Source organism: [Scytonema hofmanni] UTEX 2349, from assembly GCF_000582685.1.
Lineage (GTDB): Bacteria > Cyanobacteriota > Cyanobacteriia > Cyanobacteriales > Nostocaceae > Hassallia > Hassallia hofmanni.
Map to the genome: position 1 here is coordinate 222,062 of NZ_KK073769.1, position 42,179 is coordinate 264,240.

Consider the following 42,179-nt stretch of genomic DNA (forward strand, 5'->3'; position numbering starts at 1 on the left):
CAATTTCCCGCACTTCTACATCAAGTTGCAGTTTAGAAGTATCTCTGGGATTAGCTGCCAACAGTAGAATCGTTTTGGCACCCGCTTTATTATTCATTACAGAAGAAATATAATGGTTTGTATAAGTCCCTAGCATCACTAGTACCACTACAAGAGATCATCTAGTCATTACACACAAAGTAATTTTATTATTGTCCTAAATACGTAAAGACGCAGACGCGATTAATCGCGTCTCTACAATGGTTGCGGACATGATATTAATGATTGCAAAGTAATTTTATGGCGATCGCACTGACCATCTCACCAAAGGTAAAGTTATAAGACAACCTCTTTGCAACAGAATTAGTTATTTTGTAGCCTAGATTACAGAAATATTGTTAGATTAACTAACGAACAAAAGGGAACACAAAGCCATGAAACTAGATTCCCGTAAACTAGGTTTTAACGTCGCAGGGCAAAGACACAATTTAGATGGATCAAATAAGTCTTACCCCAATTCGCAGCAGAAGTTGGAAGCTTCAACTTGGGTAAAGCTTCTGGAACTTCCCACCGCGTTTAGTTTTGACGAAGCACTGTTATTATGTCAGGTTACAGAAGACGAATGGTTAGCCTGGATTCCCGATCGTGGGGAAGCGCTACTCAACACCAGGCAATTTAGTTATTAGACGCGAGTCTACGTCCCACAGAGATTTTATATCTCTGTTTCATAGCACTCATTCCACTAAAAGTGGACTAACAAAGAATTTAAGTCCACTTAAGTGGACTTAAGCTGTTAGCCTTGGATTTCAATCTAAGGTGGGTGTGGACACTAATTGAGAATCCGGCAAAATATCACTTATAACGCTCTAACTATCAACTAACAACCATCCACCAACAACCTACAAACTATCGCCAAAAATCAGTCACCTCGTATCCCAATTCCGCCAACATTTGCCGCAGCAGAGGTAAACTCAAACCAATGACGTTAGTGTGACACCCTTCGATTTTTTCCACAAATAAACTACCAAAACCCTCAATAGCAAACGCACCGGCACACTTGAGCGGTTCACCCGTGGCAACATATGCTTGAATTGTGCGATCGCTCATTTCCCCAAAATAAACTCTTGTTACCTGACACTTGACTAAAGTGCGATTTTGGTCTTTGTCAATCAAAGCATGACCAGTATACAGATCGCCAAAATGACTTCGCATAATTTGCCAACGAGCGATCGCTTCAGATCCATCTGCTGGTTTACCATGAATCTGACCATTCAGCGCCAAAACTGAATCACAACCCATAATCAAACCTGATGCAAACTGAGGCGCTACAGTTTCTGCCTTACACTGAGCAAGAGTTTGCACCAATTGTCCTGGTTCACTGAGTTGAATTTGCGACTCATCAAAATCACTAGCGCAAACAGTCGCTTCAATTCCAACAGTTTGCAACAAACGGCGTCGTGCCGGAGAAGCAGAGGCGAGTATAAAGGTAGGGATACCCATAGGGGGAGAGGGGGAGAGGGGGGGATGTGGAGAGGGGGAGAGGGGGGGATGTGGAGAGGGGGGGATGGGGGGATGGAGAGAGGGGGATGGGGGGGAAAGAAGAAATATTCTCCTTGTCTCCTAGTCCCCTTGTCTCCTAGTCTCCTAGTCCCCAGTCCCTAGTCCCCTCGTCCCTAATATACAAAAAAAGAATTCACAGAGTTTTCTATAATTGATTTAACTCTTTGCCAACGGTCTTCGGTGACGGAGGCATTAAAGGTAAAAAGTTTACCTCTGCTAACAACGACACTGGCAAGGTTATGCCGTTTTTTGTTATTGGGGAGTTTAACCTCATACTCTAACATGTAGTAAATTTTACCCTTAGATTCTCGTTGTCCAGCGTTGACTAATTCCGCTTTGCGACCAGAATTAGGAGGAGCGATCGCATTTTTTGACAACTTATATCCTATCTCTCCCGGCGTGCCCAATTCTGTCAAAGTTTTGTTATCTGGAACCGGACTAATCACCACAGAAACATTTTCTGTCACCTGAATCAAATCATGAAACACTACATCCGGTCCGTTGGCAACTTTAACTTGCACCCAACCGTTAGGATATAAAAACTCATAGCCATCAGTAGTGTCTACAAAGCTGTTGAATCCAGCCGCAACTGCTACACCAGAATTACTCAGGCTAAAGCTAAACACCAATAGCAAAATTAATACAATTCGTTTCAACATTTATACAGATTCCTTTGGGCTGGAAGCAACACAACGCACGCTTAAATTTCTCGTTTTCATTCTCCCATCAACAGGGACATTTAAACACTGGGGAATGGGGCATTGGGCATTGGGGATGGGGAGTGGGGTAAAATTTTTTAATAATGACGAATTATTCACGCTGACTCCATGCCTTTGCTCCTTTCCTACAGACGTTCCGCCGGAACGTCTCTACTCTCTTATGCTGATAAGTAACGAACTACGTTGGTTTTACCCTGGCAGTATACCGGAAGACATTGAACTTTGGTTCAAACAAAATTGTCTTCTTGACTCTTTGCAGTCACCAGAAGAACGCGAAGATGTGTATTTATATTCCCCATGTGACTTTTTGGGAATCAAACTGCGTCAAGGACGATTAGAAGTCAAATGGCGCAAATCAGAATTAGGGATAATCGGTTTTGGCGACTCCATAGAAGGTAAAGTAGAAAAATGGGGTAAGTGGCTCTGCGAAGATTCGACAAAAGAAAGTTTTCACCCGACAACGGTTGTAAATACCCCTTCATGGGTGAATGTGCAAAAAGTTCGTTATTCGCAACTTTACCAAATTGTCCCGGAGTTTCCGCCACAACCTGTTGACGCTAATGAAGGTATCGACAACGGTTGTAGTGTAGAACTCACCCGTCTTTCGATTCGGAAGAATCCTTGGTGGAGTTTAGCGTTTGAAACTCGCGGTGAAGAAGCCTGTTTGATGGATAATCTTCAGAAAACAGCTAATTGGGTATTTAAGACTTATAAAGCGTCAAAGTTGCTAGCTGCGGATTCTTTCGCTTATCCCAGTTGGCTAGAACTTGTTTGTAAATGACAACTTACTTGCTATCAAAAAACCACCCTCATGGGTACTATCGTGCCTCATAATACTAAGATATCTTGGAGAAAAGCGTCGTCATCGTTGCTACGCTAAATACCGAAAACTTACTTAGCAGCACCCTTTAGATAATCTTAGGGAAAAATTAAGAGTAAAACGTTATACTATTCGCGGCTCTTGCGATCGCGAATAGCTGACTCAGGACTTACGCACGGACTAAGTATTTCCGTCATTGCGACGCAAGGAAGCAATCTCAAAGTCTTGTTTTCTCGTAACAAGTGCGTAAGTCCTATGACTAAAAAAATAGCGCGATTCGCTTTTTCATTGAATGCAGCAATTGCAATTGTCTTGAAATAAATTTCGATCAATTTAATTAAAAAGGAGAAAGTCCAATGAACTTAAGCGAAGGTTATGGTGTGTTAAAGTGTCATGCGATCGCTGGCAAAATGGAACTTGGTAAAGATACCCCACACTATCAAATCCATGTGAAAGATGGTAAGTTTTCTTATCGCCTTGCAGTCAACGTTAGATCAAGTCAACAACCTTTCGATTTGTTATATCTTGTCGAAAATAATTTTGAACATTATCTTACCGACAAACTCAATAAATTGGAGTTTGGCTTTACCAAGATTCCGGAGACAGATAGAAAAGCTGGAGGAATTGCGCTGGACTACATCAGATCAAATTTATTTAAAGTCACTGAGATGAAGCCTTTGCCCTTCAATTTGCCGGGAGAAAACAACGACCTCAACGAACTGATTGACTCATATATTAAAAGGGCAATTGAGACTAAAGCAGTTATCTATGTATTCGGGGAACCGTGGGGAGTAGATAAAGTGGAAGATAAGCCTGACAAAATATTCGGCTTTGAACCAGGGAGAGGGATTCATAATATTCATATGAATCAAGGCAACAGCGGATCGTTTGCCAAGGAAAATGGAGTTTACCAAGATGGGGCATTGTTGATTCATTTTCCGAGTGCGATCGCATCCCAAGATAGCTGGGTAGGAGCATTTTTTGCCTTTCAATCGCAGTCCTTCCACACAGACGATAGTACAGGAAATCCAATAGATAAGAAAGTAGGAACTGAACCACCAGATCCCAACGTTCCGGCAGTGAAGGCACGAGTAAAAATTGTTGCTGCTTTAGTAAATCCTCTAGGAGATGATGCCGGAAAGGAGACAGTTACTTTAATCAATTCCTCACCCCAACAAATAGACTTTAATGGTTGGTCACTTACTAATAAACTAAAACAAAAACAATCTCTTGATGGATTACAAATCGAACCAAGTGCATCTGCTACAGTGCTTTTAGATAAACAAAAAATTCAACTTTCTAATGATGGTGGAATTATCACCATTCTCAATCAAGAAGGTATTAAAGTTGACGGTGTTTCTTACACAAAAGAAGATGCCAAAGACCAGGGATGGACGATTGTATTTTGATTAGTTGTTAGTTGTTGGTTGTTGGTTGATAGTTGTTGGTTGATAGTTGTTGGTTGATAATTGTTAGTTGTTAACCCCTATTCACCATCCACCATCCACCATCCACTAACCACTAACCACTATCCACTATCCACTATTCATTAACTTGCAGCACCACTAACGTCATATCATCGGTGTTTTGCTTATCGACACCGATGAATTGATAAACTTGGTTAAACAGGTAATCCAGAATCTCCTGTGGTCCATTGCAATGCCTGCAAGCCAAATTAAAGGCATCGACAAAGTTTTCTTCATCGAAGCGATCGCCTCCAGCAGAAGCCGCCTCAGTCAAACCATCTGTATAATAAATAATTGTATCTCCAGGTTCTAACTGTGCCTGAGCATCTTCATATTCGCTGTTAGTATCTAAACCAATCAACATACCCAATGTATCCAAACGAGTCACAGTTTTTGTAGCCGCGTGCCACCACAAAGGAGGATTATGTGCTGCATTACTATAAGACAGAATTCGATTTTGGGGGTCATATTCTGAGTAAAACAGTGTCACAAAACGGTGGGAATTTTCCAAATCCGCATACATAACTTGATTTAAATTTTGGAGAATTGCTGCTGGTGAATTCCCGTGTAAAACTTCTCCTCGTAGCATTCCCCGCATCATGGTCATAATTAACCCAGCTGGGACACCTTTGCCCATGACATCACCAATCACAAAACCCCAACGACCAGTTTCTAAGCTGATAATATCTTTACTATTTAACTGAAACTGATTGTGCTTGGTAGGAATAAAATCATAATAGTCTCCACCGACACGATTTGCCGGTTTACAACGCGCAGCCAAGGCTATGCCAGGAATCGAGGGACATTGACGAGGTAAAAGCCGGCGTTGAATTTCCGCAGCAATTTCTAGTTCTTGATCTAAGCGTTCTTTTTTTCGTAATTCTACAGCCAGTTCATCGTTTTCAATCGCTACTGCTGTTTGGTCTGCCACTAACCTGACTAATTTTTGTCTAGTTTCCGTCCAGCTATATTCCGGATCGCGACTCAACACATACAACCATCCTCGTTCTGCATGTTTCACCAGAATTGCCGTACCAAATATTTGCATATCTGGTCCTAAGTAGCGATGCATTTGGGCATCCAAAACACCCGTAGCGTTTGCTAAAGGTGCCGCATTTGCCAAAAGTGTGATTTGACTGGTAGCGGTTTCTAGAGCCTTGCGAATATGTTTCCGCTGGTGACTATCCTGCCAATGCAACTGCTCTAATCGAACTTGACCATTAGGTTTATAGAGAAACAGAGCACTACCATCTGCATCTGTTACTCTTGTCGCCATCAACGGAATTAGCTCCAAAAACTGATTCAAATTATTGAAGCTTCTCAGAGCAAATCCTAAAGAACTTAACAAATCTTGAATTTTGTTTTGTTCTCGGTGCAGCCGTGCCACGAGTTCTTTCAGCGCGACAACGGGAGTGACATCCGTTGCGGCACTACTATTACTATCAGTTGGTTGAGAGGGCAGTTGAGACACAGGCACAGCTATTATTTCACTTAACTGAAAAACCGAATTAGATTATTTATAAATCATCTAGGCAAAGGCAATTGCTAAACCATATTGAAACAAGGTTTGTCAATTTAGCAAGAGTAGAAAGACGTAAGATGTCAATTTAACAAGTATTCCATTTGCTGATTGTATTTATTCGTCAAAACAGAAGTTTTAAGTAAGTTTTTTGGTCAAAAAGAGACTGATATTGACAGCAAATTCTCTTAGAACCTAAAAGTTTTCAATTATTTCATAACTTATTAACCAAATCATATATCTTGAGATAGAGAAAATACTTGGGTCAACAAATAAATTTTTACGCTCTCCGAGTCAGTGTTAAGACTGGGGGGCTGGCGCTTAGGGGGCTTAGAACCTCATAATTCAGGCACTCTGGGGCAGATATACTTACGCTTTCTTACAATTTTAAGTTATGTAAATAATATTGATCCTACTTTAATGACAACAGATCGACAGGCTCAGGAAACAAAAGCCAGAAAAAGCATAGCACAAGACCTTTAACCTATAAATTAGTAATGGTGTTTTAGTTTAACCAACACACTGCAAATTTATAAATTTTGGGCAAATAATATTCCGTGAGGTTTTTTGAACCAGATACGGGTAATACACATAAACAAAAGGGGAAAGGGGAAAGGGGAAAGGGATGAACATGTCGCCCACAATTCCACTCGCTTTTTACCTTCCCCATAAAATTTGGATTATTTCGCCCACAATTCCACATTAAGGAGAGGGGTGTCCGGAACGGACGGGGTGAGGTTCTGTTTTGACTTTGGACTTTTGACTCCCCAGTATCTTGATCTAACCACTCAATAAAGCTTCGACAAACTCGTAGCTAGAAAACGGACGCAAATCTTCAATTCCTTCACCAGCACCAATAAAGCGAATCGGTAGACCTAGTTGCTGCACGACGGCGAGGGCGACACCTCCTTTAGCGGTACCATCAAGCTTAGTTAAGACTACACCACTTAGTTGTGCCGCTTGAGAAAAGATTTCAGCTTGGCGCAATCCATTTTGACCTAAAGTGGCATCAAGAACCAACAATGATTCTACTTTTGCGTTCGGGGCTTTTTTGTCGATAATTCGCCGGATTTTACTAAGTTCATCCATCAAGTTTTTCTTGTTTTGCAGTCGTCCTGCGGTATCGACTAGAAGTAACTCTGTTTCTCGTGCAACGGCAGCGGCGATCGCATCAAATACAACGGCTGCTGGATCTGTATTCTTCCCAGGATTAGCAATTACTTCCACACCGCTTCTGCTACCCCAAACCTTCACCTGTTCCACAGCAGCAGCGCGGAATGTATCTGCTGCCCCAATCAAGCATTTATAGCCAGATTTTTGTGCCAAGTGAGCAATTTTGCCGATGGTGGTGGTTTTACCAGCACCATTCACCCCAGTTATTAACCAAATATTAAGATTTTCTTTTTCTGGAGTAAAACTAGCTTTGTAGGATGTTTTGAGTGGTGCATCGAGCATATCCCGGAGGATAGTTTTTAAGTAGGCGATCGCCTCATCTGGTGGAGTAACTTCTTCTCGTAGCTGTTTCTGTAAGGCTTTGATAATATAGTCTGTCGCTTCCACACCCACATCTGCTTGCAACAGCAACGATTCAATTTCATCGACTGCTGCTTGATTTAGCGGTCCTTGACCGACAATCGCCTTCAGTTGGTTAACAATACCACGACGAGTTTTGTCTAAGCCTTGTCGCAGCTTTTTCAGCCAGTTAATTTCTTCAATTGAAACATCTTCCGCACGCCTACCTTGCCTTGCCAAAACTTCTGTAGACCACACAAACCCATCATCAAAGGCAAGTCCGGGGATTTCCTCTACTATCTCTAGTGTAGGTGGCTGTACTACGTCGGTTTCTAGTATTTCAATTGCAGTTGCGATCAATCGTTCCTGTTTTGCTTGCCTTTCTGCTGCTGCCCGTTCTAAAAAGGATAAAGTTGCTGGCACTACGGGTTGTGGATCCTCTGGAGCAGCAAGTGCTTCGCTGGCTGTTACTGCCTGGGTATCTATAATTTCCGAATCTGGTTCATCAGCAGTTGCTTCATCTGCTAGCGGTTCAGGATCTGGTTCTTCTGATGCTGTTTCTACTTGTGGCGATTCTGTGACTTCAACAGAATCTGGTTCATCAGCAGTTGCTTCATCTGCTAGCGGTTCAGGATCTGGTTCTTCTGATGCTGTTTCTGCTTGTGGCGATTCTGTGACTTCAACAGAAGGAGTTTCTACTTCCTCTGCTTGTTGCTTTTGCTGAATGTTTTTATAAGCCGATTTAGCATATGCTAACAAGTCTGTCGCTGCTGCGGGTGAATCATCCTTGTTGGAAGTTTCGGCTGACTCTGTTTGAGATTCTTGTGTAGAAATTTCTATTTGTTTTTGTTTATCGGATGCCTTAGCAGGATCGTTATTTTGACGACGGAACCAATTAAAAACCATTGCAGCTACAAGTGTTAGTTGTGATGTGAGTTATGTGTTTAACATTATCGCGCAATTCCCCATCCTTCTATAAGGTGGGGATGTAAGCGAGTTAAAAAGGAAACATCTAGAAAATTAACTTTCAATAAAGTTGGATAGTTAAGTTGTTGAAAATATCTTATTTTTATACAGTTAAAATATCCGATGGTAGCATATTATAAGTTATAATTTATTCTCCCAGATGTATCAACTTGGAATAATAATTTAGATTCATCTCGCAAAAAACCGCCATTATTTATTTAAATAAAATGAGCATCAAAATATTAGAAAGTGTAGATTCTTCCGAAATTAAAAAAATAAGAGCAGAAATTCTATCAAAACGTAGTATGGGAAATGTTTTATTTGAAATTAAACAAATCAGATCTGATATGACCCTTAAAAAAGCTGAGGATTTGACAGAAATTCTGGATTTATTTGTTAGTCAAATGGGGTATGTAGGGCTTGGCGATCGCTGGAAAGAAATTGATCAAGCCGCAACCAAAGAGATTTTAGCATTTGTCTTGACCAAAGATTTGGCTTATTCTTCAAAAATTATGGCAGTCGAAGAGGCTGAAAAAATTTCTACTAAGATGTTCAACTTTTTTGAAAATCCCTGTAAATTTTTTACTAACGCAGTATTTGTCAACAACTACTCGGCGCTTAGTGCTTGGGATTCGCTGACAGACGCAACATTTGACACAGGTATAATTTTTGTAAGTGCTACACTGATTGGAATGCTGTGGGTTAAAGATGAAGACTAATAGCTGAACTAGAAAATAAATTACTAGTAAACTTTTTAACTTATATTTAATCCAAATTTAAGAGATAATAGCTAATCTACTTATTTAGGCTCAATATCAACTAGTAATTGATTCAAGTAACCAACCTATTAAGTATGTCTAGATTAGCTTTTCCTTTAAAGATATCAACAGGAGCAATTATACTACTTACCTTTTGTGTAACTAGTGTAAATAGCGCCACAATTTCTGAAAACTTTGAGACCGGCACAAAACCAAGCTACGCTGCGGGTAATGTTGCTCTCAGTACAGGATTATGGAATTTTAATGATGCTCTCATTGGCAATCTCACCACTGACGCAAAAAATGGCACACAGTCTGCCCGCATTCGTAATAGTGGTAGATTGACGATGCTATTCGATCGCACTACTGGTGCCGGCACTATCACTGTGAAACACGCTAAATTTGGTTCCGACGGTAATACTACTTGGGGTGTTTGGTGTTCAACTAACAGTGGTATTTCATATACACCAGTCGGTTCCACTGTCACTAGCACTTCTACAACATTGCAAACAGCGACTTTTACAGCCAACATCTCTGGTTTTGTTCGCTGTGACATTCGTAAGACTGATGGAACTACAAACAGAACCAACATTGATGACATCGTAATTACAGATTACGGTTCTTCCACTCCTTCTCTACCAAGCGGTTCTGTACCTTTCTTTGACAATATCAACAATCCTGTATCTGGTTTAGCCTATGGTAGCCCAGCGGATGTCACACCTCCAGCTCCAGCTCTCAATAGTTTTGACACAGCAGTAGTCAATCTTTGTGGTACTCCTGGTACTGTTGTGAGTCGCAGTGGTTTCCAGTCTACCCTAAATGCTAATCCTACGGTCTTGGCAAATATCAAGGCTTATGTGGGAGGATTCCTGAAACCGGGTCGGACTTCCAATACTGATTTCTTGAACGATCTAACCGATCTCTGGTTTAATGTGGCAGGTTTTGATCATGTATTCTGCGGAGAACCAGTTCAAGGAGGCTCTATTGGTGGGTTGCACTTTGTTGGACGTTATGTGGAACTGCAAAGCAAGGGTTTGGCTGGACGACTGAATAATAATACGTTTAGGGAAGAAGTTGTTCCCAACACAGTCTACACAATGGGTGTTGTCATGAGAGTAGGTACTGGAACTTCTCAATCTACTATCAAAGGTTATCCTTACTCCCTCAGTGCTGAAGAAATTTTGTCAAAGGTATCTTTAGGTTATAAGAACAACCCCAACACTACAACTACTAACCAAGCGTGTCTTCTGAGCGTCACAGATGAGGGTAGAACTTTTAAAGCCGTATTTGTCAGAAGACAAGGTGGAATCCGTACTTTCTATCCCGATGCTACTCCTGACTCTACCGCCAACTGTATCCAGTAATATAGCAGCCTATCGATCTAATCGAATAGACGTAGAGACGTTCCTGCGGAACGTCTCTACATGGTTTTGGGTTTTATACATGTACTTCATTTACCTGAAATCTGCTGTATGATGTCCGTTTAATTAACATTAATAAAAACCTACCTACCGTCGTAAAGACGTTCCGCCGGAACGTCTTTACATTGGTATCATATCATGTCTGGTCAAACAGCCATAATAAAAGAACCCCACCCGCCTGTGGCACCCTCCCCGCTTGCGGGGAGGGTTGTGGAGGGGTTCTTCATGAATTATGGGTGATTGCGTGGACATGTTATCAAACGTTACGCAGTTTTTTTCTGGTCGGTGAATCGACGCAGAACACCATTAATAAATCGATGACCGTCCTCTCCACTGTAGCGTTTGGCTAACTCTACTGCTTCATCGATTGTCACGCTGTCTGGAACCTCTAAAAATTTCATTTCAGCCACAGCGATTCGTAGAATATCGCGGTCGATTTGAGCCAGACGAGTTACTTGCCAATCGACCAAAGCGTCGGAGATTAATTGATCGATCGCTTTTCGTTCTTCATTGACTGTTTTGACAATTTGAATGGCGTATCTAGCAACATCTTTATCTTGGTTCGCTAGCTGAATCAGTTCTGGAAACTCAAGAGTGGTGCCAAGTTGATTAATTGCCGTTTGGGTATATTCGATTGCCTCTTTGACCATAGTTCTGGCAACATTAACATCGGTGGTGCGAGTTTGGCTACTTAAAAGGCGATCGTTACTGCGTTGCAATTCCCCAGCAGCATTATCCAAAGAATCTTGTACTTCTAGTGTCAGGGTACGTACTGCCGCTAGCACTAACTTCGGTAGTTGTTCTTCTGTCAATTTTTTGGGGTTAATTGGCATCTGACTAAGACTTAAAAGCGCCAATTCACGAGCAATTTGACGGGGTTTACGAGGTTGCATAAAAGTGTATTTGTATTTAAGTATGTGAAAACTGAATTAATTTTGGCTGCGAATTGGCAACTACACGGTGGTGAAACTGTTTGCCAGTTTCTCCATCGTGCATTTGCTGTACAATTTTAAGTCTCTTCTAAAGGTATAGTTTGCCGTTTTGTTTCAGTTTGTGGCATTTCCAGTATGCGGTCTTTGGCGATCGCTAAGGGAGGTAAGGGCGTATTTGGAGCAACAATGCCACCAGAAACAATTATTTTAAAGGCATCTTCTATCGACATTGATAGATTTACTACCTCATCTTCTGGAAGTACCGCATACCATCCAGTAGTCGGATTTGGAGTGGTGGGGATAAAAACGCTCAACACTGGGCGAGACATTTGAGATTGAATGTCACTGCTAATTGTGCCAGTAACAAAGCCGATCGCCCACATTCCCCGGCGCGGATATTCTACCAAAATTACGCGGCGAAACTTACCATTGGTATCTTTTAATAATGTTTCCAAAAGCTGTTTCAGGGTTTTATATACCTGTCCAGCTAAGGGAATCGCCTGCAATACTCGCTCACCAAAATCTAGTAACCACCGCCCAGCAATATTCCGAGCCATTAAGCCAATTAAGAGAATACTGAATAGTGGTACTGCCATGCCCACTAAAAGATTCAGTAGATTTACTACAATAGGGTGCATCCCCTGAAAGGGATTCACTTGTTTAGGAATTTGGGTGAGAAAGTTGATTACCCAAGTGGCAATGGTAATCGTTAGCCAGATGGTTGTCGCTAGGGGAATCACTACCAACAAACCAGCAATCAGGTCATTTTTGAAGTCCTGTTTTAGGCGATCGATTAACAAGTCCCTATTCTCCTTTTTTGGGTTACTGGAACTTCTGTTATTGGTATTCATAACCAGCAGATTCGTCAAATTGCACTACTGTAGTTTTCTATCTTGCTTGGATCTGCTGCCAAATCCCTAGTAGAAGAAGGCAGAAGGGAATAATACATATATCATCTACCTTTTGGCTTTTCTATAACTGTCTAGTTATTTCTGCCGACCTATACTAGCTTTTTCTCAATGGGATTTGACGCGATGCAAGTCCAAACAGCCTAAAGTTCTGATTCTGAGTAAAACGTTACTTTTAGTCCATATGGACATGTACCAACCAGAATGGTGGCTGGGGTTATTCTCAGACGCTGTTACTTTTCTTTATCAGACTTTTGACACTCCGGGCGCATGAATGCACGGGGATTCTTGAATCTAAGACATAACTTGCTCAAACAGGTTCTCACCAATCTGAGTAGAGGTTTCATCTCCGCAAGCGTTGCCTACATCTAGTGCAGAGGTTCCGATATGCCCTACCGTACCCAAGGAGCGAAATAGTATATTTCTAGCAGCGTTCTCATCTCTATCCATCACACAACCACATTTACAAACGTGCGTCCTAGTGGATAGTGTTTTTTTGACAATTTCACCGCAACTAGAGCACTCTTGGCTAGTGTATTGTGGATTAACCGCAACCGTGACTTTCTTAAATACCTTCCCAAAGTATTCAATCCAGACACGAAACTGATACCAAGATGCGTCATTAATAGACTTGGCTAAACAATGATTTTTCACCATATTTTTAATCCTCAAATCTTCATAAGCTATCAAGCCGTTAGACTGAACTACGCACCGTGCTAATTTCACAGCATGGTCTTTACGTTGCCTACTTATTTTGAGGTGGCGCTTGCCTAAAATCTGCCTAGCTTTGCCCCTATTTTTTGACCCTTTTACCTTCCTTGAAATACGACGTTGTGAACGCTTGAGAACCTTTTCCCCAATGGCTAGAAACTTAGGATTCTCTACCATCACTCCGTCAGAATCTGTGTAGTACTCCTTTAATCCGACATCTAACCCGACAGTATTACCAGTAGGCTCTATGTTTTCAGAACGATTTATGTCAATACAAAACTGAACGTACACACCATCAGCGCGTTTTACCAGCCTAATCCGTTTAATTTGATTGATTTGGTAAAAGTGTAAATCACGAGTACCTTTTAGTTTTAATCTACCTATACCTTTTTTATCGTTGAAAGTTATAGATTTACGGTCATCCGCAAGCCGCCACCCTGATGTTTTATATTCAACAGAATGACAATCTTTTTTGAATTTAGGGAAGCTTTTCTTCCCGACAATTCCTTTTTTGCAATTGTCGTAGAACCTAGAAATAGAAGACCATGCTCGTTCAGCAGAAGCTTGCCTAGCCATTGAGTTGAGTTCGTTAGCAAAAGGGAAATTAGCCGCAAGTACAGCACAGTATTTCTGCAAATCGTTTTTACCTGTATCTTTAACGTCCATCCACAGCCGAATGCATTTGTTACGAATGAACTGGGCAGTCCGAATTGCATCATCTACTGCGACTAGTTGCGCTAACTTTCCATAAGCCTTGAATTCAAATACGAGCATTGTTTTACCTCCTATTCTTATACTAACATGACTGGTATAAGATACATGAGAGCTTGAGAAAATAATAAAAAGCCGTCGTAGAACGACGGGGCTTTAGACCCAAATTTTCGGTAAAGAATTATTGCAAGTCTTTTCGGCTTTTATTCATCCTACCGCGATCGCACTCAAAGCTGCCCATAATTCTGAAAGCTTTATTCCTTCAGCATTATTGTTCTGTTTAGCTTGGTGAGTTAGTCACATCGGCACGACCGAAGATGATAAAAAGTTATGTTAAAAATCTGAATTTATAATAAATGTAACATTATTAGGGAATAGAAAAGAAAATTATCAGAATACTGGTTGAAAACCTGTGCGTTTACGCTCCTTTGGATAGCTTTTCAGGTGCTGTCATCTGGACACTATTCTCGACTATATCTGAGTTTGGTTTCGGCATGTGCTTCATTTCCCAAACTTTCAGCAAAATTAGATATTCGTAGAATGCTTGTAGTGTACACCAAGCAGTGCCGGCGCGTCCGTCCAAGCAGCCGCCCAAAATAAAATACATATAGAAAAAGCGTAACAGGGGTCGAGCAGGTAAACGCAAAGACAAATCTTTTAAAGCGCGACGTTTTTCGACTTCTGACTTACCAAAAAACAAACTTCCCCAGTTCACGTTTCCGTTTTCTAGTTGATACAAGGTTTCTTCAGCTTCATCTGTAGAGTAACGATTGTGCTTTTCTATCCAGCGGTTCAAGCCTTTGCTACAAGTATAGTGAGGGTAAGTTTCCTTTAAAAAGCTGGTTGCGCCATCACAAACTTCCCGTTCAGTATGACCGTAGTCGTCAAACCAAACTTTACCATGACGGAAGAGGCGCAGTTGGTAACGCGGATATTGGGTGCTATAGCGAATCCAACGCTCCATAAACATGACACGTTCAGCGACATAATAACCGATGTAGTCTGGATTATTCATCGCTTCGAGGCATTCAGCAAATAGTTCTGGTGTCATGCGCTCGTCAGCCTCTAGAATGTAAACCCATTCATATTTAGGGGCAATAGATTCTAGCATCCAGGTACGTTGTTTTCCGTGGCTTTCAAAAGCATGTTGAACAACACGTACAGGATAGTTTTTTGCTATTTCGACAGTGCGATCGCTACTGCATGAATCTACAACAATAATGTCATCCGATAGCATCGCTGACTCAATACAAGCGGCAATATCTAACTCTTCGTTATATGTAAGTATGTATACTGAGAGCATTTTCTAGTTTTATAAAGATTTTACTAATTCCTAAGTACAAATCAAACCCAAAAACTCCGCGCTTTTTGCGTTTATCTCTGCGTTTTTACACAAATCTAAACTAAGTACCCGTCATCAACTACGTACAAAGATAACTCATTGTAGTTGGCGCTTTAGCGCTAAAGCGCTAACTACAAGCTAAGTCTGTCTCTGTTTTTCATGTTGACAGTATTACGGCACTACAAATCAAAGATTAACGTGCGGGTGCTTTTTTACGTCCACCACCTTGTAAAGCACCCATGCCTCTTAATCCCGTCCAGCCGATGATAATGTAACCGATAGACAATAGTAAACTACTCATACCAATTCGCAGTCCAGACTTCAAAGCTTCTTGTTGAGCTTGTTTTTGGGCTTCTTCTTTACGCTGACGAATTTGGTTAAGTCTTTCATTTGCAAGTCCTTGAGGATCACTTTGCTGGGCTAGAAATTTGTCAAGCTCTTGGGGATTTGCCTTAAACTTCTTGAGTAATTCTTTCTGAGTTGCAGGGAGGTTAGGATTCTCAAGTGCTTGCTTATATTTTTGATCATCTTTGAGCAACTCAGTAAACTGAGCTTTGATTTGGCTCTTTTGCTGTTCTAATTGAGCCTTAACCTGAGCGTTACCCAATTGTGCTTGTAATTGAGTTAACTGGCTTTTGAGTTGATTTTCTGCCTGATCCGCATCTTGGGTGATTCGAGTTACTGTCTGAGACTTAGCTTGATTCACATTGTTGAGGTGCAAGGGAAAAATCAGTAAGAAGAACAACCCCAAAATACTCGATAATATCAGAGCGGGAAATCTTAAATCTACAGGTTGTGAGCGATCGCCATCACTAGTACTATCAATCCAATATCCGGCAAACAGCATCCCCAAACCAACCATAGGTACAATTCCTCGGTCAACTAAAGCTGTTGCCAAGCCGATTTGCCACCCTTTATCAGTCGGTTGGAAGGGAAACAACAGAATCAAAAAGTCCAGCAAAAAGGACAAGATTAAGATAGTCCCAACTACTATTAGTGTGCGGGCAGCGTTTACAGTAGCCAAACGGTCAATCATAGTTTTTCGGTCTTGTAGTGAATATTATTGAATGTCATATTTAAAGTTACTGGAATATTGTTCCCTTGACCTTATCTGTTATTTAGAATCTCAGAGCAAATTTAATACATTGAATTGAATTTTTACCCTTGATTTTAAACTACACCACAGTAACACCTGTAGTTTAGGGTGTCTTCCGGAAATTCCTCGTGTTCAACTATACAAGCGTTGGCTAAGGGGAGGGGGGATGGGGAGATGGGGAGATGGGGAGATGGGGAGATGGGGAGATGGGGGGATGGGGGGAAAGAAGAATTATTATCCTTGTCCCTTGTCCCCTTGTCCCCTTGTCCCCTTGTCCCCTTGTCCCCTTGTCCCCTTGTCCCCTTGTCCCCTTGTCCCCTTGTCCCCTAGTCCTTGTCTCTACTCCCTAGTCCCCTTGTCTCTACTCCCTAGTCCTTATTTCCAGACGGGTTTGTTCCCAAATCGGCAGATCCTCTGGACGGTCAACATCAGCTAAGGTAGGTAAGTAAGCCACTGATAAATTAAGTTTCTGGGCAATCTCCACAGTCTGTGATAAAACTTGAGAAGTTCCCCAATCGATGTTAGTCAATAATTCGGGAAACGTCTGCTGTAAACCAATCAAATAATACCCACCGTCTACCGCAGGACCGAGAACTAAGTCAAAGACGTGCAGTTGCTCAAAAGCTGTTGCGAGAATCTGAGGATTTACACTAGGGCAATCAGTACCAATGATAACTACATGTTCTGTGTTTTTTTGAAAGGAATTTAAGAGCGATCGCATCATTCGCGAACCCAGATCGCCTTCACCTTGTAACTGATAAACTAAATCAGACCCCAACCAATCTTGCATCAATTGCAAATTACCACCTGCAAACCGCACTTCCAAAGAGATGGCAATGCTTGCTTGTAATTCTTTAACTTGAGATAATGTATATTCAGTCATCTCTCGCTGAAGATTCGCGGCGCCAACACTGCCCAAAGCAGGTATCAGACGGGTTTTTGTCTTTCCCGGTTCTGGATAGCGAGTAAAAATAATTAGATGCTGTTTCGAGTTTTTTGGTGATTTCAGCACGCAATACCTTATTTTAAATCAACCAAAAATATCTTAATAGCAATAATCACCGTCTTGAGCGGTAGTATGCTCTTTTGCCGTTCGCATTGCGCCTAAAATTGTAGAAACATAGACGCAGCGCTTGGCTTTACCAGCATATTTACTAGATAGTGTTATCCTTCCTAGTGGCGGTTGGGTGACATTACCTCCATAATCAAATTGGATTTGCCTAATGCCATTTGACTGTTGTAAGGTTGTTTCCTGATCTAAGCGTATATTGGAATCTAGGTTGTTCCAATTAGCCACAGATGCATTTACGGTAGCAGGATGAACTGCCCACTGAACGATATTGTTTTGTTCGCGAAAGCTGACTTGCCAGGTTAATTTTTGTTTTTTGGCTTGACTTTGAGCCTGACGCATGGCACGATAAACTTCATCTTGGGCAACGTTGAGACGACGAGTGTTTACAAAACTTAGCCAACTGGGGATAGCGATCGCGCTTAATATCCCGACCATAAAAATAACTACCAACATCTCTACCAGCGAAAAGCCACTGTTAGAGGAATTTTTCAAAATATTATTTTTCATTAAATCAACTAAATACGGTAAATGCACTAAGGATATTTATTTTTCGACGTTGCTGATTAGATGTATGAAAATGATTCTGCGTGATGTCAAAACCCTTGTAGAGACGCGATATATCGCGTCTCTACATTCGGATTTCTACTGCGATTCAGCAACGCCTATTTTTCAATTAAATTGTTAAAACCGCAAATCTTAGGTGTTTTTCACTTTATTAGCAAATATCTTCATGCTTGTTAATAATGCGGTAGACAAAGCAGACGGTAGCATCAGAATAACGACTATTTTAAAGAAAAGTATTAATGTTAAACTTCTATTTTGTAGACGGGAAGAATCATTTTTGACATACTTCCACAAAAATAAAGCCCCTGCTAAACCTTTTTGTCGATTAAGCGGATTTTGTAAAGCTTTCCATGTTAGATATTTATAAAGATTTGCAAAGCTGTAAGCTTTCAAATGTTGTAAAGATTCAGGACTTGTACTGTACGCTTTATTAAGAACTTGCAGACAAGCTTTTTCTTGTCTTGCAAGATTACAAGACAGAGAATTAGCACTTATTCTATATAAAATTTGCACTTCGGGTACAGCGACAAAATTGAATTCCCGCGCTAATCGCAACCACATATCCCAATCTTGACCAGCAAGCAAAGATTCATCAAATCCACCAACTGCGAGCAGAGCATCTTTAGAAATCAATGGATTAGAACCATTCTCTAAAAAATTTTTAACTAATAACTGTTCATAAACATTTCCATTTAGACTAATGTGAGTACCTGAATGGACAAAATTGCCATTTTCATCAATATAATCTGTCCAACTATAAGCAACTTTTGTAAGAGGATTTTCTTCTAAAGCCTGTAACTGAGTCGCTAGCTTATCAGGTGTCCATATATCATCTGCATCTAAGAAACTAATAAATTCTCCTACTGCATGGTTAATGCCACGGTTACGACTCACATTTCCACCAACATTAGTATATGAAAAAGTTTTTATCCGACTATCTTTAATTTTTGAAACAATATCTAAACTTGAATCAGTTGAACCATCATTAATGACAATTAATTCAAAATCAGTAAAACTTTGAGTTAAAACTGACTCTATTGTTTCCTTAATCGTTTTAGCACAATTATATGCTGGTATAATGACAGAAATTTTCGACACTTTGGGATTTTTATACTAGGTTTTTACAACCTTATTCTTCCCAAAAATATTGCTAAAATAACATTTTAAAGAATAAAAAGGACTTATCATACTGCTTAAATAGAACTCAATTTCAAAACGTGCAATTATATCATGTTTTAGTTGACCTTTATACTTAATTAAATGTCGTAAAACTCGCCGTAAATTTGCCACAAAAATCCTAGCAAACACAATAGGTTTTTGCCAAGTTTTGGCATTTATAAAGCGTAGCTGACAATGACATAAACCGCAGCCTCTAGCCAAGCTTATCAAATAATCTTTTTCTAATCGCCAATGTGGTATTTGATGATAAGTATGCATAGCAGGGTTATACCAAATTTGCCAACCTGCTTTGTGTATGTATAACAATGGTTCATAGTCATCTCCCTGTACCATCAATCCTGGTAATTTTCCTGTTAAATTAGGTCGTTGTGGAACATTTTCGCACCATGCTTGTTTACGAACTACAAGCGCTGCACCAGGAGGAAGCCTTAAATTATCTGGATCAAATAAATGGGATTGATTTCCGTGTTCTCTAATAGCCATAAAGGCTTGAATTCTTTCAAAATTATGTGGCGGTTTTACCTCGTATTCACCATGTATTTGACCGCTCCATGCACCAGCTAGAGGATGTTTTTGACCAAAGTTATGAGCCTGTGCTACCCAATCAGATGCAGGTAGATTATCATCATCTAGAAATGCGATTATCTCACCTCTGGCTTCTTTTACGGCTCTCAGTCTTGCAAATGCAGCTCCCTGTTGTTTTTCCAAAAAGTACCTCAACGGAATTTCACTATTCCAGGTTTTTTGATAATTATCAATTACAAGAGCAGTGTTATCTTTACTATTGTTATCAACAATAACTATTTCCCAGCTTAGAGTTTCTTCAAAACTCTGATTTTTCAACTTCTCCAAAAGTCTAGTTAACCGATTTTCACTGTTATATGTAGGAATAGCTAAAGTTAGATTTAAAATATTATTTTTACTTTTGTCAGTCATAATTTTTCAAAAATTTTATTTTAAAAAGATAAAAAGGGCTAATTAAACTGCTTACTAGTAACTCTTTTTCACAGGCAGCAATTAAATCAGTTTTAATTACACCTCGATATTTGAAAGTGTGAATTATAATCGTGCGTAAATCATTAACTAAGTATGCTAAACTCGCTAAGGGTCTTTGCCAAGGTTTTGTTCTCAGCATCCGTAAGTGATAACGACTTAAGCCAACGCAGCGAAATAGAAGAATTAAATATTCTCTTTGCAATCGCCACGCAGGAATTTTATGATATACATGCATTTCTGGGTTATACCAAATCTCCCAACCACCTAACTGAATATGTAAGACAACTTCTAAATCTTCACTTGCTAAACCCGCTTCTCTACCTTTGTGGTTTAAAACAGGTTGTTGTGGAACATTTTCGCACCAAGCTTGTTTACGAACTACTAAGCCTGCTCCTGGGGGTAGCATTTTCATTTTGGGCTGATATATATGGGGTTTATCACCTCGTTCGGTGATAGCTAAAAAACAGGCTATTTTATGAAAGTTTTCCGGCGGTTGGACTTCAAAATCACCGTGAATTTGGCTCCCAAAAGCTCCCGCATTGGGATGCTTTTGAGCAAAAGCATAAGCTGCTGTTACCCAATTTGATACCGGATAATTGTCATCATCAAGGAAACCGATTAATTGACTTTTAGCTTCTTCAACTGCGCGTTTTCGGGCATAAGCTGCTCCTTGTTTCGCTTCAAAGCAATACTTTAATGGGCAAGCACATTGCCAATTTTCTTGATATGCCTGAACCACTTTAGCTGTATTATCAGTGCTGTTATTATCTACAACAATGATTTCCCAAGATAAATATGGAGTGCAAATTTGATTTTGCAGTCGTTCTAAAAGCTCAGGCAAACGACTTGCACCGTTGTAAGTTGGGATGGCTACAGTAAAGTCAAGACACTTAGTCATAGCGCAAAATTTGTATTGCTATTAGGGTAATTTTTTAGTATGCCCAAAGATAAAAAATCTAGTTAAAGTTACTATGTGACTAATTTGCCATTATTCATGAGATAGATAAACAAAAATTGCACCTGATATTTCAAGTTTGCTCTGAAGGTGCAGTTTATAGTTCCGTATTTTTATGGAATTTTTATTATTGTTTAGCGATCGCATTTATTATTTAATTGCAATCACCATCTTTTTCAGTTCGCATTCCTCCTAGAAGAGTGTCTACAATCACACATCGTTTTACCTCACTTGCTGTGGTAGTTCCAGGGTTAGGTACAGCTACTAGAACTTTTAAACCTGTATCAGAAGGATTACTATTAGTCTTAGTTGCTAAAATACCCATATAATCGAAAGTAATTGTTTGTGGTGCATTGGAATTGTAGACGGAAGCGTAAGTTGAAGTATTGCTAATACTGTTTCTATTATTTAGGTTTGTACCTAGCAATATTTGTCGTGGTTTAATTTCTAAATCTCCACCTAAATCACGCCAGTAATTATCAGGTGCAAAATCGCTAGGGTGTATGGCAATTTGTGGAACTTTATTAGTGTTATTAGTTGTAAAACTGACGCTGTAGCTAAGTTTTTTCTTTTTAGCTTCTCGTTGTGCGTCTTGCAGTGCAGCTAAGACGACATCGTTAGCTTTATTTACTCGCTGTCGATTGGTAAAACCAACCCAGCCAGGAGCAGCGATCGCCGCTAAAATTCCTACCATCAGCACCACTGCTATCAATTCGATCAGTGTGAAGCCGGCATTCTGTTGGATATCTCCAGAAGCGTAGTAGTTTTTACCTGCGAATTGCTGCTTTAATATTGCCAGTACAGATTTTTTATGATTTTTTTTAAACATCAATAAACCCACGCTATACATAATACCTTTTTGTTAATTAATTAGATGAGTTATTAAGGTTATTTAGCAGGTAAAAATCCGCGTCCTTGCACTTGAATGCTTGCAGTTGGGAAATAAGTAGCAGCACTGTTTGAATACTGAATTTGATTATTCTTGTCAAGGCGAAAATAGGCATTACCTCTTAAGTAAATCTTTGCCAATACTTTATCCGCTTCTACACAAGCATAAAATCCAGATGTGTTAGTTCCTATATCTTGTGAATTAGCCGGACAAGTAATCGCAGGTCCACTAGTGCTAATATAATCAAGTAAAGTCTCAGTTCGTGAAGTGTAAGCTGCTGAGTCTGCTTTCCATTGATTCATCTTTTCCTTGAGGCTAGAGCCAGGAATGGTTGGGTCTAGAGGTGGTGGATTAAACCCAGGACTAGAATCTTCGCCTTTAGTATTAGAATAAGCTGCACTAATTTTACCTCGAATTTGAAATCTACCAATGCGTGCTGAACGTGACCAGGTAGTGTTGCCCCCGGTAGGATTTGTAATTAAGTAATATGCCACTAATGAATAAGCAAAACCATCGTCTTTAACAGTATCTGTTTTAGAACTCACCCCAACACTATCAGCTAAATATTCTCGTTTCCAAAAAACTAGAATTGGTTGACAAACAGTTCCATCAGCGTTGGTTTGCTTACAATTAGGAGCTTCCTTTACGGGTGGTATTCGGTTTTTAATTCCTGAATTAGCAGGAAGAATAGTAGGAGGAGTCGGAGGAGTTGTATTATCTCCGTCTCTAGTTAATCCATCACGATCGTAAATATAAACTGCTTGCTGTAAATCTCGCTCAATGAAATCAAGTGCAGCCTGAATTTCTTGCTCGCTGGTTGCTTTGGCTTGTTCTTTGCGATCGGTGTCTAGGATGTCAATCATAAATCCCAATAAAGGGGTGATGATCAGTATGGCTAAAACCATTCCTATTAGCAGTTCAATTAGGGTAAAGCCACTATTTTTATTATTTATGCCAAAGCATTTTAATTTAAGGTTCAGTATAAATTTGAGTGAACTCATCATGTTACGGTTTCCCTTTTATTAACAGATGCTGAAGAATTAAGATTCAATTGGTGGTGCAACCTTTGTCGATTGGTTGGTTAGTTGGGTCTGAACCTTGAAGACGCTTGCAAAGGTCGCTATAGCTAGGCACTGTATCAGTAATATCTGTTGACATTTCTACTAAAGGTGCTTGCAGTGTTCCTAAGCCAGTTCCACCAGTAAAAGTCTGTTGCTGTTTAACGCTGTCTTTCGATGCCTTAAAAGTGATGCCACTTTTAAAAGCATTTGCTCTGTAAACCCTCACCCCTAAGGCATATCCCGTTGTAGAGGTTTTGTTACGAAAAACCTGCACAACCATATCAGTGGTACTGGTATTTTGGCATTTAGGAGGATCGGTAGCGTTAGTAGAAGGAGGTACAGTTACACCATCAAAATCTATGCAATACAAATTAGTTGGAGATGGGGGAGTTCCTGGTGATGTTGTCCCCGTTGTATTTGTGCAGTAAGAATTTGCTGCACAGCTTATGCTTCCTGAGTTTATAGGAACAGGAAAATCTTTAAGGAGACTATCACTAGTGGCTAATGGGGGGTCAATTTTCTTAGTTCTGACTCCATCAATATAGGATTTGGCTGCTTGGGTTGCAAATTCTATCCTTCGGGCTTGAACGCGGGTTGCCACTGATAAGATAATAACTGGTGCGATCGCTGATAACAAAATGCTAACCACTACGATCGCTACTAAAGATTCAATTATCGTGAAACCCCCTTGGCGAGATTTTGAGTAGGATGCAAGTATTTTTCCAGCTTTATTAACCTGTAGTGTTTGTTTGCTTGCTCGTTTTGCTGTCGTCATGGCAATTTACCCTATATTCAAACCCGATGTTTAGTCATTTGGTACGCTTGGACAGCCTTGTGGACGATATTCGTCAGGAACAGCCTTGGTAGAGTAAGTAGCACTGCCTACTCCTGTGCGGTTATTTGCCTCACCAGCACAAAGCAATGTTTTCACCCAAACATCATCTCGACCTACTTCTCTAAAGAACTCACTTGGACGACCTGCGGAAGGCTGGGTAAATCTTTGGGCAAATAAGTCAGGTTGCTCTGACAAAAGTCCGACATCAAAACCCCAGTTTCGAGTGGGTGCTGAGTAGAAAGGTAACAAACCATCGCCGTCTTCAATTGGGTAATTATCAAATGGGTAGTCATATATGCTGAGATTACCCAGAGTTGTGGTAGTGTCAGTACCCAATACCCCTCTGCTTTTCAAAAGGGGTGAAATCGGCGCTGTAGCAAAGGCACTCCGCTTAAGTTGAATAAAGCCACCACGAATTTTGGTTGTTCTACCTTCCCAGTTTTCCAAAAAGCGTACTAAGTTTTGCAAACCTGCTGACACTTCAGTAGGTCTACTAGGACTGTTTCCAACTACGAACGTGACATTAAATATGGTAGTGCCAGTATCAGCTTTTTTTAGCCAATTATCCCTAAACTGCGTTTGTACTGCTGAGTCCTGCCTGAGAGTATCATTTGGTTTCTTATCTGCATCATGAATTTGCAAAACAGGTACTAAAATTGGTTGACCATCTGCATCAGGTAAAGTATTCTCAGGACTTTCGCCCAAACTATCAATGGGCGGCAAATAGAATAGGGATTGGTCATTTCTATAAGTTGGGTTAGTGCCAGGGGCATCACCTGTACTTGTTGTTCTGAACCAGAGAGCGCTAATGTTGCCTCCAGATATTCCGTAATTAGTCCCTGCTACTAGAGTGCCAGTTGTGTATATACATCCATTTTCTGTATATTCAGCCGCAGTGACGGTAGTGCTATAAGCAGTAGTACGTAAAGGACAACCTACTCCTATAGGTTGGTAAGTATCAGTAGCAGTGGTTGTTACCAGTTGGTTGTTGTTATCACGGGCAAAGGCAACCCGGCGAGGATAACGCCTATCTTCTGCAACTAAAGCTAAACTACCTGTATCGCCAGCCCCAAGCCGTTGTCTTATGCTCTTATTATTTGGAGCAGTTCCGAATGCAGTATTCCAATTAGTAACAACAGTTGCAGAGTAGCCAGGAGCATCGGCTATAGCTTTGCCTAATTGATTTGCCTTAATGTTCTTCTCTGTGATGCTTAAAGCACCATTTCCATCACTGTCAAATCCAACCACCCAGTCATTTGCTGTACATTGTGATACCTCTTCTTTGGGGCAGATTTCCATCACATACAAGGGGAAACCATTTGCCCGTCGCTGAATTGGTGTTACACCATTGATTGTGTAGGAACCTAATGCAGTTTTTGGAATAATGGTATTACCAGTTCCATTAACTGGTTGCCACCAATCGGTATTAGTGAGGTAGTTGTTTTCCAAAAAGCCGTTTTTCAGTCGAGGGTTATTATTTATGTTGGTGGGCAAGCTGGTTAGATTTAAGTTGCTTGTAAGTGGAATACCAGTGTTGTTGTTTAGGTCAAAATCGCCTTGGTTGCGGGCGCCATCGACAAAAGTGCTAGATAGCAGCGTCATCGAATCAGCAACAACTGTTGCCGATCGCCAGTAGTCTCCCCCATCAGTAGGACAACCTGTTCTTCCTGGACGACAAGCAAACTTGGTTTGAGGATCGCTGCGATCGTAAAAGCTGGTAGATTCTAATGTTTGAAATTCTTCAATTTCTGTACTACTGGTGGTGTCAGTACGGTGCAAGTTGAATCTACCTCTAATATATGCGGGTAAATCCGTTGCTAAAATCAGACCCTTTTCTCTAGCGATGAAAGTATTGCTGTTATTCCTTGCTAAGGTATCACCGTTGTAAAGGCGGATACCATTGGTGCGACGAGTGGCATCAAGCTGAAAGTCTGTTGGGCTAAGTAATTCTGACTGAGCAGTTGTGTTACTTTTATCTATTAATGCATCTTCTCTGGTGGCGTAAATAATGCCACTCATCGGTAATAGATATTCTGTACCTGTACCAACTGTACCTGTAATCGATGTCGTGATTAGCTGGGCTACATTAATATCAGTTACCCGAACTTCTAAGGGTTGACGCTGTTCAAGGTCTAAAAGGTAGTCAGTGGCAGGTAGAAAGCTAGCCTGCTTGATTTCCCTAGCATCTAGGAAAGATGCTTCTTTAATAGCGCCATGAGGAGGTTGGTTACTTGGAGTGACGAAACCGATTTCATTATTGAAAATAGAAATCGCACACAGGGCAGTATCAATTGCTGAATAATCTGCCAGTTCTAAGTTACTGGTTGAACCTGTCGGTACTGTAGTCCCAGTGCCAATTTTATCTAGAGCATCCTTTAAGGGTTGATTTACTCGACGCCCATTAGGAAAGACTAAGTTTGCTTGTTTTACTAGATGAGCTTTGTAGGTGGCAAAGGTACTTCTGCCAGGGAAGTTGTAAACAACACCGTTGTTAGATTTACCATTTGTATCAGCATTCCAAGGTAAGCCAGTTCTATTTTTAGTTGAATCAAATACTTCTCCAGCATCTTGAACGCCGTTGTTGTTGATGTCTTTGAAGTATATATAGCTGGGGTCGTGGTAGCTACTAACACAAGCTATAGGGGTTTGGTAATCTTCAGCGTTATTTTTGTAGTGATACACAGCAGTTGCCCGCATTAGTAAATCGCCCTTGCGTGTTTCTGCTGGGTTAGGGCTACTCATGGGCATGGTGTCGGACCACACAAGTATATCAGGCAGAGTAGGAGGAGTAATACCTAAGACAGTAGCAGGCTCTTTTAAAAATGAATTAGTGTCACGACCGTAATAAGGACCGGATGCATTGGTAACACCAGGACCATCAACATAAATCCCGGCACCAGTTACAATGCGGACTCCACCAACGTTATCTAACTCATTTTCTGGAATCTTAGCGGCGTTTTTTTCCCAAAAGCCATTTCTTGCTGAAATACCGAGGTCGCCAAGACTTTCGCTTTGAGTGGTACGCCATCTTTGCGGAGAACCAGTTGGTCTTGTCCAGTTAACAGCGCTGCTGTTATTAAAAATTGGCTGTTGACCATCCATGCCAACATATTTGCCATCTGATTTCCATAATGCAGGTAGATTGTTACCGACAAAAATGCGATCGCCTAACTTAGTCTGAACACCTTCTTGGTTGCGTTTTGTTGGTTCTGTCGCTTCTAACTGAGTAGGAGTCACAGTCACAGTTGTTGCGTTAGTCAACTGGTTGCTGCTGTTTATTGGCTCTCTCCAAACTGCTGGGGGTTCAAATAAACTGTAAGTAATAGCGCTATAGCCAGTTAATGCGTTTCCTCCAAAGGCTACTTCAGCGAAGGGTACGCGGCGTGTACGATTTTTAAGGTAAAGTTCTATTTCATCTGCAAGAATCTTTCTCGCTGTGGTGTCATCATCACCAACTTGAACACGTTCATCAACATTTTTTTTAATATCGTCTGGGTATCCACTAGCTGCAACTGCTGTTTCAACTCCACTACCAGTAGTTGCAGTGTTACATGATGAACAAAGAGCGATCGCATCAGTCTTCATCGTGGCAATGCGTTGATTGTATGCATCATCGTTAAAGCCGATAGATGCACCGCCGGCACTATCAGTAGACCTGCTAGTACTCTTAATCTCTATATCTCCTGTATTTGTTAGTGGTGCATTACCAAAACCTTTATACAAATGAACTTTAGCAGCTTTTTGATCGGTAGTTTGAGCAATGCTTCCAGTTCCTACATTACCTCCGACACTAATCTGCCCGTTTTCTTGGTTATAAAAACACGATGACTTACTGCTGACTTGTCGCAACTCAATATTACCTGGACCACCTCCCCCAATGAGCAAATTGCCATTAGTGTGAATTCTCCCATTCAGTGCCAAGGCTACACCAGGTGTAATTTCTAAATCGTGTTCAGACCAAACTGCGTTATAAGCTACAGGAACGCGACTTCGGTCTTGTTGAAATTCTAATGCGACAAAACCTTTGTCTCCTTTATAGGTTTCGTATTCCGTCGCACTTAAACCAGTAAGGTTAGTAATTGGTACATTAACTGCATAGACAAAGAAGCTTTTACCCAGATTACCCGATTGGAGTTTATACCAACTAGAATTACCCACCAAGCTAGAAAAACCGCTAGCACTTGGACAGTTAGTGTTTGTATTGGCATTATCCATTGGTGGGGTTTTAGCTTCCAAGGGATTTCTTTTGCGGTTAAACTGCCCTGTGGTAGTATTTCTAGTCGGTGAGCGGAAGTAAATTCCGTATAAAGTATAGGTGTCCTTTTTGCCGTTGTTATCTGTATCTACAGCAAATTTCCAAGCAGTTTTTAATGATTCATCTGTCTCCAACGAAGTACCTGGGGTGTTATTTGGAATATCATAAGCCAGCTTTAGACGAGTTTCATCACCAAGCCTATATTTATCTTTTTTAATAGCGTCATATAAAGCGCTATCAGTTGGTGTTCCCCGTGGCAATGTTGGGTCTTCAAATAAAGCATCTAATTTAGCTCTAGCTCTATCAATCGCAGGAGCCGCAGCATTTATAACTGCCTGATTCACTCGAACATTACTAGCATTTTTGCTTCTATCAAAAGACCTAAATAAAATCGCAGTGGTTAGCAGCACAACTACTATCGCTACCATTGCCACTGTTGGCAAGACAAAACCAGCATTCGCTGATTCTCGTCGTCTTCGGGTGATAAATAAAGTTCGTAATAGCCAATTAATTGACTTATTAATTGCTGTTAGATAATTTTTGGTAAATCTAGTAAATCTTTTGGATAATATTTTTATTGCCTTGACTAGCCGGCGTTTTGAAGACATAGCTGCTTTCCTGTCAAGTGTATTTCACTAAAATTTGTATTTTTTGGAAATTGAAAATTAAGCCTATCGAATAATTTCGTAGGCAACATGCAGAGATTTTATTTAAGTGTCTAATTCACTGTGTTTTAGGGATTTTTAAAGATGAAAAATCTCTGTTATTAGAGTTATATCATTTGTAACTTTTGGAGATTATTCCGGTAAATACAGATTTGATGAGAATTATTTGATTTATAGCCGACAAAGGATAATAGCGCCATAATTTCACATTAATTTTGCCAAAGGTATTTCAGCAATAGGTGATTTCCTGAAGCTGTTGTTAGCAAAGTAAACTTATAGTACCCATCTGTTAAAGAAAACATATCAGTTGTTGAAAAATTCATATTAGATAGTTAAAAGCCTCCCCAGTTAGGCAACCGTGTACACACAAGTCATCGAATTCCCCAAAAAGGAGTGAAAAACCTCACCTTGTCCGTTCCAGACATTCCTCTCATTGCACTGCGTAGAGGGAAAGATTTTAGCTACGCTAAAAGCGAGGGTGAGGTTTTGAGGGAGTTGTGTGTACACCGTAGCCAGTTAGGGGAGGCTTTAGTGGTAAGTATTCTTGTGTGCGGTTAGTGTGGTAGTTGACCACATTAATTTTGATGGGGTTGTAGTAAAGACTAAAGCGCTGAAGCGCTTACTACAAAAATGCGCTTTATGTTGGGTGCGTTTTTATGAATTGGCGATTGTTAGTAATGATTGAGGTTAATGCCGGCTTCTTTTGCCATTGCGTGTAACCCTTTGGTTTCTAGGGTTTTGATGGCTTTGGTTGATATTTTCAGTTTAACCCAACGGTTTCCTTGGGGCCACCAAACGCGCTTGCTTTGCAGGTTGGGTTGCTGAAGTCGCTTGGTACGACGGTGGGAGTGGGAAATTGCAAAGGCGTTATTTGCCTTTTTACCAGTTAGTTCACAGCGACGAGACATACTCAGAATATCCTATTTATCTTGAACACAATCTCTTATTGTATTAAATTTTTATCGAGTAAGATGCAATATTATATCCTTGCGGCATTAGCAATTTGTAGAGACGTTCCGGTGGAACGTCTCTAAAGAAGGTGCCTTACGGTTCCCTAACGCACCCTACAATTTCCCGGCTCTGCCAGGGTGATTATTTTGCGGCTTGTTCTGTCAGCTTGGTGAGGACTTCATTTGAGCGTTCGACAAAAGATTTCATTCCTTCAGCGTCAAACCCTTTCTGAGACATCAGTGCCAAATCGTAGACGTGTTGGCAAATCATATTCACCAACTGACCTGTGGGCGACTGACCATCACCTTGAATTATACTGCCTTGATTAAGGTTCGCCAGATTTTGAATCAGGGGGTGAGCGGTATTCACTAACAAAATGTGGTCTTCGGGAAATTCTGCCCCTTGTTGCTGCATCATAGCGTTCATTTCTCGCAGACGCCGCAGAATTTCTGGTAATAGTACCATTGCTGGTGGTGTTCCTTGCGGATCGTCTGATTTTAAAGCTTCGGTGCGGATGTTGAGTCTGGGTTTGTTGAGTGCTTTCTCAAAGAGTTCTTTGACGACTTCACTGCGGGTTTTGTTGGTTGCAGGGTCAACAATTTCGCTACCTTTGTCTTTATCCAGCAAGGTGTTATCTAAGTCAGAGTCTACCCGCGTGAATTTAACATCCTTATATTCTTGTTCTAGGAAGTTGATAAAGTGGGTATCGATGAAGGAGTCCATAAATAGGACTTCTAAACCTTGGTTTTTGTGCAATTCTACATAGGTAGCTTGTGTTGCCGCATCAGTGCAGTAGAAAACGCGGTTTTCGTGGTGTTCTTTGTTACGTTCTAAGTATTCTTTGAGGGTGGTGTATGGGGATTGAGGGGTGGAATCAGCCGTTTTGGGAGTGACATCTTGCCATGCGTCGCCTTCGTCTGATTGTACCTGTACTGCTGGGGTATCAGCGGTTTTTTCTGATAGCTTGGCGGTGGTGCGGAAGATGATGATGTCTTCAACTTGTTTTTTGAATTTGTCGTCGTTGAGAACGCCAAATTTAACGAAGGTGCCTAGGTCTTTCCAGGTGTTGATGTATTGTTCGCGGTTATCGCGGTATAGTTCTTTTAAGCGATCGCCTACTTTTTTGGCGATATAATCGCCTATTTTCCGCACAGTGCGATCGCTTTGCAAGGCACTCCGCGACACATTCAGGGGAATATCAGCGCTATCAATTACACCCCGCATCGGAACCAAAAATTGGGGAATTATTTCCTCGCAGTTGTCACTGACAAAAACTTGGTTACAAAATAGCTTAATTTGCCCTTTTGTCACATCCACATCCGGTTTCATCTTGGGAAAATACAAAATCCCGTTGATGATAAACGGATAATCTGTATTCAAATGCACCCACAACAGCGGTTCTTCCTGGAAAGGATACAAGTAGCGGTAAAATTCTAAATAATCTTCTTGACTCAAACTACTTGCAGATTCTCGCCAAGTTGCTTTCTGCCTATTTAACACCTCACCCTCAAGTTTGATGGGTACTGGCATGAAATCGCAGTAAGTCTTGACAAGATTCTTAATTCGTGATGATTCTAAATATTCCTCTTCTTCTTCTTGTAGGGTCAGGGTAATGGTGGTGCCACGAGTTGTCCTGGGTGAATCTTCCAGGGTGTACTCTGGAGAACCATCACAAGTCCAGTGAACAGCTTGGGAACCTTCTTTATAAGATAAGGTATCAATTTCGACTTTTTGCGCCACCATGAAGGAAGAGTAAAAGCCTAGACCAAAGTGACCGATTATTGGTTGGTCTGATTTGCCTTGGTACTTCTGAATAAATTCTTCGGCACTGGAGAAAGCAACTTGGGTGATGTATTTTTTCACCTCGTCAGTGGTCATCCCGATGCCGTTGTCGGTAATAGAGAGGGTTTTGTTGTTTTTGTCAATGGCGATTTCTATTTCTGGTTCGCCAATTTCGCCTGAATATTCTCCAGCGCGAGATACCATATTCAGTTTTTGGATGGCATCTACAGCGTTCGATACCAGTTCTCGCAAGAATATTTGGTGGTCGGAGTAAAGGGACTTTTTGATAATCGGGAAAATATTCTCAGTATGGATACTGATAGTGCCTTGTTCAAGCATGATTCCTAATGTTCTGTTTAAGTATCTGAATTATGACTCTGGCAAATACATCATAGCCATCTGCTTTCAAGGGTAAGCCTGAAGAATGCTAGAAGGCATGATACCAATTAGGATTGTAAAGGCATAACTTAGGCGATCGCTTCTTTTTTCAGAGTTGTTTGCCCCCATAGAGTGATTCGGATTTCCCTACCCCTGCTAAATATCCTCCTACTTAGTATTTTTTTCCAAGACTAAAAAATAGTGATATGGATGGATGGGATCGATAAATTCTTGCTTGATGGTTAATCCTGCTTTGGCAACCGAGTCTAAAATCCGCTTTTTGGGATATCCTTTTAGCCCCATTTCCCAATAATGCTCGTTACAAACTGGTTTTGTACTCCAAAATTTTGGCACATGAAATAATAAATACCTTGACCTATGTGCATAAGAATATTTGATTTGAAGTGCCAAAAATTGGGCATTATAGGGAATCGAAATTACTAAAAATTTCTTTGTAATAAGTGCAAGTTGTTTTAAGGCTTCTTCTGATTGTTCATAAGGCAAATGTTCCAGCACCTGAAACAGGACAATCGCATCAAATTTATCTTTGAGGGTCGAAAAATCATTTGTTAGATCCAAAATTATGTCTGGTTCTAAGTTTGGGTCAATATCAGCAGTGGTGACATTGTAGCCATTGCGTTTGAGGATATCCGTTAACAGGGAATTAAAAATCCCAATTTCCAGGATGTTTTTTACCTGTGAGCCTAATGTAAATATTAGACGCAATTGGTGGTGATAACTAATCAGCCTATCTTTTGATAAATATTCCGAATTTTTCAGGTTTAATGAGCTAATGAGTTGCATAAAATGGACTGACTAAAGTTGTGGGTGAGTAATTAAATTTTTCCCCAAAAATCAGTCCGAGTAACAATTTTAGGTAAAAAATATTTTTTTCATTACCAACAGCCTGGGACTTAAGTCCCAGGCTGAAAGCTAAAGTCGGATAAATCCGACTGAAATTATATCATGTCCGAAAAATCATATATATTGTAAAGACGTTCCGCCGGAACGTCTCTACGACGGTTACTATTCTTCCCGCGACTCGGACTGAAATTATATCATGTCCGAAAAATCATATATATAAGACGTTCCGCCGGAACGTCTCTACGACGATTATTATTCTTCTCGCGACAATGTAGTAATCTGTGGCACTGGCACCTTACACTTTTTTGTTAAAGGTGAGTCCGTTATCGCCTTTGTCGATTAAAATGATGTCGCCAGAGATAAAGGTGTTCTCTAACAACTTGCTAGCGATCGCATTTTCTACTTCTGGCGCTCATTGCCCGTTTGATCGGACGTGTGTTGTAAACTGGATCGTAACCGATTTCTACGCCAGGCGATCGCACAACTTCATCAACCCATTTATCTTGCCAACGATACGAGGTTCTTCGAGCGGTACTTCGGTAAAAAAACTATTGAATTTGTTGTCTAAGCGATGGTGTCAAAATCATTAGTCCCCTAACAATTTCTTCAGGGGTGGCTGTACCATCGATTACCTTTGGTACAATTGCCATAACTTCCAAAGCCAGATTTGTAGGAATTCCACTTGCTTCTAAGCGCTTCAGTTCCAAAACATCAATTCCTGCTGCCAGTCCATCCAAATACTCTTCTACGGTCACTCCGTAGTCTTCAATCTGCGACATGGATATAATTTCCCGATTTTCTATCTATGTCTAAGTATCTTATCGGTTAAGAGTGTAGGGTGCGATCGCCACTCCCTTAATACTGAGATGGTGCGTTGCGCTGCGCGGCAACACACCCTACAAATAGTAGTTTCAAGCCTCAGGCAATGACTTGAGCGAGTTGACGGTGGTTTGCGGTATTGCCACTTTAATTGTCACTTTTTTGTTAAAGGTGAGTCCGTTATCGCCTTTGTCAATTAAAATGGTGTCGCCTGAGATAAAGGTGTTCTCTAACAACTTGGTAGCGATCGCATTTTCTACTTCTCGCTGAATTGCTCGTTTGATGGGACGTGCGCCATAAACTGGATCATAACCGATTTCTACTAAGCGATCGCACGCGGCTTGCGATATTTCCAATGATATTTTTTGGTCTGCTAGCAGATTTTGCACCCGTTTGAGTTGAATGCGGACGATATGTCGCATTTCTTGGCGACTGAGGGTGTGGAAAATAATTATATCATCGACGCGGTTAAGAAACTCTGGGCGAAAGTGCGATCGCAAAGCTTCTGTTACCCGCTTTTGCATCATGTCATATTTGGAGTCATCTTCAGATACATCAAGAATGTATTCGCTACCGATGTTACTCGTCATCACAATGACGGTGTTTCTAAAATCAACTAACCTTCCCTGAGAATCAGTAATTCTACCATCATCCAAAACCTGCAACAAAATGTTAAACACGTCTGGATGCGCCTTTTCTACTTCATCCAAAAGCACGACTGAGTAAGGACGGCGGCGAATTGCTTCCGAAAGTTGACCGCCTTCTTCGTAGCCTACGTATCCGGGAGGCGCTCCCACTAACCGAGAAACTGAATGTTTCTCCATATACTCAGACATATCCAAGCGCACCAATGCGTCACTAGAATCAAAGAGAAACTGCGCTAATGCCCGCGCAAGCTCGGTTTTGCCCACACCAGTGGGTCCCATGAACAAAAATGAACCAATAGGGCGTCCTGGGTCTTTCATCCCCGCACGAGCGCGACGAATTGCTGCTGATACGGCTTCTACAGCTTGCTCTTGCCCAATAATTCGTTCGTGCAAATGGCTTTCTAATTGCAGTAATTTTTGCCGTTCTGATTCCAAAAGGCGATTTACGGGAATTCCTGTCCATTTGGCGACGATTTCGGCAATATCAGCTTCAGTGACTTGTTCCCGCAGTAAGGTAGTACCTTGGTTTTGAGTTTCCAGAAGTTGCGCTTCTTTTACTTCCAACTCGCGCTGTACTCGCTCCAAATCGTCATATTTTAACTTGGCAGCTTTATTGAGATCGTAAGCGCGTTCGGCTTGCTCAATTTGCACCCGCAACGCTTCTTCTTGTTTCTTTAACGCGCTGATAGCTTCTAATAGCTGCTTTTCACCTTGCCATTGCTCATTAAATTGCTGTTGCTTTTCGGTTAAAGTGGCGATTTCTTGCTCAATTCGGTCTAAACGCTCTTTTGTTTGCGGCGTACCTTTCTCTTCCCCAGCCAATGACAGCTTTTCCATTTCTAGCTGCATTAAACGACGGTCAACAATTTCCAACTCCGCAGGTTTGGAGGTAATTTCCATTTTCAACTGCGCTGCGGCTTCATCTACTAAGTCGATCGCTTTATCTGGCAAAAAGCGATCGCTTATATATCTTGATGACAATGTAGCGGCTGCGACTAACGCCGAGTCAGAAATCTTCACATTATGATGCACTTCGTAACGTTCTTTCAAACCGCGCAAAATGGAAATGGTATTTTCCACGCTGGGCTGATCCACAAATACTTGCTGAAAGCGTCTTTCTAATGCGGCATCTTTTTCGATATACTTACGGTACTCATCCAAAGTTGTTGCGCCAATACAACGCAATTCTCCCCGCGCTAACATTGGTTTGAGTAAATTACCGGCATCCATCGCTCCTTGTTGGTTAGAACCTGTACCAACAACGGTATGCAACTCGTCAATAAATAAAACTATTTGACCGTTAGATTCAGTAACTTCACGTAAAACTGCTTTTAAACGGTCTTCAAATTCACCCCGGTATTTTGCTCCTGCAATTAAACTACCCATATCGAGGGAAATTAACTGGCGGTTTTTCAAAGATTCGGGAACGTCACCGTTAACCATGCGTTGTGCCAAAGCTTCGGCGATCGCTGTTTTACCTACCCCAGGTTCTCCAATTAATACGGGGTTATTCTTGCTGCGGCGCGACAATACTTGAATTACGCGGCGAATTTCGTCATCGCGTCCGATTACGGGGTCTAATTTACCAGCTTTCGCTTGTTCTGTCAAGTCTCTGCCGAACTTTTGCAAAGCTTCGTAACGAGATTCGGGAGCTTGATCGGTTACTTTTTGGCTACCACGAACGGTTTTGATGGTTGCTTCTAACTTCGAGGAATCCAAATTAAAAGCTTTGGACATTTTGCGTCCGATGCGATCGTCTTCGGCAAAAGCTAGAAGCATGTGTTCTACTGAGATGAAGGAATCCTTCATCCTAACTCTTGCTTCTTCGGCTCGATCTAACATCATATCTAAATTGCGACCGAGGTAAAGCTGCTCATTTTTGCCAACTTTCGGCTGACGTTGGATAAATGCTTCAACTTGCTGCTGCAAACGGAACGGATCAACCTCACAACGTCCGAGGATGCGTGTTGCTAATCCTGTGGGTTCTTCTAATAAAGCAATCATTAAATGTTCAACATCTAATTGCTGTTGTTGATAAGCACGAACTACATCCTGAGATTTAACAATCGCTTCCCAGGCTTTATCAGTAAATTTATTTGGATCTGTAGGCTGCATCTTTAAATAATTTAGGATTTTAGATTTTAAGTTGGGCATTGGGCAATGGGCAATGGGCATTGGGCATTGGAATAATTCTTTTCCTATTCCCTAGTCCCTAGTCCCCAGTCCCCAGTCCCTAGTCCCCATTCCCTAATCTAAAACGAAAACACCGTTCTGAGTGTACTTTGCCAGATGGTGCCGTTAGAGCTATCGTTATTAGGGTTGCTCACTAGGGATAGTATAGGGGTTATACTTACATTGTCGTTTAACTGTAGATTGTAGAATGCCTCGAAGTTAGTTTGGGTAGCGTCACCAAAGCCTTCAGCAACAAAAGGTTGACCGATCGCTACACCGGCAACAGTTCCGGGAAGAACCAAGTTACGCAAACCGACACCGATCGCCCAACTTAAAGGCTGTAAATCTATATTTTGGTTAATAGCAGTGTTAAATCCTTGGTAGTTACCGACTCCCAAGCGAGTAAAAATTCCGGTGTTACGATTTAAACTATATTCGGCATTGACCCCAAAGGCATTAATATCAGTGTTGTTAATTTCCGCATTAGTATATTGTAGCCGCAATGCAAAGCGCGAACTTGGGGAATATTCCACTTCTACACTGGCTTGATGGCGATCGCCAAATAAACCCCCGTCTGTGGTTGAATTAGATTGGTTGGCGTTACCGGCGATGTAAAGCGATCGCACGGTGAATTTACTATTTTTTGGTTTCCATGCGATCGCAGCACCGGCACCACCTTCTCGATCTATTTGATTTTGAACAATCAGAGGATTATTGATAAAAAAGGTGGAACTAAAATCAACCGCTTCGTTGTTCGCGTATTTATTACGATCTATAAAATCCCGTGGTAGCATTTTTGCCCCAACGGTGACAGCTAAATCGGGTGAGGGACGAAACGAGTAGTATAATCGCCTCAAATGTAAGTTTTCGTCTACGTTGCTGTAATCGAGTCCTCCATAATTGCCGATAAAGCCGCTGTTTGCCAGATTATTAGAATTTTTCTGCTGTGCCAAATTAATCGCATCACCACCATTATTACCAGATTCTAACTGAGTAACGAGTAAATCTTTTTCATTAAAGCTGGTATTGAGATTTAAGCGCGAACGGGCGACTATAGTACTGTTAGCATCACTACCGCTGGTGGGGGCAAAAATTAATTGACCTTTAAGCGTTGTTGTGGTAGAAAATTGACGTGCTTCGAGATAATTTACCAGATCGCTGGTTGTGCTGACACGTTTATGCAAATCATCTAGAGCAGACCGATATTCTTTTTGCAACCGTCGTAAGGTGATAATATCCTCTTGAATGTATTGATCGCCGATGGCTGTAGCAATCAAGCCTTCAACTTTATCTAAAGTAGCCGCTAAACCTGCGGCAAATTCATTACGGCTGAGAGGACGATTGCCTTTAAAAGTGTTATCAGGAAAACCAGAGATAACATTATAGCGTTCCATAAGCGATCGCAATGCCTGATAAGCCCAATCTGTTGGTTGAACATCAGACAATTGAGAAACTGAAGTTTGTTGAGTTAAAAACTCAGAATCACTGTCTACATTAGCAATTAGGCAATGGGCATTAGGCATTGGGCATTGGGCATTAGGCATTTTTTCCCCTTGTCCCCTTGTCCCCTTGTCCCCTTGTCCCCTTGTCTCCCTTGTCTCCCCTTCCAGATTCATCTGTGCCTTTAATGGCAGGCACGTTTGGAGGAGTGTAGTGATAATACTTAGTGCTACAATCCAATACGACTTACTCGTAGTAGGCACTTTAGTGCCTAAAATAAGCGCTAAAGCGCTTAATACGAGTTTATATTTATCTTTCTTGTGCGATCGCGTAAGTTCTAACCAATAAAACTTGCGTCGGTTGCTGATAATTTTGCAACCGACTAAGTTCTCAGACGACAACTTTTGAGAATTAATTTTTTGCCGCAGACATTGCTTCACTCGAAATCTTACCTATGTAACAACTTAATTACTGAGTTACAAGATTTTCTTGTGACTCCTGTTTCGCATTTGAACCCTGAGTATCCAATTGAATAAGTTCTACTTTGTACCCATCTGGATCTTCCACAAAAGCAATTACCGTTGAACCGTGTTTCATCGGTCCTGGTTCTCGGACTACTTTAGCACCAGTCTTTTTGATTTGGTCACAGGTAGAGTAAATATCATCGACTCCTAAGGCAATGTGACCGTAGGCATTACCTAAGTCGTATTTTTCCACACCCCAGTTGTAGGTTAGTTCTAGCACTGTATTGTCTGATTCGTCACCGTAACCGACAAAAGCCAGGGTAAATTCTCCACCTGGATAATCTTTTCGTCGCAGTAATTTCATTCCCAGGACATCGCAATAAAATTTCAAGGATTCTTCTAGGTTGCCGACGCGTAACATTGTGTGTAGTAAGCGCATAATACCTCTCTGTGTTTGGCTAGATGGCAATTGGACTTATAGCATAAATATATATAAAACTTACGTACCGTGACGCAATTACGTCCGTTGCGATCGCGCAGAGAAGCAATCTAAAACCTTGATTTTACATTGAGAGACTATTCTGTGCTACGTCTCTACATTGTTTTTCATGTCTTGTATCTAATAGGAAAATTTCTTTGTCTGTAATGACTAGATGAGCTGTTGTAGTGGTACTAGTGATGCTAGGGACTTATACAAACCATTATATTTCTTCTGTAATGAATAATAAAGCGGGTGCCAAAACGATTCTACTGTTGGCAGCTAATCCCAGAGATACTTCTAAACTGCAACTTGATGTAGAAGTGCGGGAAATTGATGAGGGGTTGCGACGAGCGAATAAGCGGGAACAGTTTAAATTAGAGCAAAAGTGGGCAGTGCGATCGCGTGATTTTTACCGCGCTATTCTCGACACTCAACCGCAAATTGTTCACTTTTGCGGACACGGGACGGCTGAGGATGGAATTATCCTGGAAAATGAAATGAAGCAGACGGTGTATGTACAAGCTGACGCGTTAGCAAGTATGTTTAAGCTGTTTGCTACTAAGGGTGTGGAGTGTGTTGTTCTCAATGCTTGTTATTCAGAAGTGCAAGCAGAAGCTATTAGCCAATATGTAAAATATGTCATTGGCATGAATAAAGCTGTGGGTGATAAAGCAGCTGTTGCCTTTGCTGTGGCTTTTTACGATGCTTTAGGTGCTGGGGAAGATGTGGAGTTTGCCTATGAGTTAGGTAAATCTCAGATGATCGGTTTTATGGAGCATCAAACTCCGGTTCTGAAGAAAAATGAATTAACTGATGTCTCGACTACTTTTGAACGTGAAGTTATTCCACCCAACCCTTATCAGGGATTGTCTGCTTTTGGGGAAGAGGATGCAGCTTTCTTTTTTGGACGGGAGACTTTTGTTAATGAGTTAGTGCAGACGACTCGCAAACAGCCTTTGGTAGGTGTGGTTGGTCCGAGTGGTAGTGGTAAATCTTCTGTGGTGTTTGCGGGATTGATTCCGCAGTTGCGAAGTGAGGGAAACTGGCTGATTTCATCTTTCCGTCCTGGTAATCAACCATTTTATCAGCTCGCTTGTGCGTTGGTGCGTTTATTAGAGCCAGAAGTTGGTGAAACTCAACAACTGCGGGAAGCGGCTGGACTGGCAAGTGATATGCAGTCGGGTAGAATTACTTTGCAGCAAGTAGCGTCTCGTATCCAAGAACGCAACAGTGGTAAACGTCTGTTGTTAGTTGCAGACCAATTTGAGGAACTTTATACGCTTTGCCAGAAGGAAGAACAAGAACGCTTTGCGGATGTTTTGCTTGCGGCTATTTCTTCCGAAAATCTGACACTGGTTTTCACCTTACGAGCGGACTTTTACGGTTATGTGCTTTCCTACCGTCCGTTTCGGGATGCGTTGCAGGAGTATACACCTCAGTTGTTAAGTTCGATGAAACCAGAGGAACTAGAAGCAGCGATCGCACTTCCTGCACAAAAGTTAGAGGTGCAATTAGAAGGGCAACTGACGCAACGCATTTTGGATGATGTGGGACAAGAACCGGGTAATTTGCCTTTGTTGGAATTTGCTTTAACTCGACTGTGGGAAAAGCAAGAAAACCGGGTGTTAACTCACCATGCATACGATGAAATTGGCGGAGTTAAGAAGGCGATCGCTAATCATGCAGAACTCGTTTATCAACAACTTAATGAAACACAGCAAAAACAGGCAGAGCGAATTTTTGTGCAATTAGTGCGTCCTGGGGAGGGAACGGAGGATACTCGACGCATCGCGACTCGTGGGGAGGTTGGAGAAGATAATTGGGGTTTGGTGAGTTATTTAGCGGGGTATCAAGCGCGGTTGGTAGTGACGGGGGGAGACCTAACCCCCCTGCCCCCCTTCCCTGCTAGGGAAGGGGGGAATGAAAGCCCCTCCCCTCGCAGGGGAGGGGTTGGGGGAGAGGTTTCTCCGGAAGATACGGTAGAGGTGGTGCATGAAGCGCTGATTCGGGAATGGGTAACTTTGCGAGAGTGGATGAATGCTAACCGTCAGTTTCGCACTTGGCAAGAGCGGCTGAAAGTGGCATTACGAGAGTGGAAAAATAACAACCATGATTCTGGGGCTTTGTTGCGTGGTGTGCCGTTAACTGTGGCTGAAGATTGGTTGCACAACCGTGCGGAGGAAATGACGCAGGAAGAGCGAGATTTTATTGCAGTTAGCGGACAACAACGGGATAGGGAGAAGCAGCAAGAGAAACGCAGACGACAACAAACTATTTTTGGGTTGACTGGTGGTTTTGTCGGTGCTTTGATGTTGGCAGGCTTTGGCTTTTGGCAATTGCAGCAAGCACAAAAAAATCAGCTTGGTCAAATTGAGGCTCTGGCTAATTATTCCACTGAACTTTTGAATCAAGACAAAAAGTTTGATGCCCTCATTGAAGCTTTACGTTCTGCAAAACCACTGCGCTCAAAAGATAATCCTCCTCTACAAGTTGTAGCTACGTTGCTCAACGCTGTTTATAATGTCAAAGAACGCAACCGCTTGCAAGGGCATAGCGAGTTGGTCATTAGCGTCGCTTTTAGCCCCGATGGCAAAACCTTGGCTTCTGGCAGTGCTGACAAGACGATCAAACTCTGGGATGTGGCAACAGGTAAAATTTCGCAAACCCTGACTGGGCATAGCAAGTGGGTCAATAGCGTCGCTTTTAGTCCCGATGGCAAAACCTTGGCTTCTGGCAGTGCTGACAAGACGATCAAACTCTGGGATGTGGCAACAGGCAAACTTTCGCAAACCCTGACTGGGCATAGCGATGGGGTCTATAGCGTCGCTTTTAGTCCCGATGGCAAAACTTTGGCTTCTGGCAGTGGTGACAAGACGATCAAACTCTGGGATGTGGCTACAGGCAAACCTTCGCAAACCCTGACTGGGCATAGGGATAAGGTCATTAGCGTCGCTTTTAGCCCGGATGGCAAAACCTTGGCTTCTGGCAGTTATGACGACACCATCAAACTCTGGGATATGGCAACAGGCAAACCTTCGCAAACCCTGACTGGGCATAGGGATAAGGTCAATAGCGTCGCTTTTAGCCCGGATGGCAAAACCTTGGCTTCTGGCAGTCCTGACAAGACGATCAAACTCTGGGATGTGGCTACAGGCAAACTTTCGCAAACCCTGACTGGGGATAGCGATGAGGTCAGTAGCGTCGCTTTTAGTCCCGATGGCAAAACCTTGGCTTCTGGCAGTGCTGACAAGACGATCAAACTCTGGGATGTGGCAACAGGCAAACTTTCG

31 protein-coding genes are annotated in these 42,179 nt (G+C 41.5%); 6 read left to right on the forward strand and 25 right to left on the reverse strand.

The window, feature by feature from the left end; translation table 11 throughout:
• Window positions 1-413 precede the first annotated feature (413 nt).
• Window positions 414-665 carry a hypothetical protein gene (locus TOL9009_RS0130820; protein WP_029637275.1) on the forward strand — a complete coding sequence of 84 codons (252 nt, stop codon included), beginning with the start codon at window positions 414-416 and terminating at the stop codon, window positions 663-665.
• A gap of 220 nt (window positions 666-885) precedes the next feature.
• On the opposite strand, the gene TOL9009_RS0130825 is transcribed toward TOL9009_RS0130820, so the two are convergent.
• Together TOL9009_RS0130825 and psbP are read right to left on the reverse strand one after the other, a co-directional pair.
• Complete coding sequence (locus tag TOL9009_RS0130825) at window positions 886-1,479, reverse strand: Maf family protein (RefSeq protein WP_029637276.1); 594 nt, start codon at window positions 1,477-1,479, stop codon at window positions 886-888.
• 173 nt (window positions 1,480-1,652) lie between these two features.
• Window positions 1,653-2,198: a photosystem II reaction center PsbP gene (psbP, locus tag TOL9009_RS0130835; protein ID WP_029637277.1), complete on the reverse strand. Its 546-nt coding sequence runs from the start codon at window positions 2,196-2,198 to the stop codon at window positions 1,653-1,655.
• 220 nt (window positions 2,199-2,418) lie between these two features.
• Between psbP and TOL9009_RS0130840 the strand changes: the two genes are divergently transcribed.
• The gene (locus tag TOL9009_RS0130840) at window positions 2,419-3,039 is read left to right on the forward strand and encodes a hypothetical protein (RefSeq protein ID WP_029637278.1); all 621 of its coding nucleotides are present in this window, start codon (window positions 2,419-2,421) and stop codon (window positions 3,037-3,039) included.
• 395 nt (window positions 3,040-3,434) lie between these two features.
• Entirely contained in the window at window positions 3,435-4,487 is a 1,053-nt protein-coding gene (locus tag TOL9009_RS0130845; RefSeq protein ID WP_029637279.1) for a DUF2278 family protein, read from the forward strand.
• 133 nt (window positions 4,488-4,620) lie between these two features.
• Here the strand turns inward: TOL9009_RS0130845 and TOL9009_RS0130850 are convergent, their stop codons facing one another.
• Complete coding sequence (locus TOL9009_RS0130850; RefSeq protein ID WP_029637280.1) at window positions 4,621-6,021, reverse strand: PP2C family protein-serine/threonine phosphatase; 1,401 nt, start codon at window positions 6,019-6,021, stop codon at window positions 4,621-4,623.
• Window positions 6,022-6,843: 822 nt separating this feature from the next.
• Window positions 6,844-8,481 carry a signal recognition particle-docking protein FtsY gene (ftsY, locus tag TOL9009_RS0130860; RefSeq protein ID WP_029637282.1) on the reverse strand — a complete coding sequence of 546 codons (1,638 nt, stop codon included), beginning with the start codon at window positions 8,479-8,481 and terminating at the stop codon, window positions 6,844-6,846.
• Window positions 8,482-8,768: 287 nt separating this feature from the next.
• Here ftsY and TOL9009_RS0130865 point away from each other — a divergent pair, with 287 nt between their 5' ends.
• Both TOL9009_RS0130865 and TOL9009_RS0130870 read left to right on the forward strand, forming a co-directional pair.
• The gene (locus TOL9009_RS0130865) at window positions 8,769-9,260 is read left to right on the forward strand and encodes a hypothetical protein (RefSeq protein ID WP_029637283.1); all 492 of its coding nucleotides are present in this window, start codon (window positions 8,769-8,771) and stop codon (window positions 9,258-9,260) included.
• Window positions 9,261-9,394: 134 nt separating this feature from the next.
• Window positions 9,395-10,663, forward strand: a complete 1,269-nt coding sequence (locus TOL9009_RS0130870) for an EndoU domain-containing protein (RefSeq protein ID WP_029637284.1) — start codon at window positions 9,395-9,397, stop codon at window positions 10,661-10,663.
• 320 nt (window positions 10,664-10,983) lie between these two features.
• Here the strand turns inward: TOL9009_RS0130870 and nusB are convergent, their stop codons facing one another.
• From nusB to gloA, 21 genes are all read right to left on the reverse strand, one after another.
• On the reverse strand, window positions 10,984-11,613 hold the full coding sequence (gene nusB / locus TOL9009_RS0130875) for a transcription antitermination factor NusB (protein ID WP_029637285.1): 630 nt from the start codon (window positions 11,611-11,613) through the stop codon (window positions 10,984-10,986).
• 116 nt (window positions 11,614-11,729) lie between these two features.
• A complete protein-coding gene (locus tag TOL9009_RS0130885; protein WP_029637286.1) occupies window positions 11,730-12,503 on the reverse strand; it encodes a DUF502 domain-containing protein in 774 nt (257 codons plus the stop codon).
• A 351-nt stretch (window positions 12,504-12,854) separates the two neighbouring features.
• On the reverse strand, window positions 12,855-14,045 hold the full coding sequence (locus tag TOL9009_RS0130890) for an RNA-guided endonuclease InsQ/TnpB family protein (protein ID WP_029637287.1): 1,191 nt from the start codon (window positions 14,043-14,045) through the stop codon (window positions 12,855-12,857).
• Window positions 14,046-14,400: 355 nt separating this feature from the next.
• On the reverse strand, window positions 14,401-15,285 hold the full coding sequence (locus TOL9009_RS0130895) for a glycosyltransferase family 2 protein (protein ID WP_029637288.1): 885 nt from the start codon (window positions 15,283-15,285) through the stop codon (window positions 14,401-14,403).
• 232 nt (window positions 15,286-15,517) lie between these two features.
• A complete protein-coding gene (hpsJ-B, locus tag TOL9009_RS0130900; RefSeq protein WP_029637289.1) occupies window positions 15,518-16,360 on the reverse strand; it encodes a hormogonium polysaccharide biosynthesis protein HpsJ in 843 nt (280 codons plus the stop codon).
• A 421-nt stretch (window positions 16,361-16,781) separates the two neighbouring features.
• Window positions 16,782-17,432 carry a TIGR04282 family arsenosugar biosynthesis glycosyltransferase gene (locus TOL9009_RS0130905; protein ID WP_029637290.1) on the reverse strand — a complete coding sequence of 217 codons (651 nt, stop codon included), beginning with the start codon at window positions 17,430-17,432 and terminating at the stop codon, window positions 16,782-16,784.
• 33 nt (window positions 17,433-17,465) lie between these two features.
• On the reverse strand, window positions 17,466-17,999 hold the full coding sequence (locus TOL9009_RS0130910) for a type II secretion system protein (RefSeq protein ID WP_029637291.1): 534 nt from the start codon (window positions 17,997-17,999) through the stop codon (window positions 17,466-17,468).
• Window positions 18,000-18,188: 189 nt separating this feature from the next.
• Window positions 18,189-19,154 (reverse strand): glycosyltransferase, encoded by a 966-nt coding sequence (locus tag TOL9009_RS0130915; protein ID WP_029637292.1) that lies wholly within the window; start codon window positions 19,152-19,154, stop codon window positions 18,189-18,191.
• Window positions 19,155-19,169: 15 nt separating this feature from the next.
• Window positions 19,170-20,171, reverse strand: coding sequence for a hormogonium polysaccharide biosynthesis glycosyltransferase HpsE (gene hpsE, locus TOL9009_RS0130920; RefSeq protein WP_029637293.1), 1,002 nt, complete (start codon window positions 20,169-20,171; stop codon window positions 19,170-19,172).
• Entirely contained in the window at window positions 20,164-21,129 is a 966-nt protein-coding gene (hpsE, locus tag TOL9009_RS0130925; protein ID WP_029637294.1) for a hormogonium polysaccharide biosynthesis glycosyltransferase HpsE, read from the reverse strand. Before hpsE (TOL9009_RS0130925) ends, hpsE (TOL9009_RS0130920) begins: the two co-directional genes overlap by 8 nt.
• A gap of 211 nt (window positions 21,130-21,340) precedes the next feature.
• A complete protein-coding gene (locus TOL9009_RS0130930) occupies window positions 21,341-22,015 on the reverse strand; it encodes a pilus assembly FimT family protein (RefSeq protein ID WP_242055698.1) in 675 nt (224 codons plus the stop codon).
• A 59-nt stretch (window positions 22,016-22,074) separates the two neighbouring features.
• Window positions 22,075-23,079, reverse strand: coding sequence for a hormogonium polysaccharide secretion pseudopilin HpsC (gene hpsC / locus TOL9009_RS0130935; RefSeq protein WP_029637296.1), 1,005 nt, complete (start codon window positions 23,077-23,079; stop codon window positions 22,075-22,077).
• Between the two features lie 43 nt (window positions 23,080-23,122).
• Window positions 23,123-23,911 carry a hormogonium polysaccharide secretion pseudopilin HpsB gene (gene hpsB / locus TOL9009_RS0130940; RefSeq protein ID WP_051503156.1) on the reverse strand — a complete coding sequence of 263 codons (789 nt, stop codon included), beginning with the start codon at window positions 23,909-23,911 and terminating at the stop codon, window positions 23,123-23,125.
• Between the two features lie 30 nt (window positions 23,912-23,941).
• Window positions 23,942-28,834 carry a hormogonium polysaccharide biosynthesis protein HpsA gene (gene hpsA, locus TOL9009_RS0130945; RefSeq protein ID WP_029637298.1) on the reverse strand — a complete coding sequence of 1,631 codons (4,893 nt, stop codon included), beginning with the start codon at window positions 28,832-28,834 and terminating at the stop codon, window positions 23,942-23,944.
• A gap of 728 nt (window positions 28,835-29,562) precedes the next feature.
• Window positions 29,563-29,799, reverse strand: a complete 237-nt coding sequence (rpmB, locus tag TOL9009_RS0130950) for a 50S ribosomal protein L28 (protein ID WP_029637299.1) — start codon at window positions 29,797-29,799, stop codon at window positions 29,563-29,565.
• A 184-nt stretch (window positions 29,800-29,983) separates the two neighbouring features.
• A complete protein-coding gene (gene htpG, locus TOL9009_RS0130955; protein ID WP_029637300.1) occupies window positions 29,984-31,963 on the reverse strand; it encodes a molecular chaperone HtpG in 1,980 nt (659 codons plus the stop codon).
• A gap of 207 nt (window positions 31,964-32,170) precedes the next feature.
• On the reverse strand, window positions 32,171-32,806 hold the full coding sequence (locus TOL9009_RS0130960; protein ID WP_029637301.1) for a class I SAM-dependent methyltransferase: 636 nt from the start codon (window positions 32,804-32,806) through the stop codon (window positions 32,171-32,173).
• Between the two features lie 608 nt (window positions 32,807-33,414).
• A complete protein-coding gene (locus TOL9009_RS0130965) occupies window positions 33,415-33,645 on the reverse strand; it encodes a hypothetical protein (RefSeq protein ID WP_029637302.1) in 231 nt (76 codons plus the stop codon).
• A 132-nt stretch (window positions 33,646-33,777) separates the two neighbouring features.
• Complete coding sequence (clpB, locus tag TOL9009_RS0130970) at window positions 33,778-36,447, reverse strand: ATP-dependent chaperone ClpB (protein WP_029637303.1); 2,670 nt, start codon at window positions 36,445-36,447, stop codon at window positions 33,778-33,780.
• Between the two features lie 137 nt (window positions 36,448-36,584).
• Window positions 36,585-38,384, reverse strand: a complete 1,800-nt coding sequence (locus TOL9009_RS0130975) for an iron uptake porin (RefSeq protein ID WP_029637304.1) — start codon at window positions 38,382-38,384, stop codon at window positions 36,585-36,587.
• A gap of 28 nt (window positions 38,385-38,412) precedes the next feature.
• Window positions 38,413-38,847 (reverse strand): lactoylglutathione lyase, encoded by a 435-nt coding sequence (gene gloA / locus TOL9009_RS0130980; RefSeq protein ID WP_029637305.1) that lies wholly within the window; start codon window positions 38,845-38,847, stop codon window positions 38,413-38,415.
• 278 nt (window positions 38,848-39,125) lie between these two features.
• Between gloA and TOL9009_RS41070 the strand changes: the two genes are divergently transcribed.
• A partial coding sequence (locus tag TOL9009_RS41070; protein WP_084763412.1) for an NACHT and WD repeat domain-containing protein occupies window positions 39,126-42,179 on the forward strand: 3,054 nt, incomplete at its 3' end.

Coding starts and splice junctions, on each gene's coding strand:
- hpsA (WP_029637298.1), bottom strand. CDS start 28,834: ATGTCTTCAAAACGCCGGCTAGTCAAGGCAATAAAAATATTATCCAAA.
- TOL9009_RS0130965 (WP_029637302.1), bottom strand. CDS start 33,645: ATGTCGCAGATTGAAGACTACGGAGTGACCGTAGAAGAGTATTTGGAT.
- htpG (WP_029637300.1), bottom strand. CDS start 31,963: ATGCTTGAACAAGGCACTATCAGTATCCATACTGAGAATATTTTCCCG.
- TOL9009_RS0130885 (WP_029637286.1), bottom strand. CDS start 12,503: ATGAATACCAATAACAGAAGTTCCAGTAACCCAAAAAAGGAGAATAGG.
- TOL9009_RS0130820 (WP_029637275.1), top strand. CDS start 414: ATGAAACTAGATTCCCGTAAACTAGGTTTTAACGTCGCAGGGCAAAGA.
- TOL9009_RS0130865 (WP_029637283.1), top strand. CDS start 8,769: ATGAGCATCAAAATATTAGAAAGTGTAGATTCTTCCGAAATTAAAAAA.
- rpmB (WP_029637299.1), bottom strand. CDS start 29,799: ATGTCTCGTCGCTGTGAACTAACTGGTAAAAAGGCAAATAACGCCTTT.
- hpsB (WP_051503156.1), bottom strand. CDS start 23,911: ATGACGACAGCAAAACGAGCAAGCAAACAAACACTACAGGTTAATAAA.
- hpsE (WP_029637293.1), bottom strand. CDS start 20,171: ATGACTGACAAAAGTAAAAATAATATTTTAAATCTAACTTTAGCTATT.
- psbP (WP_029637277.1), bottom strand. CDS start 2,198: ATGTTGAAACGAATTGTATTAATTTTGCTATTGGTGTTTAGCTTTAGC.
- TOL9009_RS0130895 (WP_029637288.1), bottom strand. CDS start 15,285: ATGCTCTCAGTATACATACTTACATATAACGAAGAGTTAGATATTGCC.
- TOL9009_RS0130930 (WP_242055698.1), bottom strand. CDS start 22,015: ATGTTTAAAAAAAATCATAAAAAATCTGTACTGGCAATATTAAAGCAG.
- TOL9009_RS0130890 (WP_029637287.1), bottom strand. CDS start 14,045: ATGCTCGTATTTGAATTCAAGGCTTATGGAAAGTTAGCGCAACTAGTC.
- TOL9009_RS0130960 (WP_029637301.1), bottom strand. CDS start 32,806: ATGCAACTCATTAGCTCATTAAACCTGAAAAATTCGGAATATTTATCA.
- TOL9009_RS0130870 (WP_029637284.1), top strand. CDS start 9,395: ATGTCTAGATTAGCTTTTCCTTTAAAGATATCAACAGGAGCAATTATA.
- TOL9009_RS0130840 (WP_029637278.1), top strand. CDS start 2,419: ATGCTGATAAGTAACGAACTACGTTGGTTTTACCCTGGCAGTATACCG.
- TOL9009_RS0130825 (WP_029637276.1), bottom strand. CDS start 1,479: ATGGGTATCCCTACCTTTATACTCGCCTCTGCTTCTCCGGCACGACGC.
- nusB (WP_029637285.1), bottom strand. CDS start 11,613: ATGCAACCTCGTAAACCCCGTCAAATTGCTCGTGAATTGGCGCTTTTA.
- clpB (WP_029637303.1), bottom strand. CDS start 36,447: ATGCAGCCTACAGATCCAAATAAATTTACTGATAAAGCCTGGGAAGCG.
- hpsE (WP_029637294.1), bottom strand. CDS start 21,129: ATGACTAAGTGTCTTGACTTTACTGTAGCCATCCCAACTTACAACGGT.
- TOL9009_RS0130845 (WP_029637279.1), top strand. CDS start 3,435: ATGAACTTAAGCGAAGGTTATGGTGTGTTAAAGTGTCATGCGATCGCT.
- TOL9009_RS0130910 (WP_029637291.1), bottom strand. CDS start 17,999: ATGAAAAATAATATTTTGAAAAATTCCTCTAACAGTGGCTTTTCGCTG.
- hpsC (WP_029637296.1), bottom strand. CDS start 23,079: ATGATGAGTTCACTCAAATTTATACTGAACCTTAAATTAAAATGCTTT.
- gloA (WP_029637305.1), bottom strand. CDS start 38,847: ATGCGCTTACTACACACAATGTTACGCGTCGGCAACCTAGAAGAATCC.
- hpsJ-B (WP_029637289.1), bottom strand. CDS start 16,360: ATGATTGACCGTTTGGCTACTGTAAACGCTGCCCGCACACTAATAGTA.
- ftsY (WP_029637282.1), bottom strand. CDS start 8,481: ATGGTTTTTAATTGGTTCCGTCGTCAAAATAACGATCCTGCTAAGGCA.